Source organism: Pseudomonas asturiensis (assembly GCF_900143095.1).
GTDB lineage: Bacteria > Pseudomonadota > Gammaproteobacteria > Pseudomonadales > Pseudomonadaceae > Aquipseudomonas > Aquipseudomonas asturiensis.
Map to the genome: position 1 here is coordinate 53,611 of NZ_FRDA01000001.1, position 55,227 is coordinate 108,837.

The following is a 55,227-nucleotide window of genomic DNA, read 5'->3' on the forward strand; positions in this document are numbered from 1 at the left end:
CGGCGAATTGTTTACGCCCGCGATTCTGCTGCCGCTGTCTTCGGCCTTGTGCTTTGCGCTCTATCAGTTGCTGACCCGACTGGTCAGCCCTTTCGACAGCCCCACCACCAGCAACTTTTTCGCCGGCTTGTTCAATACCTTGCTGATGAGTGCGCTGGTGCCGTTCTTCTGGGAAATGCCTGCGCTCAGGCACCTGCCATTTCTGCTGGCGCTGGGCGCTTGTGGCATGGCCGCGCACCTGCTGCTGACCCAGGCGTTCCGCTTTGCTGCGCCCGCGATGCTGGCGCCTTTCAGCTACTGCCAGATCGTGTTTGCCGGGTTGCTGGGGTTCATCGTGTTCGATCACATGCCCTCGCCGACGGCCCAGGCGGGCATCGCGATCATCTGCCTGAGTGGCCTGGCGGCGGCGTGGCAGCAGCGGCGTAAAGGCGCTTAACTCTGTAAACACGGTTGGGCAGCCAGTATGGACGCGGGCCGGCTTGCGAAGACGACTGTTTATCCGTTGCAGATGGCAAAAAAGGCCCGCTCACTCACGTGAACGGGCCTTTCTCATGTGCATCTACTGATCATTGGCTCAGGTTAGGTACCTTGCGCGGGGCCATGAAGTACATCCAGATCAGTGCGATGAAGTACATCGCCGGGATCATGGTGAACAACACGTTGTAGTTGTTGTTGGTGGCGGTCAGTACCGCGCCGACGATCTGGGTCATGAACATGCCACCGATGGCTGCACACATGCCGCCGAAGCCGAACACCGTGCTCATCATGTGTTTGGGCGTGTAGTCCATCACCAGGCTCCAGATGTTGGCAGTCCAGGCCTGGTGCGCACCGACGGCCAGCGAGATGGCCAGTACGGCGACCCACAGGCCGCTGGCGTTGGCGGCAAAGACCACGCTGCAGATGGTGATGGCGAAGATCAGCATCGAGACCAGTCGCGCCGTGGTGGCCCGTACGCCTCGTCCGATCAGCCACGAGGACAGAATGCCGCCGCCAATGCTGCCAAAGTCAGCGGTCAGCCAGATCAGAATCAGCGGAATGCCCATCTGGGTGACGCTGATGCCCAGGTTGTATTGCTGATTGAGGAACGGCGGCAGCCAATAAAGGTAGAACCAGAACACCGGCGCGGTGATCGCATACGCCAGGGCGAAGGCCCAGGTGCCGCGCATTTTCAGGATGGCCGAGAACGGCATTTTGACAGGCTCAGGCTCGACTTCCTGATTGATGTAGTCCAGCTCGCTCTTGCTGACGGTCGGGTGTTCTTCAGGGTTGTAGTACTTCAGGCGCCACAGGATGACCCAGATCAGACCGAGCGAGCCCATCGCCACGAACGCAGCCTGCCAGCCCCAGACGGTCAGGATCAGCGGCAACAGCGCCGGAGTCAGCATGGCGCCGACGTTGGTCCCGGCGTTAAAGATACCGGTGGCAACCGCACGTTCGCCAGCCGGGAACCACAAGCGTGTGGTCTTGACGCAGGCCGGGTAGTTGGCTGCTTCTGTCAGGCCCAGAATGAATCGGCAGACCATGAAGCCGACCGCTGAAGTGGCCAGGCCATGTGCACCGGTTGCCAGGCTCCACAGCAGGACCGCCAGAAAGAACGCACGCTTGACGCCGACCCGGTCGATGAAGCGGCCCTGAAGCACGAAGCCTACCGCGTAACCGACCTGGAACCAGAAGTTGATGTTGGCGTAATCCATCGCCGTCCAGCTCATCTCCTTGGCAAGAATCGGTTGCATGACCCCGAGGGCTGCGCGGTCGATGTAGTTCAGCGTAGTGGCGAAGAACACCAGAGCGAGCATGCCCCAGCGAGTCTTGCCCACGGCGAGTGCGCCGCGAATCTTTTCGCCCATGCCCGCACGGGCGGCCTGGGCGACAGGGTTGGTCTGGGTATTGAGCATGATGTTCTAACCATCCGTTCCAAGACTGCGCTGCTGGCGACAGTCGGACTGAGAAGTCCACTCGATTCAAGCGTCAGGCGTGTAAAGTAAAACCGCCGGGTTCGAAAGTTCAGAGGCTCAAGGCCTTTTCGAGACGATCCTGCGGGCGGGTAATTTACAGGCTGTTGCCGTCGAGTGCGCTGGATTGTTTCAGGCGATGAGGCGCGCGACCTGGCTTCTGGCCAGATGGCTTGTTCGAGCCTGCAATCGAGAATGACGGATGGACGAGCTGGCGGACGGAGCGGGAAGGGTGCACATGAGCAATGTTCCTGTTGTTTGAATTGTTATGGTTGCTGCTGATGAAGCGTGATCAAAACCATCGATTGCGCTGCAAGGTGGAGCTGATGTTGAGCATTGCGCGGTACAGCGTCAATTGAGTAAAACGGCTTCTGTTCGATAATCGAACGTAAAACTAACCAGTTCGTACACTTTGTGTTGCTGTAGTATTTTGACAGGGAAATACTTTACTCGCACCTCTGAATAAGGCCGAGAAAGGCCAGGAATGCGGTGCTGTCCAGTCACGATCCAAAGGGTCGTGTTCATCCAGGAGCTGAAAAGCATGCAGCGTTCAATTGCCACCGTATCCTTGAGCGGTACTCTGCCCGAAAAGCTCGAGGCCATCGCCGCAGCCGGCTTTGATGGCGTCGAGATTTTCGAAAACGACCTTTTGTACTACGACGGCAGCCCGCGCAACGTCCGGCAGATGTGTGCCGACCTGGGCATTGCGATCACCCTGTTTCAGCCGTTCCGCGACTTTGAAGGCTGCCGCCGTGATCGCTTGCAGCGCAACGTGGACCGTGCCGAGCGCAAATTCGACCTGATGCAGGAGCTGGGCACCGATCTGGTGCTGGTCTGCAGCAACGCATCCGCCGACTCTGTGGGCGACGAAAACATCCTGCTCGACGACCTGAGCCTGTTGGCTGAGCGCGCTGGCGCGCGTGGCTTGCGGGTCGGCTACGAGGCCCTCGCGTGGGGGCGTCACGTGAACACCTGGCAGCAGGTCTGGAACCTGGTGCGTCAGGTAGATCACCCGGCGCTGGGCGTTCTGCTCGACAGCTTCCACACCCTGTCGCTGAAGGGCGACCCGAGTGCGATTGCACAGATCCCGGGCGACAAGATCTTCTTCGTGCAGATGGCCGACGCACCTGTTCTGGCCATGGACGTGCTGGAGTGGAGCCGTCATTTCCGCTGCTTCCCCGGCCAGGGCGAGTTCGATCTGGCGGGTTTTCTGGCGCCGATCCTGCGCACGGGCTACACCGGCCCGTTGTCGCTGGAAGTCTTCAACGATGGCTTCCGCGCGGCCCCAACGCGCGCCAATGCCGCTGACGGTTTGCGTTCGCTGCTGTACCTGGAAGAAAAGACCCGCCAGTTGATGGCCCGTGAGGCCGAAACGAACATTCCGGATATCCTCTTCAGCCCGCCACCGGCCAGTACCTACAACGGGGTCGAGTTTCTCGAGTTCGCCGTTGATGAAAGCCACGGCGCGCGTCTGTCGGGCTGGCTGGAGCGGCTGGGTTTCGCCAAGCTGGGTCAGCACCGCTCCAAGGCAGTCAGTCTGCTGGGGCAGGGCGACATCAAGATCGTGCTTAACGCCGAGCCTTATTCCTTCGCGCACAGCTTTTTCGAAGCCCATGGCCCGTCGCTGTGCGCAACCGCCTTGCGGGTTGATGACGGCCATCAGGCACTGGAGCGTGCGCGGGCCTTCAAAGGCCAGCCTTATCGGGGGCTGGTCGGTCCCAACGAGCGCGAGATTCCATCGGTGCGTGCGCCTGATGGCAGCCTGATCTACCTGGTCGACAACGCCGCGCCGGGTGATTCGATCTATGACAGCGATTTCGTCGTCAACCCGCAGGCCGCCAGTAAAGGCGGTCTGCAGCGCATCGACCACATGGCGATGGCACTGCCGGCAGACAGCCTGGACAGCTGGGTGCTGTTCTACAAGAGCATTCTGGACTTCGAGGCCGACGACGAAGTGGTGCTGCCGGACCCTTACGGCCTGGTCAAGAGCCGCGCCTTGCGCAGCCGTTGCAGCACCGTCCGACTGCCGTTGAATATCTCCGAAAACCGCAACACGGCGATTTCCCATGCGCTGTCGAGCTATCGCGGCTCGGGCGTTCACCACATCGCATTCTCCTGCGAAGACATCTTTGCCGAGGTCAGCCGCGCCAAGGAAGCCGGTGTGCCGCTGCTGGACATCCCGCTCAATTACTACGATGACCTGGCGGCACGCTTCGATTTCGACGACGAGTTCCTGAGCGAACTGGCGTACTACAACGTGTTGTACGACCGTGACGCACAGGGTGGCGAGCTGTTTCACGTCTACACCGACGCGTTCGACGGACGTTTCTTCTTCGAGATTCTGCAGCGCAAGAACGGCTACATCGGTTATGGCGCGGCCAACGTTGCGGTGCGTCTGGCCGCGATGGCCAAGGCGCGTAGTGTGGCGGTGCGTCAGGCGCGGCTCTGAAGTCGATCATGGCCGGTGTGTGGCTGCAGGCGCTCAGGTGTCTTGCAGCTTCCCTGGCTATGCCGTCGGCGGCATACTCCGCGTATCACCCGTGGTCATGAGCCAATAATGAAAACAACCGACGACGCCGTTGCCCTCGAACCTGTCACGCTGCCTGCGAGGGGCCGCAAGAACAATCCGGAAAAAACCCGCGAAGACATTCTCCAGGCCGCTGTGGCCGAATTCGTTGCCCATGGGCTTTCAGGCGCGCGCGTCGATGCGATCGCCGAGCGCACCCAGACGTCCAAGCGAATGATCTACTACTACTTCGGCAGCAAGGAACAGCTGTATGTCGAAGTGCTGGAAAAGCTTTACGGCGCGATCCGCAACACTGAAAGCGAGCTGAACCTGGGCGAACTGGCGCCCATCGAGGCGATTCATCGGGTTGTGGAATTCACCTTCGACCATCACGACAGCAACGTCGATTTCGTACGCATCGTGTGCATCGAAAACATTCATTACGGCGAAAACGTCAAACAGTCGGACACCATTCAGGCCAAGAGCCAGAACATCATCCGGGCGCTGGAAGACATTTTGCGGCGCGGCGAAGACAGCGGGGCGTTTCGCGCAGGGGTTCATCCGATAGACCTGCACCTGATGATCAGCTCGTTCTGTTTCTATCGGATCTCGAACCGCCACACCTTCAGCGAGATTTTCCAGATCGAGCTGTGGAGCGATGAGGTCAAGCAGCGCCACAAAGCGATGATTTGCGACGCTGTGCTGCGCTACCTCAAGGCGTGATCCTCACCGCCTGATTTTTACAGGCTGTGGAAGTGCTGCATCATGCGCTCGGCATCCGCCGACCGGCCGCTGAACAGCTCGAAGGCTTTCACCGCCTGAAAGACCGCCATGGTCGTGCCATCCAGCGTACGGCAGCCCAGCGCACGGGCGTGCTTGAGCAGCTCGGTTTCCAGCGGGAAGTAGATGATTTCCGCAACCCACTGCGCGGCCCGCAGCAGCTCGACCGGCAGCGGCGTGCCAGGCAGTTTGGCCATGCCGACCGGCGTGGTATTGACCACGCCATCGGCCTCGGCCATCGCGGCCGCCAGGTCCAGACCGACCTGCGCACGTCCGGCACCGAAGTGGCTGTTCAGGTTGTCCACCAGGCCTTGGGCGCGCTGTGGCTCGACCTCGAATACGCTCAGGCGCTCGACGCCTGCGCCCAGCAACGCGTAGGCCACCGCAGCACCGGCTCCGCCTGCGCCCATTTGCACCACATGTTGACGGGGCGCTTTGTCCAGACCGCGCTTGAAACCCTCGGCAAAACCCAGGCAGTCAGTGTTATGGCCGGTGCTTTTGCCGTCCTTGAACACCACGGTATTGACCGCGCCGATGCCACGCGCTTCCTCGGACAACTCATCCAGCAACGGAATGACTGCCTGTTTGCAGGGAAAGGTGATGTTCAGACCGGTGAAGCCGCAGTCACGCGCGCCTTCAATAAGGCGGGGCAGGGCGCTGATGTCCAGCTTGAGTGCATCGATGTCGATCAGCCGATACAGGTAACGCATGCCTTGGGCGTCACCTTCGTGTTCATGCAGGGCCGGTGTGCGAGAGGCCTGAATGCCCGAGCCGATCAGGCCGGCGAGGACGGAAGTGTGTTCAGCTTGGCTCATGACAATATGTCTCTTGTTTTTGTCTTGCCGCCCGGTTGCGAGCGGGTTTTTAAAAAATGTACCAGATGGTTAATAGTGACGCAGTGGCAGATCGGTTGTCATGTGTTGATTCTGTGCGGTGATCGCCCCGATCGGCGATAATGCCCGGCCAGCCGCTTCAGGCTCATTCAACCGTCACGAGTCCACGCATGTCCGAGTCCGTTTTTCACGCTGCCCGACAGCAAGCCAGCACGTTGTATCTGCCAGCAGGCCCGTGGACGACGGTGCTGGATTGCCTGTGTGCGAAATTCACCGCCATCAGCCGTGAGCAATGGCTGGATCGCATCGCCCGAGGCCGGGTTCTGGACGCCGAAGGTCAAGCCATCACGGCTGACCTGGCGTACCGCGAGGGTCTGAAGATTCATTATTTTCGCGAAGTGCCGAACGAGAAGCCGATCCGTGTCGTCGAGACGATTCTGTACGCCGACGAGCACTTGGTGGTGGCCGACAAGCCGCACTTCCTGCCAGTGACGCCAGCAGGGGAATACGTCGAGCAAACCCTGTTGCGACGCCTGATCCATCGTCTGGATAATCCGGACCTGGTGCCCTTGCATCGCATCGACCGCCACACCGCCGGGCTGGTGCTGTTTTCGGCGAACCGGCAGACGCGTTCTGCCTATCAGGCGCTGTTTCCGACGCGACGTATCGAAAAGTTCTACGAGGCCATTGCCCCAGCGCTGCCGTCGCTGGCGTTCCCACGGATGCATGAGAGCCGTCTGGTGGATGGCGAGCCGTTTTTCCGCATGCAGGAAGCTTCAGGCCCGGCCAACACCCGGACCCGCATTGAAGTGCTTGAGCGTAATGGGCCGTTGTGGCGTTACGGGCTGTATCCGGTTACCGGGAAGAAGCATCAACTGCGTGTACACATGGCCGCACTGGGCGCTGCGATCTGCAACGATCCGTTCTATCCGCAGGTGATCAAGGATGCGGTCGATGACGATCAGCAGCCGCTGAAACTGCTGGCCAAGGCGCTGCGTTTCGATGATCCGCTGAGCAACGAGCCGCGTGAATTTCAAAGCCGGTTGCAGCTCGACTGGTAGCCATAAAGCGAGCAGGCGAAAAAAACCCGCACTCGGCGGGTTTTTTCACATCAGGGACGCTACGCGAGGATCACAGATCCTTGACGGTACGTACCTGATCCTTATTGATGCGGGTTTGCTTGCCATCAAGTTGCTTGAACTCGTAGAAGCCGGAATCTTCATCGTACTTCGGCGTGTCGACAGACTGGATTTCACGACCATCATTCAGGGTGATCACAGTGGGCGATGCGCAGCCAGCCAGGGAGGCGATGCCCAGTGCAAGCAGAAAGGCAGCGGGAAGGGTCCGTTGTTTCATTACTGTGTCTCCAGATGGATTCTTGATTAACTGACCGTAAGACGTATACACCCGCAGCAAGTTCAATGACCAGTCACTTGCGTCGGTTGTCATCTATCCCGGCCAGTAGACAGGGTGTGTTCAGGTTCGCCAGTCTCGGGTCGTCGGCGTCGACCTGCAACGCGATCGGCTGCAGCGGTGCCAGGGCTCGCCGTGGACTGCGTTCGCCGCTCTGCCATGCGGCTTCCAGCATGGCAGCGTGCGCGGTCGGGATGATACATAAAAGTGGCTGCCAGTGTTCGCCTTCACGCACCATGACCGGGTTATCCGGGTGCCTGCCGGCCGTTTCGCGTAGCGCCTGCAGCAGCGACTCATCGATCAGTGGCACGTCGCAGGGCAGCACCAGAAGCGCTGCATGTCGTGCCAGCGGGAGCGCGGCGCGGATCCCGGCCAGCGGACCGTTGAAATCGGTGTCACTGTCCTGAATCACCTGGTCGGCGTAGGTGGCGTATCGATCCAGATTACGGTTGCAGGAAATGATCAGGTCGTCGGTCAGCGGCCGCGTCAAACGATGCAGATGCTGGATCATGGGCTCGCCCCGCCATTCGATCAGCCCTTTGTCGCGACCGCCCATACGCTGTCCGCGACCTCCTGCGAGCAGCAGAATCGAGCAGGGAGGCAGTGGGGCAGGGGCGTTCATCGGACACTCGACGGGCAGCGAAAAGGAGTGCTGTGATATAACACCGGCCTGTTCCCTTAACAACCGGATCGAGGCCATGAAAGCGAAGGCTGACACACCTTTTGTACCCCTGAATATCGCTGTGCTGACCGTCAGCGACACCCGTACCCGCGAAACCGATACCTCGGGCCAGATGTTCGTCGACCGCCTGACCGAAGCCGGTCACGGCCTGATCGAGCGTGTCCTGCTCAAGGACGATCTTTACAAAATTCGTGCCCAGGTGGCGACCTGGATTGCCGACGAGCAGGTTCAAGTCGTCTTGATCACGGGCGGTACAGGCTTTACTGGCCGCGACAGCACGCCGGAAGCGGTGGCTTGTCTGCTGGACAAGCAGGTCGATGGGTTTGGCGAGCTGTTCCGGCAGATTTCGGTTCCGGACATCGGCACCTCGACCATTCAGTCCCGCGCGCTGGCCGGGCTGTCCAATGGCACGTTGGTATGCTGCCTGCCGGGTTCCACCAATGCGGTGCGTACCGCTTGGGACGGCATCCTGGCCCAGCAGCTGGACTCGCGTTTCCGTCCGTGCAATTTTGTCCCGCACCTCAAGCAGGCCGAGCCCTGCGCGACCCGTGGTTGACGGGTCATGAGTGCTGAGCCAAAGGCCTTGATGCCTGTCGAAGACGCCATCCAGCGACTGCTGGAAATGGCTGAAGCTGCGCCCATCAAACAGCGTGAACGGGTGGCGCTGGCCGATGCCCAAGGGCGCGTACTGGCTACGGATCTGGTATCGACGCTGGACCTGCCGCCCTGGCCCAACAGCGCGATGGACGGCTACGCCATGCGTCTGGCGGACTGGCGGGGAGAGCCTTTGCCGGTCAGTCAGCGCATTTTTGCCGGTCAGGCGCCCGAACCGCTCGCGGTGGGAACCTGCGCACGCATCTTCACCGGCGCGCCCGTGCCTGAAGGCGCGGACTGTGTGGAGATGCAGGAAAACGCCGAGGTGCAGGACGACCAGCGCGTAAGGTTTACCGAGCCGTTGAGCGTGGGTCAGAACATTCGCCCTCAGGGCCAGGAAACCCGCACCGGCGATACGGTGCTGGCCGCCGGTACACGGCTGGGCCCGATCGAACTGGGGCTTGCCGCATCGCTTGGTCTGGCCGCGCTGGACGTGGTCCGGCGCGTGCGTGTAGCGGTGCTGTCTACCGGCGATGAACTCATTGAACCGGGCAAGCCGCTGGGGCCGGGACAGATCTACAACAGCAATCGCGTGCTGTTGTGCAGCTGGCTGAAACGCCTGCAGTGCGAGGTGGTGGATGCGGGCATCCTGCCGGATGATCTGCTCCAGACCCGCGCTGCGTTGGCGAGTCTTGACGGGGTCGATCTGATTTTGTCCACGGGTGGCGTATCGGTGGGTGAGGCGGACTTTCTCGGTCATGCATTGCGTGAGGAGGGCGAGTTGTCGTTATGGAAGCTGGCGATCAAACCGGGCAAACCGCTGACGTTCGGGCACTTTCGAGGGGTGCCGGTGATCGGTTTGCCGGGTAATCCGGCGTCCACGCTGGTGACCTTTGCGTTGTTGGCCCGCGCCTATCTGTTGCGTCGTCAGGGCGTGCTCGATGTCGCGCCTCTGAAGTTTGCGGTGCCTGCCGGATTTGCCTGGACGCGTCCAGGCAATCGTCGCGAGTACCTGCGCGGTCGTCTGGAGCAGGGCAAGGCCGTTCCCTATCGTAATCAGAGCTCCGGCGTGCTGCGCAGCGCGGCCTGGGCTGACGGGCTGATCGAGGTACGTGAAGGCGCAACGGTTGCAGACGGTGACTGGGTCAACTTCATTCCCCTGAGCGAGGTCATGGGCTGACGTCATGGCTGGCTGACCGGGCATGAGCTACCCTCAATAACGCTGACAAATCGGGCACCCTGTTTTTGCCCCGGAGTATTGTTATGGCGTCATTGAGAGTGGCTTGTGTCATCCCGACCTACAACGGACGTAAGGACCTGGAGCGCCTGCTGGACTCTCTGGCCATGCAGACTGCGACGTTCGACACGCTGATCGTCGACTCCAGTTCATCGGACGGCACGCTTGAGCTGGCGCGTGCCCGCTGTGCAAATGTGTTGCGCATCGACAGCAAGGACTTCAACCACGGCGGCACCCGGCAGATGATGGTCGATCTGCATCCCGAGTATGACGTTTACGTCTACATGACCCAGGACGCCTACCTCGAAGACGTCGATGCAATTGCCAACATCCTGCTGCCATTCGCCGATCCAAAGGTCGGAGCTGTGTGCGGACGGCAATTGCCGCACAAGAACGCCAACCTGCTGGCCCAGCATGCAAGGCTGTTCAACTACCCGCCCACTTCGCAGATCAAGACCCTGGCCGACGCGCCGGTGCTGGGTATCAAGACGCCGTTCATGTCCAACTCCTTTGCTGCCTATCGCGGCGAAGCGTTGCTGGCCATTGGTGGCTTCCCCCGGCACGTGATCCTGTCCGAAGACATGTACGTCACCGCAAAGATGCTGATCGATGGCTGGAAAGTGGCCTACGAAGGCTCGGCGGTCTGCCGCCATTCGCATAACTACAGCCTGCGTGAAGAGTTTCGTCGTTACTTCGACATCGGCGTGTTCCAGTCGCGTGAGTCATGGATTTACGAGACCTTCGGCGGCATCGCGGGCGAGGGCATGCGCTATGTGAAATCCGAGCTTGCGTTCCTTGGCCCCAGACGCTTCCTCTGGTGGCCAATGTCGTTCGTGCGCAACGCCGTCAAGCTGCTGGCCTACAAACTGAGCAAACAGGAAAAGCATCTTCCGACCGGCGTGAAGAAAAGGCTTGGGATGTACACGCGATACTGGGACAGTCCGTATGCGTGAGCAGGTGCAGCCCGTGACGCCCTGCGTCATATCCTGAAGCCCGCGTACGGTTTTCTGGCCGGCGCTGTCAGGATCGGCACGAAGAGCGATAAAACCCGAATGTCACTGATGCCCGTGCATTCGTGCGTCCCGTGCACTTATACGCTGTACACATGTAAATTTTCCTGAGCGGCTTCGTTTTTTAAAATGCCAGGGCTTTCCTCGCTCTGGACCCCGCCGCTCATGTCTTCCTCTGTCGCCATCGACCCTGTCGCCCCGGCTGCCCAGCCCGCTAAACCTGCGCCCTTCGGCCTGCAGACCATCATCGGGCTTCTGGGCGTGTTACTGGCTGTGCTGGTCGCCGGAATCAACGAAGGCGTCACGCGCATCGCCATGGCCGACATCCGTGGCGCGATGTTCATCGGCGCTGATGAAGCCAGCTGGCTGGTGGCGGCCTATTCAGCGACTTCGGTTGCGGCGATGGCGTTCGCACCCTGGTTTGCGGTCAGCCTGTCGCTGCGGCGCTTCACGCTGGGTGCGATCACGGCCTTCGTCGTGCTGGGCCTGTTGTGTCCGTTTGCGCCGAACTATCCCAGCCTGTTGGTCCTGCGCATCCTGCAAGGCTTGGCAGCAGGCTGCCTGCCGCCGATGCTGATGACCGTTGCGCTGCGTTTTCTGCCGCCCGACATCAAACTCTACGGGCTGGCCGGTTACGCGTTGACGGCGACCTTCGGCCCGAGTCTGGGCACGCCGCTCGCCGCGTTGTGGACCGAGCACTTCAACTGGCAATGGACGTTCTGGCAGGTCATTCCTCCGTGCCTGGTCGCGATGATCGCCATCGGCCAAGGCATTCCTCAAGACCCACTGCGGCTGGAGCGCTTCAGAACCTTCAACTGGCGCGGCATCGTGTTGGGGATGCCGGCAATCGTTGCAGTGGTGATCGGCATCCTGCAGGCCAATCGTCTGGACGGGCTGGAGTCCTCATTGATCCGCTGGTTGCTGGGCGGCGGCCTGTTGTTGCTGGTGGCGTTCATGGTCAATGAATGGTTTACGCCCGTGCCGTTTTTCAAGTTGCAGTTGCTGGCCGACCGTAACCTGTCGCACGCCTTGCTTACCTTGGGTGGCGTGCTGATCGTGCTCACGGCCGTGGCGTCGATTCCGTCGTCCTACCTGGCGCAGGTGCAGGGTTATCGGCCCTTGCAGACCGCGCCGTTGATGCTGATCGTGGCCTTGCCGCAATTGATCGCGCTGCCACTTGTCGCTGCGTTGTGCAACCTGCGCTGGATCGACTGCCGCTGGGTACTGGCGCTTGGGCTTGGCCTGCTGGCGCTGTATTGCGGTCTGGCTACGCAGATGACCTCCGAGTGGATCCGCGACAATTTCTACTGCCTGCAATTGCTGCAGATCGTTGCCCAGCCGATGGCGGTGCTGCCGTTGCTGATGCAGGCGACCGGAGGCATTGCGCCGCCCGACGGCCCGTTTGCCTCGTCGTGGTTTAACACCGTGCGCGGGCTGTCGGCAGTCATTGCCACTGGCCTGCTGGAAGCCCTGACCACCTCACGCCAGCATTTCCACTCCAACGTGCTGGTGGACCGGCTGGGCAATTCGCCCTGGCTGGCCGCCGACGACTCTGTGGCGTCGCTGACTCATCGTCTGCATGAGCAAGCCGTGGTACTGACCAGCGCCGATTTGTATTTCTGCATGGGTTGGCTCGCCGCCGGGCTGATCCTGCTGATTCCCCTGATGCCGACGCGGGTCTATCCGCCGCGTGCACTGAACTGATTTCCCGTCGAGACTTTTTTCATGAGCATGACCTCAAAGCAGACCCTGGCCCTGTGTGGCGCAGCCATCGTGCTTGCCGCTCTGGGCATCTACACACTGGTCGGTGACAGCACCCATCAGGCGACCAACGATGCATTCATCACGGCGGACTACTCAGTGGTTGCGCCTAAAGTGTCAGGTTTCATCAGTCAGGTGCTGGTTGAGGACAACCAGCCTGTCAAGGCGGGACAACTGCTGGCAGTGATCGACGACCGTGATGTGCAAACTGCGCTGGCCTCGGCAGAGGCGGGCGTCATGACTGCCGAAGCGGAGCTTGAGCAGGTCATCGCGCTGCTGCAACGCCAGACAGCCATGATTGATCAGGCCAGGGCCGCGTTGACAGCCAGCACGGCGGCAGTTCGCTTTGCCGAGCAGGAACGTACCCGTTACGAGCATCTGGCAGGCGCAGGCGCTGGCACGGTGCAGAACGCGCAACAGGCGCGTAACCGGATAGACACGGCCAACGCCCATCACGCCAGTGCCAGCGCTTCGTTGGTGGCCGAGCGTAAACAGATCGACATCCTGAGTGCGCGCCAGCACAGCGCCGAGGCGAACCTCAAGCACGCGCAGGCCACTCGCGATCAGGCGCGGCTGCAACTGTCTTACACGCGCATCGTTGCGCCGATTGACGGTGTGGTCGGCGAGCGTGCGGTACGCGTGGGTAACTACGTCAATCCAGGTAGCAGGCTGCTGTCGGTGGTGCCGCTGGCCGACGCCTATGTGGTGGGCAACTTTCAGGAAACCCAGCTGACCCATGTGAGCGTCGGCCAAGCGGTTCAAGTGCGGGTCGATACTTACCCTGATGAAGTCCTTAAAGCGCATGTACACAGCATCGCCCCTGCCACCGGCGTGACCTTTGCCGCCGTGCGGCCTGACAACGCGACGGGCAACTTCACCAAGGTGGTGCAGCGCATTCCGGTGAAAATCATCCTGGATCCCGGCCAGCCGCTGGCTGCGCGATTGCGCGTCGGCATGTCGGTGGACGCCAGCATCGACACGCAAGCGCCGCGCACTGAACAAAAAGCGGGTGCCTTGTGAGTCGCCTCATTGCAATGAGCGGTCTGGCGTTGTTGACGAGCCTGTCGGGTTGTCAGGTCGGTCGGGATTTCCAGCGCCCGCAGAGCAGCGATGTGCAGTGGCTGCCGATTCAGGGCGAACAGGCCGCCAGTCAGATTAATACCACCCCTTATAGTGCGCGTTGGTGGGAGATATTCCGTGACGCGCAGTTGTCATCACTGGTTGATCGGGCAGCGGCTTCCAACCTTGATCTGAGAATGGCGCAGGCGCGGCTGACGCAAAGCCGGGCGGCGCGTCAGGTGGTTACCGGCGAGCAAGCGCCGAGCGTGGCGGGCACGCTGGGCTATCAGCGCAAACGCAACAGCGCCGAAGGGCTGAACGATCCGTCAGGTAACGAGGGCAGGGCGGCCTTCAGCCAGTGGGACGGCGGCGTCAATGCCAGTTGGGAAGTGGATCTATGGGGGCGCGTCAAGCGTGAGGTCGAGGCTGCCGATGCCAATGTGGACGTTGCCGAAAACGATCAGCGTGCGGCGCTGTTGTCGCTGCAGGCTGAAGTGGCCAGGGACTATCTGCAACTGCGTGGCACCCAGGCCGTGCTCGCCGTGACCCGACAGAATCTTCAGCTGTCACGCAACAGCCTGGAGTTGTCGCAGATCAGGCAGGGCAGTGGGGTCGCGACCAATCTGGATGTGGCTGAAGCGGCGGCGCAGGTGTCGGCTGTCGAATCGCGTTTGCCAGTGCTTGAGCAGCGGCAGGCGCAATTGATCAACGCGCTGGGGTTGCTGCTGGCCCAGTCTCCGAGAGCCTTGCAGGCCGAACTGGAGAAACCTCAAGCCATGGTCGCCGTGCCTGCCACTGTGCCGGTGGGGCTGCCTTCGGAGCTGGCGCAGCGTCGCCCGGACATTCGCCGCGCCGAAGCGCGCCTGCATGCGGCGACAGCGAGCATCGGTGTGGCGCAGGGTGATTTCTACCCGCGGATTGTGCTGTCGGGCAACGTGGGTTTTCAGGCCTTGCAATTGTCTGACTTTGGCAGTTGGGGCTCACGCCAGTTGGGTATCGGCCCGCAATTGAGCCTGCCGATTTTCGAAGGCGGGCGTCTGCGTGGCATGTTGCGGTTGCGCGAAGCCCAAGAGCAGGAAGCTGCGCTGTCCTATCAACAGACTGTACTGCGCGCCTGGCAGGAAATAGACGACAGTATGAGCCTCTACAATGCCAGCCAGCTTCAGCAGCGCAAGCTGGAAGAGGCGGTGCGCCAAAATCGTATCGCGCTGGAGACCGCCAGACGTCAGTACGCGGAAGGCGTGGTGGATTTCCTCAATGTGCTGACCGTGCAACGCACGCTTCTAGAGGTCGAGCAGCAATGGGTGCAAAGCTCCACCACCCAGGCTCAGGCCCTGGTCAGCCTGTACGCTTCACTGGGTGGTGGCTGGTAACGTTACGCTTTGGCAGCTTCCTCTTCTTCAAGGCGGTCCGCTTCGAACAGTTGGGCGAGTTCTGCACGCGCCTCGCGGGCGGTTTGCAGTACTTTGGCCTCGTCGTCGTAAATCTCATGCTGCGCGGCGAGCACCTGTTCGTCGTGGCGTTTGAAGCGGCTTATGCGTGCGTCGGCTTGCGCCTCGCTCAGGCCCAGCCCCAGCAACGTCTGACGGGACATCTCAAGGCTTGAGTAGAACGTTTCGCGCACCGCATGGGCTCCGGCATCCATCAGCTTGTGAACGTGCTGGCGGTTGCGAGCACGAGCGATGATCTTCATGTGCGGGTAGAGCTTGTTGATCAGTTCGGCAGTCTTGATGTTGATGTCCGGATCATCGGTGGCAATGATGAAAAACTCGGCGTCCTGCACCTTGGCGGCCCTGAGGATTTCCGGGCGCAACGGGTCGCCGTAAAAGACCGGCACGTTGCCAAAACTGCGCGAGAATTCAATGGACTCCACGGCGGTGTCCAGCGCCACGAACGGAATCTTCTGCGCACGCAGAATCCGCGCGACGATCTGGCCCATACGGCCCATGCCAGCGATCACCACTCGCGGCTTGTCGGTCTGAATGTCGCGGTACTCCTCCGGCACTTCCACCACTTTGGCCTTGGGCTTGATCCAGCGCGCCAGGGCAATGAACAGCAATGGGGTGATCGCCATCGACAGGGTGATGGTCAGTACCAGCATGTCGTAGAGGCCTGCCTCGAACAGCCCTTGCGCACTGCCGATCTTGAACACCACAAAGGCGAATTCGCCGCCCGCTGCCAAGACCAGGCCCAGGCGCAGTGCGCTTCTTTTACTCAACCCACCTGCCGTGCGGCCGATGAAAAACAGCAGCGGCAGCTTGATTGCGACCAGCAACAGCGTAAGGCCCAACACCACCAAGGGCGCGCTGAACAGCAGGCTGATATTGGCGCCCATGCCAACGCTGATGAAGAACAGCCCGAGCAGCAAACCTTTGAAGGGCTCGATCTGGGCTTCCAGTTCGTGGCGGTATTCAGAATCGGCCAACAGCAGGCCTGCCAGGAACGCGCCCAGTGCCATTGAGACGCCGACCAGCTCCATCAGCCACGCCGTGCCGATCACTACCAACAGCGCCGTCGCCGTCGAGACTTCCTGAATACGAGTCTTGGCCACGACACGAAACACCGGGCGCAGCAGGTAGCGTCCGCCTACGACCACGATGGCGATGCTGCCCAGCACACGCAGTCCATGGTTGATGCTTTCCTGAGTGGTCGTTGCGTGGTCGGCGCCTGCAAGGAACGGCACCAGGGCGATCAGTGGGATGGCGGCAATGTCCTGAAACAGCAGAATGGCAAACGCCATGCGCCCATGCGGGCTGTTCAATTCCTTGCGCTCGGCCAGACTTTGCAGGCCGAAGGCCGTGGAGGACAGCGCCAGGCCCAGGCCGAGAATCACCGCAGTGTTCAGCGTTTGACCGAACGCGAGCAAAGCAACGGTGCCGATCACCAGGCCGGTCAATAGCACTTGGGCCATGCCGACGCCGAAAACGGCCTTGCGCATCACCCACAGGCGTTTCGGGGACAACTCCAGACCGATGATGAACAGCAGTAATACCACCCCAAGTTCAGAGATGTGGCTGACACTCTCGGTATCTCCTATCAACCCCAGTACCGATGGGCCGATCACGACGCCTGCGAACAGATAGCCGATGACAGCGCCGAGTTTGAGGCGCTTTGCCAGCGGCACCGCAATGACCGCGGCGAACAGAAACACAACTGCGGCCTGCAGCAGGCTGCCTTCATGGGGCATGTGAAACTCCTTGGCAATAACGGGAAACGATTTGAAACAGGTCCGCATTAAACCACGTGAGTTTTTCTCGGCAATGCTCAACGGGGCATGACGATCATCAGTGCAATTGATGAATGAGCCGGTTGTGATCGGATAAGGCGTGTGTCACGTAATGAGTGCAACGCATTGCAGCGATGCCATCGGTCCGGCATCGGCGTAAGATGTCGGCGCGTTTGCACAGCGCCAATGCCGTTGACGAAGTATTCAGGAAAAACCGAAATGACCAATAAACAACGTTTGATGTATTCGATTCTGATCGCACTGGGTGTACTGGCGATCATGCTGGGCCTGTCGCACCTGCAGAACAGCGGCGTGATCAGCGAGAAAACCTTTCAGTACATCGCCATCGGTGTTGCGGTTCTGGTCGTGGTCCTGAACGGGATCATGCGTCGCAAGGTCAAGCGCTGAGAGTGACCAGACGCGCGGCATTTGCGGGACGGTTTATCTGTCTGAATTCCCCAGCCATTCCATCGCGCGCGGATGAAGGCTGTAGGTCTTGTCCTCATTGAGGTGGATCACGCCTTCATCGCACAAGCGCTTGAGCACTTCTCGCACGCTGAGGAACGACAGCGGTACATCGAGCCTGAGTAGCTGGCTATGAACGCCTCGTACGCCGAGTGACTGACCGCTTTCGCTGGAAACCAGCAAGGCGTCGAGTACCTTGAGCCTGACCAGACTGGTACGCAGTCCGAAGCTTTTCAGCAGCAGCCGGATATGGTCGTTACCAGGGCGTTCTACCTCTGCCGCAGACGTTCGTGCCTGCGAGGCAATGGCCGTCTGCCTGAGCATCGTGCGGGTTGTGACTCCTTGACGGTTGAACATGCGCAAACTCCTTTTCAGGCTTTTTAGACAACTCTCACCTAATAAGACGAACGAGCGGCTAAAAACCTCAGCGTTGCGCGAAAAAAAATGGCAGGCGATTGCCGGACGGAGTTTGACGTTGCGCCGTAGCCCCTTACGCATCAAGGGGCCTGGCGCCCTGAGCGCAGGCAGATGCACTGTTTCTGAATGTAAGCGTATGGCGTAACGGGGCTTCGCTATCAGCCTTTGGGCGAGGCTGGCGGACGTCTGTTGAGCACTGGATTACCGTTCTGATTCTGGGTCACAAAGACCGGCAATACCTTGGGAAGGGATGTCAGCAGACTGGATATATCACGGGTGTTGTAGCTGCCTCCGAGACGAATCGCGCCGGTCGCGTTGTCGGCCAGCAGAATAGGAGTCTGCAGGTAGCGATTGATCAGCGGCAGGGCCTGACTCAACGGTACGTCGTTAAAGATCAGCTTGCCATTGCGCCATGCCAGGCTGGTGTCGTTGACATCCGTGCGGCTAATGCCGGGTCGGGTGTCTCCTGCCTTGTAACTGGCCTGCATGCCGGGATCGAGGTGATGACGTGCGCCCGTAAGGGTGCGGTCACTCTCGACCTGCACCGAGCCTTCTACCAGCATGACTCGTACCTGATCCTGATACGTCCACACATTGAACCGGGTTCCCGTGACCGTGATGCTGCCCTGGCCCGCATCCACCACGAAAGGATGGGTGCTGTCGTGGCTGACCTCAAAGAACGCTTCACCCTTCTTCAGGGTGACGTTGCGCCGGTTCTTGTAGTTGGCATAGCTCAGCTCTGTGCCCAGGTTCATTTCCACACGACTGCCGTCGTTCAACGTGACCAGGCGGGTGGCATTCGTCGTACTGTAGGTTTCATAGGCGTTGGGGATCAGGCCCTGGTTCCAGCCAATATAACCGGCCACCGGAACCGCCAGGGCGCAAATAGCCGCAGCGGCAGCAAACGTGCGCCAGGATCGCGAGCGGCCTTGCCGACGAACTGCAGGCACTGATTTCGCCGCTGTCGGTGACAGGATTGGCGCAGTAGAGGCGACGGGCGCGGGATTGACTGGCTCGACCTGACCGGACATATCCCAGATTTCCTGCATGGCCTTGTACTCGGCGGCGTGCGCCGGATGGGCCTGGAGCCACAGTTCGAAGTGCTTTCTCTCCACAGGCGAGCAGTCGTCAGCATGCAGACGCATGCACCAATGCGCGGCGGCATCGGTGATTGCATCGTATTCTGCTTCGCTGAGGAGGGGGTCGCTCATGGGCGCTCCGGTGTGTACCGTTGGCGCATTCTACCCCCGGATGACAGCGTGGGAGAACATCGCGTGGCTGTTGCCTATCGTCGCAGCCCTTAATTCCTCGTGAATGTGATCGGCTCTCATTGATGTAAAAACGACACGCATGTTTCTCCCGTGTCTGCACAGCGGTACTCTCGGTGGCATTGATCGTCTTCCTGTTCTGATGCACCGGAGCTCAGATGCACACACCTAATCCTGATGACTCGACACCCACGCTTTCATATCAGCAACTGACTGACTTGCTCGAGCGAATCTTTCTGGCCCACGGCACATCGGCTCAGGTTGCGGGCGAGCTGGCGAAAAACTGCGCAGGCGCCCAGCGTGACGGGGCGCACAGCCACGGTATCTTTCGCATTCCCGGGTACCTGTCTTCACTGGCCAGCGGCTGGGTCGATGGCAGGGCAGTGCCCGTGGTGGAAGATGTCGGTGCCGCCTTTGTCAGGGTCGATGCCGCCAACGGATTTGCCCAGCCGGCGCTGGCGGCGGCAAGGCCGTTGCTCATCGAGAAGGCACGTGATGCAGGCATCGCGATCCTCGCCATTCGCAGCTCACATCATTTTGCGGCGCTGTGGCCGGATGTCGAACCCTTCGCCCAACAAGGTCTGGTCGCGTTGAGCCTGGTCAACAGCATGACCTGTGTTGTGCCGCATGGCGCACAAAAGCCACTGTTCGGCACCAACCCGATTGCGTTTGCCGCGCCGCGGGCAGGTGCAGACCCTATTGTGTTTGATCTGGCCACCAGTGCCATGGCCCATGGCGACGTACAGATCGCCGCTCGCGAAGGTCGCCTGCTACCGGAAGGCATGGGGGTCGACCGTAACGGTCAGCCGACGGTCGAGCCGGCGGCCATTCTGGCAGGTGGCGCGTTGCTGCCGTTTGGTGGGCACAAGGGGGCGGCTTTGTCGATGATGGTCGAACTGCTGGCCGCAGGTTTGACGGGCGGACATTTTTCATTCGAGTTCGACTGGTCAAAACACCCGGGCGCGCAGACACCCTGGACCGGTCAGTTGGTGATTGTCATCGACCCGGACAAGGGCAGCGGCCAGTCTTTTGCGCAGCGCAGCGAAGAACTTGTGCGCCAGCTTCACGGCGTTGGCCAGACCCGCATGCCCGGTGACCGGCGGTACAGCGAGCGAGTGAAGTCGAGTGTCCATGGCATTCCGATTGCCGCGCAGGACCTTGCGCGACTCCAGTCGCTGGCTGGGGTCTTTTAGGTACCGTGTAGTCCCATGACCATTCGTCGTGATTGGGCTTGTGTTAGCGCCTTGATCTAAATACTGTATGCATAACCAGTAAATAGAGAAGAGGTGTTTCATGTCCCTGAAGTCAGCGCAAAGCCCGGTTGCTCATCAGCTTCGTAGCAGTGCAACGGTCAATGAGATGCAGCGGGAAGATTTTCTTGCCCTGGCCGCCGCCCTGCGCCAGTTCAACGCTTACGAAGCGCAGGTCTGCATGGTGGTTGCGGCGGCCCAGGCAGGAAGTGATTACCGCCAAACGCGTGTCGAATAAACGCTCGATAGGCCAGCATGTGTATTGGATGCAGCGTATGGTGGGGTGTCATTCCACTTCGGATATAGCTGATGAACGATTTCGGCGCACGACTCAAAGAAGAGCGCCAGACAATGGGGCTGTCGCAGCAAGGGTTCGCTGCAATTGGTGGTGTCGAGGCCAATGCCCAAGGCAAATATGAAAATGGTAATCGCATGCCGCGTTCCAGCTATCTGGTGGCGCTGAGTGAAAGAGGTGTCGATGTGCTCTATCTGCTATCGGGCAGCAGAATGCCGGTTGGCGTGGACTCGCTATCAGCGGCCGAGCGAGACATCATTCTTCAGTTCAGGTCGCTCAGCGAGGCGGCCCAGAATGCGATAAGAGAGTTGGCGCTGTCCCTGCGCAAGCACTTCGACTGATCATCATTTCACTCTCGTTCAAGCCGTCCGGTTGATTGTGAATATACGAAACATATATGATTCGTATATTCAACGTGAGGTGAGCGATGGGCCTGGTAAAAATTTCCGAAGAAATGCACGCGAATCTTCGCTGTGCGAGCGTTGCGCTCAGTCGTTCCATCAATGCGCAGGCTGAGCACTGGATGCGCATCGGTATGCTGGCCGAATTGCACCCGACGCTGGATTACAGCGAGATCTGTCAGATGCTGATTCGTCTTGAAGGTACTGACGGCAACGTACTCAAGTCCGACTCGTTCAAGATGTCCGAACTGTCGAAGGCGGCCTCATGAGCCATTCAATCAGCCTCAAGAGCGAGCAAGACCTGGTTCATCTGCGCATTGCCGGCAGGCTGGCCGCTGATGTGCTGGCCATGATCACGCCTCACGTCAAGGCAGGTATCAGCACAGAAGCGCTGGACGATATCTGTAACGACTATATCGTCAAGGATCTCAAGGTGATCCCGGCCAACGTCGGGTACCACGGCTTTACCAAGACGACATGCATATCGCCCAACGCGGTGGTTTGCCATGGCATTCCCTCTGCGTCGGACATTCTCAAGGATGGCGACATCGTCAATATCGACGTCGCCGTTATCAAGGACGGCTGGTACGGCGACACCAGCCGCATGTATCTGGTAGGTGAAGTCAGTCCTTTGGCCCGGCGTCTGGTCGAGACCACTTACGAAGCAACGCGAGCCGGAATACATGCGGTCCGTCCCGGCGCGACATTGGGCGATATTGGCCATGCGATCCAGACCGTCGCTCATCGCGAGGGATTCAGTGTAGTGCGTGAGTATTGCGGACACGGTATCGGTCGCAAGTACCATGAAGAGCCGCAGGTGCTGCATTACGGCACTCCAGGCAAAGGCCTGAAGTTGAAAGAAGGCATGGTTTTTACGATCGAGCCCATGATCAACGCTGGAAAGGCCGGCACCCGCACACTGCCGGATGGCTGGACGGTTCTGACCAGCGACATGTCGTTGTCGGCGCAGTGGGAACACATGGTTGCGGTCACGGCAACCGGTTTCGAGTTGCTCACGCCCTGGCCCGAAGGCACCGGTTCTTATCCGGCGATATGAATCGCGTCGGCAACGGTTAAAAAAACGACCTTGAACAGGTCGTTTTTTCTATGAGCATTCAGGGTGTGCGCTTTACAGGGTGCATCTTTTCCAGCGGACGTCTGTCACCCCGAAACCTTGCGCCTGCAGGGTTGCCAGACGAATCGGCCCTGCCGCGATGTGGTCGCTGACCGTACCCACGCCGGCATGCAAAGTTGCGCAGTGCAGTGCATCGCTTTGGCACAGGTGCAGTGCCTGGTGAACGAAGCTGTGGATTTCGCCTTTGAACCGGTAGTGAATTTCAAATTCCATTTGATTCATCGTTGGTCGCCTGCAAGGCGTATACGCTACGCCATCTTAAAATGAGTACGTTCGGGTACGGGCAATGTGAGGTGTGAGACGCCTCAGAACTGCTATTTCATTTCGAGATCGATACGGGCTTTAACTGCTGGAAGGGGCCTTGATCGGACTGCTGTCTCTAGGAACCGCAGGTCGAGAATTGCACCTTTATTCGGGAAGGTGAACAGTCGTCCGATAAGTGGCATCAGGTCACATTCATTTGCGCACACGTGATGTCGGATAGCTGCTCAAATGGAGGTCTGGCATTCATTCAGCTTGTCATCACGTGCAGGATTTCAGGTCGACAGGGCCTACAAATTCATTGCCGTGGCCCATCACACAGGCAACTCGCTGGTTGCGTTGGCGTTCCCAGGGCTGCGCGGGGTAAGTCTTGTTCCAGGCTTGATAAAGTTGCTGATCCTGCCGGGACAGCCGCAGATTGTAATGCTTGCTCATGTAGAAGTAGGTGCGCGCAATCATGCCGCGTATCGAGGGTCGAGGCATGACCTTTCTGGCCTTGAAATCCACCTGCGTCAGGCATGAGCCGTATTGGCCTTTCTGTTCGGGAATCCATCCGAAGCTGAAGTTGTTACGGTCACCGTTGACCTCGCCGATACTGGGCACCAGATTATGCAGGTCGGCCTCGGCGCGCTTGTAGACCACGTCGTTCCTCGTACAATTCTTGCGTCCACCGTTCTGCCAGCACTGGCGCAGGTGGCCGATTTGCCAGGCCGGTACGATGTGCTCCCATTCAATACGTTTCGCACGAGCCGCGTTTTTGCGGGGTACATATCCGCAGCCCGCGAGATCGACGCGATTGCCCGTGTACTTGCACCCGCAATAGAACTCGGTCGACTGCGGCGCATACAGGCCCCAGGCAATTTTCTTCGCCTCGCTGAACGTGCGTGGCGCCTCGGCTAGAGCGGACGTGGCGAGGAGGCCGAGGCAAAACAGCGTGGACAACCGGAGCGCCATGCCGTCAGTCTTCCTTGGGCACTGTCCAGAATATCTGCACGCCGCCGTCGTCGCGCCAGGCGAGCGTGACGTTATCGTTCTCCGCAATTTCTTCGAGCAGTTGCGCCCAATCGTCTTCCGATTCGTCCGGCAGCCGAAAGAGCAGGGCGGCTCTGGATTTCTGTGCTGTCGGCGAATTGATGATCTTTTGTACCCGAATGCCCATGCGTTGATAGGCATCGGGAGTGGAGGTCGCTGCGGATGAATTTGCCACGAAAAAATCCCTCAATTAGCTGTATGTGCGTACAGTATTTGAGTGTCTAATCTTTCGCAACACTTACGTAGGATAATGTTTGCGGCGCATTCGCAAGCCTGTATGGTTTTGCCGACACCTTCGCTATCCGACTTGAGGAGTGACACATGAATTTCAACTGGTTGCTGTTACCGGCTGTGGTGGCAGCGTCGCTGGTGCTGACGGGGTGTTCAACACCTTCGGTTGTCACGTTACAGAATGGTACGCAGTACATCACCCAGGATGCGCCCAAGACCAAGAGCCGCGATGGCTTCTATGAGTTCGAGGACATCTCGGGAAAAACCATCAGGATCAAGGCCGACGAGGTGGCCACTATCCGCCCAAAAGACTGAGACAGCGCTGCCCGGGTCAATCCCTCGGGCAGACTTGATTCAGACGATTGACAAAGCGCGCGACATTTTTCATAGTTCGTTTCTCGCAAACGTTTGCGTATCAATCCGCCGGATTGATCCTGCGTCGTTCGCCCGAACAATAATCACAAGATCGGAGATGAACTCATGAAGCTGCCATTCGCTGGACGCCTTCTCGCTGTTGCCATGTTTTCTGCCCTTGCGGCAGTGGTCCCCCTCTCTGCCGTACACGCCCAGACGCCGGAAAAGCCCAAGGTCGCGCTGGTCATGAAATCCCTCGCCAATGAATTCTTCCTGACCATGGAAGATGGTGCCAAGGCCTATCAGAAAGAACACGCCAGTGAGTTCGACCTGATCACCAACGGTATCAAGGATGAGTCCGATACCGCTGCCCAGATCAGCATCGTGAATCAGATGATCGTTTCCAAGGTCGACGCGCTGGTCATTGCGCCTGCCGACTCGAAAGCGCTGGTATCGGTCTTGAAGAAAGCCACCGACGCGGGCATCAAGGTCGTCAATATCGACAACCAGCTTGATCCCGACGTGCTCAAGGGCAAGGACCTGCAGATTCCGTTCGTAGGCCCGGACAACCGTAAGGGTGCTGCCAAGGTGGGCGATTACCTGGCCACGAAACTCCAGGCCGGTGATCAAGTCGGCATCATCGAAGGTGTGCCGACCACCACCAACGCTCAGCAGCGCACTGCAGGTTTCAAGGACGCCATGGACAAAGCCCAGATGAAGGTTGTCTCGGTGCAATCCGGCAACTGGGAAATCGACAAGGGCAATGCCGTTGCTTCGGCCATGCTCAATGAGTACCCGAACCTCAAGGCACTGCTGGCGGGTAACGACAGCATGGCGCTGGGTGCGGTCTCGGCCGTGCGTGCTGCCGGCAAGGCAGGCAAGGTAATGGTGGTCGGTTACGACAACATCAACGCCATCAAACCGATGCTCAAGGATGGTCGCGTGCTCGCCACTGCCGATCAGTTCGCTGCCAGGCAAGCGGTGTTCGGGATCGAAGCGGCGCTCAAGGCCGTCAAGGGCGAGAAGGTCGACGTCAATGAAAAAGGCGTTATCGAAACGCCAGTCGAGCTCGTTACCAAACCTTGATCCACGCCGGGTAAAGGCGCCTGCCCGAACAGGGCAGGCGCTGGGAGAAATGTATGTCAGCGTCTGCTCAGACGGCTGTTCTTTCGGTCAGTGGCATTGGTAAAACCTACGCTCAACCCGTGCTTGGCGATGTCGACCTGACGTTGATGCGCGGCGAAGTGCTGGCCCTGACCGGGGAAAACGGTGCCGGTAAAAGCACCTTGTCAAAGATCATTGGCGGACTGGTCACTCCGACCACCGGCCAGATGCACTATCAGGGTCAGCCTTATCAACCGGCGAACCGTACCCAGGCCGAAAAGCTCGGAGTCCGCATGGTCATGCAGGAGTTGAACCTGCTGCCGACCCTGACTGTTGCCGAAAACCTGTTTCTGGATGATCTTCCGCGCCGTGCAGGCTGGATCGATCGCAAGCGCCTGCGTGAAAACGCAATCAAGGCCATGGCCCAGGTTGGCCTGGAAGCCATCGACCCCGATACGCTGGTAGGCGATCTGGGGATCGGGCACCAGCAGATGGTCGAAATTGCCCGTAATCTGGTGGGCGACTGCCATGTGCTGATTCTCGATGAACCGACGGCGATGCTCACCTCGCGTGAAGTCGAGATGCTGTTCGAACAGATTACCCGGCTACAGGCCCGCGGTGTCTCGATCATCTACATTTCCCACCGCCTCGAAGAGTTGGCCAGAGTGTCCCAGCGTATCGCTGTACTGCGTGACGGCAAGCTGGTCTGCGTCGAGCCGATTTCGCGTTACAACAGTGAGCAACTGGTCACTCTGATGGTCGGGCGCGAGCTGGGTGAACACATGGACATGGGGGCGCGACAGATTGGCGAAGTCGCGCTGTCTGTTAAATCGCTCAACCGAAAAGGCAAGGTTCAGGACGTCTCGTTTGACGTGCGCCGTGGCGAGATCTTTGGTATTTCCGGCCTGATCGGCGCCGGGCGTACTGAGCTGTTGCGCTTGATCTACGGTGCCGATACTGCCGACAGCGGCAGCATTGAAGTAGGCCAGCCCCTGCAGGCAGTCAGCATTCGCTCGCCCGCCGATGCCGTCGAGCACGGCATCGCGCTGATTACCGAAGACCGCAAAAGCGAAGGTTTGCTGATGTCGCAATCAATCAGCGCCAACATTGCACTTGGCAACATGAATGCGATCTCCAGAGGCGGCATTGTCAACGCAGGTGATGAACTCAAACTGGCACAACGGCAAGTGGACGCCATGCGCATTCGCAGCTCAAGTCCGACCCAACTGGTGTCGGAGCTGTCCGGTGGCAATCAGCAGAAGGTCGTGATTGGCCGCTGGCTGGAGCGTGACTGCCCGGTGATGCTGTTCGACGAGCCGACGCGTGGCATCGATGTCGGCGCCAAGTTCGACATCTACGCGTTGCTGGCCGAACTGACCCGTCAGGGCAGGGCGCTGGTGGTGGTGTCCAGTGACCTGCGCGAGCTGATGCTGATCTGTGATCGCATCGGCGTGCTGTCGGCCGGTCGAATGATCGAAACGTTCGACCGTGACAGCTGGAGCCAGGACCAATTGCTTGCCGCCGCCTTTGCCGGATATCAGAAACGTGACGCGCTGCTCAATGACGCCGCGCCCAGGAACGACTCATGAAAAACACTACACCCTCGACGCCGACGATGCCTGTGCGCCGCGGCGGCAATTACCTCGGGCTGGGCACCTATCTGGGCCTGGCGGGCGCATTGCTGGCGATGATCGTTCTGTTCTCGCTGCTCAGTGACCACTTCCTGTCGTATCAGACCTTCAGCACGCTGGCCAACCAGATCCCCGATCTCATGGTGCTGGCGGTGGGCATGACCCTGATCCTGATTATCGGCGGCATCGACCTCTCCGTAGGGTCGGTACTGGCGCTGGCTGCCTCGGCCGTCAGCGTGGCGATTCTCGGTTGGGGCTGGAGCGTTTTTCCGGCTGCGCTGCTGGGCATTGCCTGCGCGACCCTGGCAGGCACCATTACCGGCTCGATTACTGTGGCCTGGCGTATTCCATCGTTCATCGTGTCCTTGGGCGTGCTGGAGATGGCCCGCGGTGTGGCGTACCAGATGACCAACTCGCGCACAGCCTACATCGGTGATTCATTCGCCTGGTTGTCGGACCCGGTGGCGTTCGGCATTTCACCTTCGTTCATCATCGCGCTGATGGTGATCTTCATTGCTCAGGCGGTGCTGACGCGCACGGTATTCGGTCGCTACCTGATCGGTATCGGCACCAACGAAGAAGCTGTGCGCCTGGCAGGCATCAATCCCAAGCCGTACAAGATCCTGGTGTTCTCGCTGATGGGGCTGCTGGCCGGTGTGGCGGCGCTGTTCCAGATCTCTCGCCTTGAAGCCGCCGACCCCAATGCCGGTGCCGGGCTCGAACTGCAGGTCATCGCTGCCGTGGTCATTGGCGGTACCAGCCTGATGGGCGGGCGCGGCTCGATCATCAGCACGTTTTTCGGCGTGTTGATCATCTCGGTATTGGCGGCTGGCCTGGCTCAGATCGGTGCCACAGAACCCACCAAACGCATCATCACCGGCGCCGTCATCGTGATTGCCGTGGTGCTGGACACCTACCGCAGCAATCGGGCGCGGCGACAGGGCTGACATGGCAACCATCAAGGACGTAGCAGCACTGGCCGGGATATCCTACACAACGGTCTCCCATGTGCTGAACAAGACCCGGCCGGTGAGTGAGCCGGTGCGGCTCAAGGTCGAGGCGGCCATCGCGCAACTGGACTACGTGCCCAGCGCAGTGGCCCGCTCGCTAAAGGCCAAGAGTACCTCGACCATCGGGTTGTTGATTCCCAACGGCATGAACCCTTATTTCGCCGAGTTGGCCAGGGGCATTGAGGATTACTGCGAGCGTAACGGCTTCTGCGTGATTCTTTGCAACTCGGATGACAACCCGGACAAGCAGCGCAGTTACCTGCGCGTGCTGCTGGAGAAACGTGTCGACGGTTTGATCGTGTCGTCGGTGGGCGGCGATACCAGCATCCAGGGTGGCCTGACGGAAGTTCGCACGCCGCTGGTGATTGTCGACCGCGAACTGGCAGGCATAGAAGCCGACATGGTGCGTATCGATCATGAGCAGGGCGCTTATCTGGCCACGCGTCATTTGCTGGATCTGGGTCATCGGCGAGTCGCCTGCATCGGTGGGCCGCAACACAGTCTGGTGGCCGAGATGCGGCTGGCGGGATACCGACGTGCCATGCAGCAGGCTGCTGCCGAAATCGTTTCGGGTTGGGCGGTGCACAGCGAGTTCACCAGTTCCGCAGGCTATGACGCTGCGGGTCAATTGCTCGCCGAACACCGGCCGACCGCGATTTTTGCCGGCAACGACGTGATCGCCATCGGTGTGCTGCGTGCGGCCGCCGAGCGCGGTATCAATGTGCCTCGGGACTTGTCCGTCATCGGTTTCGATGACATCGAAATGAGTCGTTATGTGTACCCGGCGCTGACGACAGTCGGGCAATCGATCATGCAACTGGGTGAAACAGCCGCTGAAATGCTGCTGTGCAGAATCGCCGCGCCAAACGCTTCACCGGTTGAAAAGCGCCTTGTGACGCCCGTCGTCATGGTACGAGAATCTACAGCGGCACCCAACAGCGCTCCGAATGAATGACGAGCACGCACAGCAACGAGTGAATGAGCCATGCAAGCAAAAATCGTGATAGTGGGCAGCCTCAACATGGACCTGGTGATCCGCGCCCAGCGTCTGCCGCGCCCCGGCGAAACACTGACTGGCCAGACCTTCGACACCGTGCCCGGTGGCAAGGGTGCCAACCAGGCCGTTGCAGCAGCGCGCCTGGGGGCGCAGGTGGCAATGATCGGCTGCGTGGGTGCAGACGCCTATGGAGAGCAATTGCGTGCTGCGCTGCTCGCCGAGCACATCGATTGCCAGGCCGTGACCATAGTGCCGGGTGTGCCCACCGGCATCGCGTCGATCGTGGTCGATGCCAACAGCCAGAATGCGATCGTCATTGTCGCTGGCGGCAACGGTCAACTGACGTCTGAACTTATCGAGCGTTTCGATGCGCTGCTGGCGGGTGCCGAGATCGTCATCTGCCAGCTTGAAGTGCCGACCGAAACCGTTTTTCGTACCCTGAGTCGCGCCCGTCAACTGGGCAAGATTGTTATCCTCAACCCCGCCCCGGCAAGCGAGCCGTTGCCTGCGCACTGGTATGGGTTGATCGATTATCTGATTCCCAATGAAAGCGAGGCGCGCGCGCTCACCGGCATCAATGTGGACTCGCCAGCCTCGGCGGAGCAGGCGGCCAGCGCGTTGCTGGCCGCAGGTGCCCGTAACGTGATCATCACCCTCGGCGAACACGGTACGTTGTTCGCCAGCGCGCGCGGTGCCGAGCATATTGCCGCACGGCGTGTCCAGGCCGTGGACACCACCGCCGCAGGTGATACCTTTGTCGGTGGTTTTGCAGCAGCGCTTGCCCGAGGGCAGAGTGAAATGCAGGCCATCCGCTTTGGTCAGGCCGCCGCCGCGCTGTCGGTCACACGCGCCGGTGCGCAGCCGTCCATTCCGACGTTTGAGGAAGTACAGGGATTCAATCCAACATGAAAAAAACACCGCTACTCAATATCGCCTTGTCCCGCGTAATTGCATCAATGGGGCATGGCGACATGCTGATGATCGTCGACGCCGGTATGCCTGTGCCGCCTGGCGTCGAGCTGATCGACCTGGCGTTGACGCGCGGCGTACCGGATTTCGTCAGTGTGCTGGATGTCGTGTTAAGCGAGATGCATGTCGAAAGCCACGTGCTGGCCAGTGAAATGGCCGAAGCCCAGCCGCCCGCCCTGCAGGTGATCGAGAGCCTGAATCTGGACGATCAACTGGGCCAGCAACGCTGGATCAGCCATGCAGATCTCAAAATCCTGAGCCGCAAGGCCAAGGCCATCGTACGTACCGGAGAGTTTCAGCCGTACAGTAATGTCGCGTTGATTTCCGGGGTTGTGTTCTAGGCTCTGTACGAAAAGTGGCTGCGCTCGGTGATGCTGCGTTAAAAACAGGCTCGGAATGCTCATTTACAACACGTAGACTCCGCTTCCTCGCCTGTTTTTGCCTTGCCTGACCTTCGCTCGCCGACTTTACGTACAGAGCCTAGGCTCCAGGACGGGACAGATTTTTTCATTAAAGGGAGTTTCATATGACGTTGATTCAGTTTTCCAGACAACTCATTCGGGGAGCACTGCTCTTGTCCATTCTCGGCGCGACCGCTGTGCAGGCGGCTGAAAAGCGTGACCTGATCATCGACACCGATCCCGGTGCGGACGATGTCGTTGCCTTGTTGCTGGCACTGGCTTCACCTGAAGAGCTCAATGTGATGGCCATTACCACGGTCGCGGGCAATGTCCGTCTGGACAAGACGTCGCGTAACGCCAGACTGGCGCGTGAATGGGCCGGTCGCGAAGACGTCCCGGTGTACGCGGGTGCGCCCAGGCCGCTGGTGCGCACGCCGATCTACGCAGAAAACGTGCACGGACAGGAAGGCTTGCCGGGCGTGCCTGTTCACGAGCCGTCCAAGGGGCTTGCTCAGGGTAATGCGGTCGACTACCTGATCCAGACCTTGAGCAAGGCCAAGCCGCACAGCATTACCATTGCGATGCTCGGGCCGCAGACCAATCTTGCGCTCGCACTGGTGCAGGCACCGGAGATTACTCAGGGCATCAAGGAAGTGATCGTCATGGGCGGCGCGCACTTCAACGGCGGCAACATTACGCCGACGGCCGAATTCAACATCTTTGCCGATCCGCACGCTGCTCAGATCGTGCTGGCCAGCGGTGTGAAGCTCACCTACGTACCGCTGGACGTGACCCACAAGATCCTGACCAGCGAGCAGCGCCTCAAGCAGATCGCTGCACTGAACAATCAGGCCGGCAAGCTGGTGGACGGCATTCTCAATGAATACGTCAAGCTGGACATGGAGCACTACGGCCTGCCCGGTGGTCCGGTTCATGATGCCAGCGTAATTGCCTGGATGTTGAAGCCCGAGCTGTTCTCCGGCAGGCAGATCAATGTGGCGATCGACAGCCGTGAGGGCATTGGTTTCGGTCAGACCGTCGCTGACTGGTACGGAACGCTCAAACAGCCTCAGAACGTGTTCTGGGTCGAAAATGGCGACGCTCAGGGGTTTTTCGATCTGCTGACCGAACGCCTTGCGCGGCTGAAGTAATCAGCGTGTGTTGAGCCCTCTACGCAGGCACTTCTGCCGCAGCGTATCGGCTCAGCACCTGACCGATAAAGGCGCGGGCACCGTCGGTGCCCAGCTCCTTGATCAACAGATCAACAGCAATGATCATCAGCTCTTCCGGGGTTCCCGGGCTGTGGGAGCAATGCCCTTGAGGCCACTTGGCCTTGATGTCCGCATCGATTGAAATCGCTGTCATGTCTGTCTCTTCTCAAGAAGCACCGCGTTGCGACGGCGGCTGTGCATCGCCGTTGGTCCATAATCTCCTTTCCAGTAAACCATTGCGCGAGCCTTTTGACACTTCTACTTACGCATCATGAAGGTCTGGGGCGTGATCAGCCTGTTGCTCGAAAACGTTTTGTGACGATTTGCTGGCACGCAGGCGTTTGCGTCAAGGCAGACTGCACGCGTCTTGCAGGCTAATCCGTTTCAGCATGGTTATGACGGGCGCTGTGCAACCAATGCGCCGAGGCGCGGTCGCACAAGGTCTGGAAATGTTCATTGGCAAAGGAGGGTGTATGCCCTGGAAATTCGCAACATTGGGTTTTGTGGTCGTGACGTCGGTTCTTGCGGGGTGCAGCAGTACGTCTGGTTCTGCGCCCGAAGCCTCCAGCAAGGCTGAGGTGCCTGCCAGTAATGCCGTGCCGGGTCGCTGTGACGCAGCGCCCGCACAATTTGCTGTCGGCCAGCAAGCGTCTATCGAACTGCTGACCCAGGTGCGCAGCCGCTCAGGCTCCATGGATGCACGCATTCTGGGTCCCAACGACATGGTCACGCTTGAGTACCGCTCCGAGCGCGTCAACGTCAATACCGACGCATCCGGCAAGGTCGTGCGCGTCAATTGCGGCTGAGCCTTCTGATTCGGCAGGCATAAAAAAACCCCGTCAATGACGGGGTTTTTTCAAATCAAGTGGATCAGACCACTGTGACTTCTTCTGCTTGCATGCCTTTCTGGCCTTTAGCAGCAACGAAAGAAACGGTCTGGCCTTCTTTCAGGCTTTTGAAACCGTCGCTTTGAATTGCTTTGAAGTGTACGAACAGGTCGTCACCGCCACCTTGTGGAGTGATAAAGCCGAAGCCTTTTTCATCGTTGAACCATTTTACGGTGCCGGTTTGGCGATTAGACATGGTGTATCTCCAGGAACATAATTTTCAATAACGTGCTGCTCAGGCCAACTGGGCACACCGGCCTATCATAGTCGAAATGTACGAAAAGACAGCTATTTAGGTAGGAACTTTGAGCGAAGGGCCTGTGTATGGGGGGTGTCATACTCTGATGTGCCCGATTTGCGGGGTGGCCGGCCTGGTTTTTCGTTGAGCTTATGATGCGCTGAAAGCCCCGTTTTACGGGGCTTTTGGCGTTATGGGCGAGATGATTTCAGGGCGCTCAGATGACGGCCTTCGAGGCGATGATGCAAAATTATTTTTTTGCGCTGGTGCAGTTTTCGGTCACTACTTTCTGCAGTTTTTGCGTCAAAGCCGGGCTCGAATCGCTGGAAGGGCCGTTGAGCGTCGCGATTTCCTTGTCCGTGAAATGGCTGTCCACCTGTTTTGCGCCGCAATCGCAATGCGCCTTGGCGGTCTTATCGTCCAGGTTCTGCTGCTTGGCGGCGGCAATGCACTCTTGAGTGAAGGTGTCGCGCGTGGTTTTGTCCATGGCTGCCTGGGCGCCCCAAGGGGCCAGGATGGCAGCGCAAGCGAGGAGTGCGGACAGGCTTGAAGGCTTCATGGTGTTCTCCTTTGCAGTGGAAGAGTCTTGCGACGTAACGACTAGCTCAGACGACCCTGGAGCGCTCCAGTTCAGATGCCGTGCAATTTCATGTTCATTTGCCTGGAAGTGCGACGTGATGCACTGCGCTGTGATAGGATGCGCGTCCTGTGAATTTCCAGCAGCCCGAATGGCCTGGTTTTCAGTCAGGTGCGAACAGGTTTTTGTACACTCCAGTCATCTGGTCCGTTTCAAGGTTGGCCGCAAGGCTCCTGCCACTGTGAGGCAGGCGTACCACCGGATCACGTACTGGCTCATCCCAACCCACGTGACCTTTGGTAGGGGTCACCACTAGGAGAGGAGGCGCCATGCCAACTATTACTCTTCCCGACGGCAGTCAACGTTCATTCGATCATGCGGTTTCCGTAGCCAATGTCGCGCTCTCGATTGGCGCGGGTCTGGCCAAGGCCACCGTGGCCGGTAAAGTCGACGGCAAGCTTGTCGACGCCTGCGACCTGATCGAGCACGACGCCAGTCTGCAGATCATCACCCCGAAGGATCAGGAAGGACTGGAAATCATCCGTCACTCTTGCGCCCACCTGGTAGGCCATGCAGTCAAGCAGTTGTACCCGACTGCAAAAATGGTCATCGGCCCGGTGATCGACGACGGTTTCTATTACGATATCGCCTACGAGCGCCCGTTCACGCCTGACGATATGGCGGCGATCGAGCAGCGCATGCAGCAGCTGATCGAAAAAGATTACGACGTCATCAAGAAAGTGACCCCGCGTGCTGAAGTGATCGAGGTGTTCAGCGCCCGTCACGAAGACTACAAGCTGCGCCTGGTCGAAGACATGCCGAATGAACAGGCCATGGGCCTGTACTATCACGAAGAATACGTCGACATGTGCCGCGGTCCGCACGTGCCTAACACCCGTTTTCTGAAATCCTTCAAGCTGACCAAGCTGTCCGGCGCCTACTGGCGCGGTGATGCCAAGAACGAGCAATTGCAGCGCGTGTATGGCACCGCATGGGCAGACAAGAAGCAACTGGCCGCTTATATCCAGCGTATCGAAGAAGCCGAAAAGCGTGACCATCGCAAGATTGGCAAGCGCCTGGGCCTTTTCCATACCCAGGAAGAAGCGCCGGGCATGGTGTTCTGGCACCCTCAGGGCTGGACCCTGTATCAGGTGCTTGAACAGTACATGCGCAAGGTTCAGCACGAAAACGGCTACCTTGAGATCAAGACGCCGCAAGTGGTTGATCGCTCGTTGTGGGAAAAGTCCGGCCACTGGGCCAACTACGCCGACAACATGTTCACCACCGAGTCCGAGAGCCGGGACTACGCTATCAAGCCCATGAACTGCCCGTGTCACGTGCAGGTATTCAATCAGGGCCTGAAAAGCTACCGTGAGCTGCCGATGCGCCTGGCCGAGTTCGGTGCCTGCCATCGCAACGAGCCTTCGGGTGCCTTGCACGGCATCATGCGCGTGCGTGGTTTCACTCAGGATGACGCGCACATCTTCTGCACCGAAGAGCAGATGCAGTCCGAGTCCGCAGCTTTCATCAAGCTGACGCTGGATGTCTATGCCGACTTCGGCTTCAAGGACATCGAGCTCAAGCTGTCAACGCGCCCTGAAAAGCGTGTGGGTTCGGATGAGCTGTGGGATCGTGCGGAATCGGCACTGGCTTCTGCGCTCGACAGCGCAGGTCTGCCTTATGATCTGCAGCCGGGCGAGGGTGCTTTCTACGGTCCCAAGATCGAGTTCTCCCTGAAAGACTGCCTCGGCCGTGTATGGCAATGCGGTACCCTGCAGCTGGACTTCAACCTGCCGATCCGTTTGAGCGCCGAGTATGTCTCGGAAGACAACAGTCGCAAGAGTCCTGTGATGCTGCACCGTGCAATCCTCGGATCCTTCGAGCGTTTCATCGGTATTCTGATCGAGCATTATGAAGGTGCATTCCCGGCCTGGCTCGCGCCGACTCAGGCGGTGATCATGAATATCACTGATAAACAGGCCGATTTTGCCCTCGAAGTGGAAAAAACCTTGGCTCAAAGCGGGTTTCGTGCCAAGTCCGACTTGAGAAATGAAAAGATCGGCTTTAAAATCCGTGAGCATACTTTGCTCAAGGTTCCTTATCTCCTTGTGATAGGAGATCGGGAGGTTGAAATGCAAACTGTCGCTGTGCGGACACGTGAAGGCGCTGACCTCGGCTCAATGCCGGTCGCCCAATTCGCTGAATTCCTCGCACAAGCGGTTTCCCGGCGTGGTCGCCAAGATTCGGAGTAATTATTATTAAGCGTGAAATGAGACAAGATAAACGAGCTGCACCCAAGGCCCCGATCAATGAGAATATCTCGGCCCGCGAGGTTCGGTTAATTGGCGCTGACGGCGAGCAGATTGGCATCGTCTCGATTGATGAAGCGCTTCGTATAGCCGAAGAGGCGAAGCTGGATCTGGTAGAGATTTCTGCCGACGCACTACCTCCGGTCTGCCGTGTGATGGATTACGGCAAATCGATCTTCGAGAAGAAGAAGCAGGTGGCTGCAGCGAAGAAAAACCAGAAACAGATCCAGGTTAAAGAAATCAAGTTTCGTCCAGGGACGGAGGAAGGGGATTACCAGGTAAAACTGCGCAACCTGGTACGTTTCCTGAGTGACGGGGACAGGGCCAAGGTATCGTTGAGATTCCGTGGTCGTGAGATGGCCCACCAGGAGCTGGGTATGGAATTGTTGAAGCGGGTTGAAGCTGACCTTCTCGAATACGGTTCCGTCGAACAGCATCCTAAGATGGAAGGACGCCAGCTGATCATGGTCATCGCCCCGAAAAAGAAGAAATAACCACCAGGGCACGGCAGGCCTTGCGGTTATGTTTATCAACTGAATGCGGAGTATCCGAACATGCCAAAGATGAAGACTAAAAGTGGTGCAGCTAAGCGGTTTCTGAAAACTGCTAACGGCATCAAGCACAAACACGCTTTCAAGAGCCACATCCTGACCAAAATGTCGACAAAGCGTAAGCGTCAACTGCGCGGAAGCAGCTTGCTGCATCCGTCCGACGTGGCAAAAGTCGAGCGCATGCTGCGCCTTCGTTAATTTTGATCAAGATATAGAGGAAGTAACTCATGGCTCGTGTAAAGCGTGGCGTCATTGCCCGTAAGCGTCACAAAAAAATTCTGAAACTTGCTAAAGGCTACTACGGCGCGCGTTCACGCGTATTCCGTGTTGCCAAGCAAGCGGTAATCAAGGCAGGCCAATACGCCTACCGTGACCGTCGTCAGAAAAAACGTCAGTTCCGCGCTCTGTGGATCGCTCGTATCAACGCTGGTGCTCGTGTTAACGGTCTGTCCTACAGCCGTTTCATTGCCGGCCTGAAAAAAGCGTCCATCGAGATCGACCGTAAGGTTCTGGCTGATCTGGCAGTGAACGAAAAAGCGGCGTTTGCTGCGATTGTCGAGAAAGCTAAAGCCACCTTGGCCTAAGTCCCCGACAATCACTGGCCCCGGTTTCCGGGGTCGGTGTTGAACGTCATAAATAGGGGAAGAGCCTTAAGCTCTTCCCCTATTTCGTATCTGGAGTCTGTACATGGAAAACCTGGACGCGCTGGTCTCTCAAGCTCTTGAGGCTGTGCAAAGCGCCGAAGATATCAATGCCCTGGAGCAAATCCGGGTTCACTACCTCGGCAAGAAAGGCGAGTTGACTCAGGTGATGAAGACCCTGGGGAACCTGCCTGCTGAAGAGCGTCCGCAAGTCGGTGCGCTGATCAACGTTGCCAAGGAACGTGTCACAGAGGTCCTCAATGCACGCAAGGCATCGTTTGAGCAGGCAGAACTGACTGCCAGACTCGCGGCCGAATGCATCGACGTGACCCTGCCGGGCCGTGGTCAGACCTCTGGTGGTCTGCACCCGATTACCCGCACTCTGGAGCGTATCGAACAATTCTTCACTCATATTGGCTACGGCATCGCCGAAGGCCCTGAGGTCGAAGACGATTACCACAACTTCGAGGCGCTCAACATCCCTGGCCACCACCCGGCGCGGGCGATGCATGACACCTTCTATTTCAATGCGAACATGCTGTTGCGCACCCACACCTCGCCGGTGCAGGTTCGGACCATGGAGTCGCAACAGCCGCCGATCCGGATCGTTTGTCCGGGCCGGGTCTATCGCTGTGATTCGGATATCACCCACTCGCCAATGTTCCACCAGATCGAAGGCTTGCTGGTCGACCGTGATATCAACTTTGCGGACCTGAAGGGCACCATCGAAGAGTTCCTGCGCGTATTCTTCGAGAAAGAGCTGGCCGTCCGCTTCCGTCCTTCCTTCTTTCCGTTCACTGAGCCATCGGCGGAAGTCGACATGGAATGCGTGATGTGCAGCGGCAAGGGCTGCCGTGTCTGCAAGCAGACCGGCTGGCTGGAAGTCATGGGCTGCGGCATGGTTCACCCGAACGTGCTGCGCATGTCCGGTATCGATCCTGAAGAGTTTCAGGGCTTCGCATTTGGCATGGGCGTAGAGCGTCTGGCCATGCTGCGTTACGGCGTCAACGATTTGCGCCTGTTCTTCGACAACGATTTGCGGTTCCTCGCGCAATTTCGCTAGGTCGAACGTAACGAATCTTTCAGGAGAGCAGGATGAAATTCAGTGAACAATGGCTGCGCGGCTGGGTAAGCCCGCAGGTTTCCCGTGACGAGCTGGTTGCTCGTCTGTCGATGGCCGGTCTTGAGGTTGACAGCGTCACGCTGGCCGCCGGCGTCTTTACCGGGGTTGTGGTCGGCGAAGTGCTGAGCACCGAGCAGCATCCAGACGCCGACAAACTGCGCGTTTGCCAGGTCAGCAATGGCTCCGAGACTTTCCAGGTCGTTTGTGGCGCACCGAACGTGCGCCCTGGTCTGAAAATTCCGTTCGCCATGATCGGCGCCGAACTGCCCGGCGATTTCAAAATCAAGAAAGCCAAGCTGCGTGGTGTCGAGTCCAACGGCATGTTGTGTTCCGCTGCCGAATTGCAGGCGGGCGAGGGCAATGATGGCTTGATGGAGCTGGCCGCTGATGCACCCGTGGGCCAGGACATTCGTGTCTATCTGGGCCTGGACGATGCGAGCATCGAGGTTGACCTGACCCCGAACCGTGGCGACTGCCTTTCGGTGGCTGGTCTGGCCCGAGAAGTCGGCGCACTTTACGCCGCTGAAGTGACACGCCCGCAGGTCGCAACCGTTGCTGCCGTACACGATGAAGTCCGTCCTGTCGAAGTGCTGGCGCCCGCTGCGTGCCCGCGCTACCTGGGTCGCGTCATCCGCAATGTCGATCTTTCGCGCCCGACGCCGCTGTGGATGGTCGAGCGCCTGCGTCGTTCCGATGTACGCAGCATCGATGCCGCAGTCGACATCACCAATTATGTGATGCTGGAGTTGGGGCAGCCACTGCATGCATTCGACCTGGCTGAAATCAACGGCGGGATTCGCGTGCGCATGGCCGAGGAGGGCGAGAAGCTCGTTCTGCTCGACGGCCAGGAAGTCAGTCTGCGCGCCGACACGCTGGTCATTGCCGACCACCAGCGTGCCTTGGCCATCGCCGGTGTCATGGGTGGCGAGCACAGCGGTGTGACTGCGAGTACACGCGATATATTCCTGGAGAGCGCGTTCTTCGACACCATCTCGGTGGCTGGCAAGGCGCGTTCTTACGGTCTGCACACTGACGCATCCCACCGCTACGAGCGTGGCGTTGACTGGCAGCTGGCTCGAGAGGCGATGGAGCGGGCAACCGGTCTGTTGCTGGAAATCACCGGTGGCGAAGCAGGTCCTGTGATCGAAACCGTCAGCGAACAGCACTTGCCGTCCGTGGCTCCAGTGACGTTGCGGGCAAGCCGTGTCGAGCAGATGCTGGGCCTGGTGATCGAGAACGCTGAAATCGAGCGTCTGCTGAAGGCGCTGGGTCTGGGTGTATCGGCAGAGGCCGACGGCCAGTGGCATGTCACTGTGCCAAGTCATCGTTTCGACATCAGCCTTGAAGTCGACCTGATTGAAGAGCTGGCGCGTCTGTACGGCTATAACCGCCTGCCGGTTCGTTATCCGCAAGCCCGTCTTGCGCCACAGGCCAAGGCCGAAGCCCAGGGCGATCTGCCAGAGTTGCGCCGTCTGCTGGTTGCACGCGGTTATCAGGAAGCGATCACCTACAGCTTCATCGATCCCAAGTGGTTCGAGCTGTTCACGCCAGGCGTCAAGCCGTTGTTGCTGGCCAACCCGATCTCCAATGACATGGCGGCGATGCGCGCCTCGCTGTGGCCAGGTCTGGTCAAGGCGTTGCAGCACAACCTCAACCGTCAGCAGGATCGTGTGCGGATGTTCGAAAGTGGCCTGCGTTTCGTCGGTCAGCTGGAAGGCCTGAAGCAAGAGCCGATGCTGGCGGGTGTGGTCTGTGGCAGCCGCTTGCCGGAAGGTTGGGCGCAAGGTCGCGACGCAGTCGATTTCTTCGATGTAAAGGCCGATGTCGAAGCCGTGCTGGGCTTTGCCGGTGCGCTGGGCGATTTCAGCTTCACGCCAGGCGAGCATCCTGCGCTTCATCCTGGCCAGACCGCGCGTATCCTGCGCAATGGTCGTGAAGTGGGCTTCCTGGGCGCCATTCACCCTGAGCTGTCGAAAAACCTGGGGCTGGATCGTCCGGTGTTCGTCTTCGAGCTGGTTCTTGGCGAAGTTGCCAAAGGCCGGCTGCCGAAATTCCACGAGCTGTCGCGTTTCCCGGAAGTTCGTCGCGACCTGGCACTTCTGGCCGATCGGGATGTCTCTTCCAGTGCGGTTCTGGACGTTATTCGTGAAAATGCAGGCGAATGGCTCACAGACCTCAGGCTATTTGATGTTTATCAGGGTAAAGGCATTGATCCGCATAGAAAAAGCCTTGCGGTCGGCTTGACCTGGCAGCATCCATCGCGCACTCTTAATGACGATGAGGTAAACGCAACGACACTTGCCATCCTCACCTCGCTCGAGGAGAGGTTAAACGCCACATTAAGGAAGTAGCGTATGGGGGCTCTGACGAAAGCTGAAATGGCCGAACGTCTGTACGAAGAGCTGGGCCTGAATAAACGAGAAGCCAAGGAATTGGTGGAGCTGTTCTTTGAGGAAATCAGGCACGCTCTGGAAGATAACGAACAGGTGAAATTGTCCGGTTTCGGCAATTTCGACCTGCGAGATAAACGCCAGCGGCCTGGGAGAAATCCCAAGACCGGCGAAGAAATTCCGATCACGGCACGCCGTGTGGTCACCTTTCGTCCAGGGCAGAAGTTGAAGGCCCGAGTTGAGGCATATGCTGGAACCAAGTCATAACGACGAGCTGCCGCCGATCCCTGGCAAACGCTACTTCACCATTGGTGAGGTGAGTGAGCTCTGCGCGGTGAAACCGCACGTTTTGCGCTACTGGGAACAGGAATTTCCTCAGCTCAACCCCGTCAAACGCCGCGGAAATCGTCGGTATTATCAGCGCCAGGATGTGCTGATGATCCGCCAGATCCGCGGTTTGCTGTACGACCAGGGCTTTACCATCGGCGGGGCGCGTTTGCGCCTGACCAATGGCGAGGTCAAGGACGATGCTCAGCAGTACAAGCAGATGATCCGGCAGATGATTGCCGAGCTGGAAGATGTGCTGGTGATGCTCAAGGCTTAACTGGGCCAACCAGATACTTCCATAATTCAAAAGCTTAGGGTATATTCCTCGAAGTTTTCGCAGCATGCGAAACAGATTCACGCCTAGTCGGGGCGTAGCGCAGTCCGGTAGCGCACTAGCATGGGGTGCTAGGGGTCGAGTGTTCGAATCACTCCGTCCCGACCATATTTTTCAGTAAGTTAGGCCAATGTTCGCACCATTGGCCTTTTTTACGTGCGTGATTTTTGCGTGTTGCCGCTGACCGAAAACTGACCCAGGTGTTCAACTGCTTCTGCTCACTTTCCGAGCAGGAGGAGCGCCCAAAGCCACTCAGCCGGCGTACCAGCGGTGCGCGACCTTCAACAAACTCAGCCCATTCCACGACACGCTGGAACAGGCGCTGAAAGCCGACTCGTTCCGGGCAAAGCACAATCGCAGAAGCGCCAAAGCACTTTTCGAGCAGATCAAGGCCGAGGGTTATGACGGTGGCTACAGCCAGCTCACGGCGTTTGTACGCTCGTGGCGAGGTGAGCAAGGCAAGTCTTTACGCGCTTTTGTACCGCTGACGTTTGCGCTCGGTGAAGCTTTTCAATTTGACTGGAGCGAAGAAGGACTGCTGATCGGTGGCCTGTTTCGACGCATCCAGGTCTCCCACATGAAGCTGTGCGCCAGTCGCGCATTCTGGTTGGTTGCGTACCCTAGCCAAGGTCACGAGATGCTATTCGATGCCCATACACGCTCGTTCGGAGCGTTAGGTGGCGTGCCGCGTCGCGGCATCTACGACAACATGAAAACGGCTGTCGACAAGGTTAATAAAGGCAAGGGCCGCACGGTCAATGCCTGGTTTTCCGTGATGTGTGCGCACTACCTGTTCGATCCGGATTTCTGCAACGTAGCCTCTGGCTGGGAAAAGGGCATTGTCGAGAAGAACGTTCAAGACAGTCGACGGCGCATTTGGCTTGACGCTCAAAACTGCATGTTCCACACCTTCGAGGAATTGAATGCCTGGCTCGGCCAACGCTGTCGTGCGCTCTGGAACGAGCTGCTGCATCCGCAGTACAACGGACTTACGGTGGCGGAAGTTTTGGAGCTGGAACGGGTCGAAATGATGCCGATGCCGACGGCCTTTGATGGCTACGTCGAGCGTACCGTATGGGTCTCCAGCACCTGCCTGATCAGCGTGGCGCGAAATCGCTATTCGGTGACTTGTGAGCGAGTCGGCCAGTGGGTCAGCAGCCGTCTTTACCCATCCCGGATCGTGGTCATCGCCGATGAAACGATGATTGCCAGCCACGAGCGCCTCTTTGATCGAGATCAGGTCAGTTTTGACTGGCAGCATTACATCCCACTCATCGAACGCAAGCCGGGTGCACTGCGCAATGGCGCACCGTTTGCCGATCTGCCCAATCCGTTGCGGCTTCTTAAACGGGGCCTGAGACGTCACAGCAACGGTGATCGAATCATGACGCAGGTGCTCGCTGCCGTGCCCATCGCCGGTCTCGACCCGGTGCTGGTAGCGGTAGAACTGGTGCTTGAGTCGGGGAGTCTGAGCGCCGATCACATCTTAAATGTTCTCGCCCGACTCACCGCTACTGCACCACCGCCTTCCGTAGAAACCAGCCTGCAACTCAAGGTGGCTCCAGTTGCCAACACGGCCCGATATGACCAACTCCGTACAACAGATGAGGAGAGCCGCAATGCGTGACTTGATGGCAGAACTTAAAGAACTGCGTCTGCATGGCATGGCGCAGGCTTGGAAAGAACTAGCGGCCCAGGGAGAAGCTTCGACGGCATCCTCGAAATGGCTGCTTGAGCATCTGCTCCAACAGGAGCAGGCAGATCGCGCCGTGCGCTCTGTGAATCATCAGATGAACATGGCAAAGCTCCCCATGCACCGTGATTTAGCTGGCTTTGACTTCAGCGCTTCCAGCGCAGATGCCCGTCTGGTCAAGGAATTATCCAGCCTTGAGTTTACGGAGACTGCGCAAAATGTCGTGTTCATTGGTGGGCCTGGAACCGGAAAAACACACCTGGCCAGTGCCTTGGCCGTGTCCGGAATCACCACTCATAACAAACGACTACGATTCTTCTCCACAGTCGATCTCGTCAACCTGCTGGAGCGTGAAGAGTACGATGGTAAGGCAGGCCGAATCGCCCAGGGACTGCTTCGGACAGACCTGGTGATACTCGATGAGCTGGGGTATTTACCCTTCAGTCAGAGTGGTGGCGCGCTGTTATTTCACCTGCTTTCAAAACTGTACGAGCATACCAGCGTGGTCATCACCACCAACCTCAGCTTCTCGGAATGGTCGAGTGTGTTTGGCGACGCCAAGATGACCACAGCGTTGCTGGATCGGCTGACACACCACTGCCATATCGTCGAAACGGGCAACGAGTCCTACCGCCTGCAACACAGCACCTTGGCCGCCCAGACAAAGATCAAATCGCGTGAACGAAAGCTCAAGGACGAAGATGGTATCGAGGACGATGAAGCGTTTTGATCTGCACCGTAAACACCCTTCCGCATGCCTGCATGCGGTGGGGCCAGATGCGTCTTCAACCAGGACACTACGGCTAAGCTTATCCACAATTGCTGGGGCAAAAATCAGCAATCCGCCCTGGGTCAATTTTCAATCGGCAGAGTGGGTCAGTTTTCAATCAGCGCCAACAGGTTCGTCAGCAGGGCCGCTTGTGAGGGCTCCACACTCAGGGTTAGCGCATCGATTACCCGCTCTCTTCGCCAGAACCGTAATCACTGCTTGTTTAAAACGGTCCTCTGTACTCATTAAGCCTCCGGCACTGACGAAAGATTAGAACCCGAAAACTTCAATCTCGCGGACAATTAGCGAGATCTGATCCGAAGCAGATCTCCGGATCTAGGGGAGGCTCTGTGAAGGCGGTGAAATTCGTCTCAGTCACCGCCAATTTTCGTTAAAGACTTCAGTTGGCTAAACCAGGCATCTCAACGCAGTGAACCAGAATATTATTTCTTACTACCTTCCCGCTCATCTGGTGGAGGGTCACCGATACCTGCTGAATGTGAAGGTGAGTCTGAGGCGGCTGCTGATAACCATCAGCGATTAAGTCTATGTGCGCGCCTACGCAGATATGGGGCATAGCTCCTTCAGTTGTGATGCTTGCGATTTCATGCTCTGGACCGAGGACAAAGCGGTATGTGTGCTGCATGGTGTCTTCCTTGATCGGTAGGTGAGGGCAGGGCACTCGCTGAGCGAGTAGCCTGGGTTGAAATTGGGGCCTTCTGTCCTGCAGGGTGGCGAGGACAGGGCTTTGACTAGGTCATTTGAGCTTGGCCTTTAGCATGTCAAACATGCTCGCCTTTGCGCGGGCCACGAATTCGTCTTCTGTTTCGCCCTGGCCAGGCAGGCCAAGCTCTGACTCGAGTTCATTCAGGAAATCGTCACTCGTCACAAGGCTGGCCGCGCCGTCCGAGAACTTTTGAGCTTTTGTTGCGCCCAGCGCGGCCCCTAGAACAGCAAACGTTGTGAGGCTAATTTCTGCCTTGGTAGTTGCCGCAAGCGTGCCAGCCGCCTTTTTCGAATGCATGAGCTCGACCAAAGATTTCATTGTGCGCCTCCAGAGTTTTCTTTGTAGTAGGCCCGGAACAGGTCTTCGAAAAGATCAGTGAAGGCTTTGCTAATGCTGTCCTTTTGGTCGTTCGTGAGGGAAGACCATATCTGCAGCAGTGTCTTGAATATGTTGACGAGAATGTCGAGCATTAAACGTTCCTTGTTGGGTGTTGTGCAGAGCGCTCGCTAAGTGAGCAGCCCTATGGTGAGCATAGTTCGCGGCGATTTCCCCCTGAGTTGAACTTAGGGCCTCACATCGAACCCGCGTCACTTCGCTTGTTCGCTGTATAGGGGTGTGAATCGGATTCCCACCCCTAACCAAAAGTTAGGCCGTCTGCAGGACTCCGAATCAAGCTGCCCTGACTGGCTTGATAAGGCTTTCGGCCGGAATTCCGAACATGTCGTGCAGCCTCCAGATCATAGGCAGAGTCAGCGAGCGCTTACGATTCAGCACTTCATAGACGCGATTGGTCTTGCCTATGGCTGGCGCAAGGTCGGCGGCAGTCAGCCCTGATTGCTCCATGCGGAATTTGATCGCCTCTATCGGATCAGGCAGGTCGACCGGGAAGTTCTTCGATTCGTAGGCCTCAATCAACGTGATCATGACCTCGAAAGCGTCTCCTTCTGCAGTGCCTGGCTCAGGCTCCTGCTCGAACAGCGGAGAAATCTCTCTCAGGGCTGCTCGGTATTCTTCATCAGTGCGGATTGGGCGGATGTTCATGATGATTACTCCATCTCCACGGTGTTTGCGTCGATCTTGTCGTACTCCACATGGGTTCCGACAAACTTGATGTAGACCGCGCCGAAACGGTAAGCAATGGCGACCATTAGTCGGTAATCATTGCCTTTGATGTTGAAGACGACGCGGCGGCTTTTGAGGATGCTGGCATTACCGAACTGCGCCTTAATTACTTCGGGGCTGGCCCAGTTAGCCTTTTTCGCCTCGTCAGCCCATGCGCGTAAGTGCTGCTCGGAATCCGGGTGTTTCTCCCAGAAGGCTTTGAGGTGGCTGATGGCGATAATTCTCATGGGTGAGAATGTAGTCCCAAGGTGGGACTTTTGCAAGCAATTACAAGCGACTGGTTGCGTATCAGTTTGGTTCGGTGTGAAAAGCCCAGGCTTGCCGGACTACTCTTGAATTGCAGCAGACTCTGGATCAAGAACCTCAAGCAACATCCAGTCATGCGCTCTACGGGTGACCACGGTGCGGATCAGCGCCCGACCATCGTGTTCGGACACACTGCTGACCGGCTTCTTGCCAAGTGCCGGGTATAGGTCCTTGTTAAAACGGCACTGCAATTCAGCATTGCCATCTTTCCGCGGCATGCCATTCAACAGCCACGCCTTGGCCAGATCCTGGACGGTCAGCGTTTGCACCTTCGTCGTTTTTACTTGTTCGGCCTCTACATTAGCCGTGGCGTAAGCCTGTGCCTTGGCGGTTTTCTTTTGCTCGTTAGGATTGATCTGCTCATCAATGAGCGCCCTGGCCTGATTACGCGCCTTGCAGATGTCCGTCAGGGATTAGCGCGGCCAAGATCCGCAGGCGTACTCTTTATTCTGCTCGCCCCAGCGATACCGATAAAAAAAGCTGACCAACACACCGCCCTTGCGGACTGAGATTCGACCGGCGAGATTGCCAGCCTCCCTGAGGATTCGGCCTGCCTCGTTGGCGGTCAGGGACTCGAGTTCTTCGATGGTGATTTTGGCCATGAAACGGACTCCCCTACTTTTACCTCCAAGAAAACGCCGGCTCTTGATGGACTTTACTGGGCGCTCGTAGAGCAGAACACCGCTGGAGCTCAAGTAAATATTCGCTTTTAAAAATCCAGAGTGAAATTTCGGAGTCTTTCAAGAAGTATGAAAAAGGAGATAGGGTGCCAGGGGTCGAGTGGTCGAATCACTCCGTCCCGACCCTGTTTTTCAATGACTTGGCCCAATCTGAAAAGGTTGGGCTTTTTCATGTCCAGCAAACGCCCGCCTTACTTCCGCGAATGTTCAGGATCTGATGAGCTCTGGTCTCAAGGACCGTGAGCGAGCCCATTCTTCGTTTCTACCCAAGAGACGTATGAAGCTGTTGGTGCAATTCATTTGAGCTCGATTTCATCTCATCAATAAAGGCCGTGGCGACTGGCGTCTGTGGCCTATACAGCGGTTTGATGAGGTTGACGGAAAAGGGTATCGAAATCGAAAACCGTCGCAAGCACACACCCTGATCGGCAAAACTCAAGGCCGTCAGAGGATTGATGATGCCGACCCCGACATTTTGCTGAACGAAGAAGCAGACGGCCGCTGCGCTATGGGTTTCTATGACGGTGCGACATTTTACCTGGGCGTCGGCAAGTATCTTGTCGAAGATGATCCGGTACGGATCCTGACTCGACAGGCTGACCATGTTGATACCGGCCATATCCAGAGGTGTAATCACTTTTTTGTCGCACAGCGGATGACCGGATGGCAGCACGCATACTTCGTCGCCTGTAAAAATGTTTTCACATCGAGTACCGGGCGGCGTTTCGCTGTTTTCAGTGAGCCCCAAGTCATACCGTTGGGCCGTCATCCATTCCTCGAGCAGCGGTGACTCCTGTGGGGTGATGTTGATGTTCACTTCTGGAAACGCGTTGATGAACCGACCACACACATAGGGCAGCAGGCTCTGCGAGAAGGCAGGCAAGCATGCGATCGTCAGGCTGCTCTGGAAATTCTTGATCGATTGCGCAGCATTGTGGATGCGTTCGAGCCCGTAATAGGACGTTTTCACCTCCTCAAACAAGCTAAGTCCCTGGGTGGTTGGCTGCAAGCGCGCTTGCGTTCGTTCAAACAACTTGAGCCCCAGGACATGCTCGAATCGTGCGATTTCACGGCTGACGGTCGGCTGTGAGGTTTTGAGCAATGCCGCGGCCTTCGTCACACTGCCCGTGGTCATGACTGCCCAGAATATTTCGACTTGCCTAAAACTGAATCTCACACCATCCCCCCACGCAGATGCGACCTGAACCTATTGAAAACGCCAGCGAGCATAGCATGCGAAGCTGTTTCAGCCTCGTTTAGGTATATCAAGAATGAAAGACACCTGCCAAGAAATGATATTTTGAATATGACGGCTATGTGGCTAGACTGGCCCGACAAATAAATCTCTACCACTCGGCTCCCGGGATGTGCGATGCGGTGCCTGTTATTCAGTGGCGCCGCCAAGGCATCGGCATGCCTGCAAGAGTGAGTGAGAGACGGATCAAGTTTACCAATGGAATAACTGGAATCGACCCATGTGAGGGGTCAACTTATGGACATGCATGATTTGGTCGGCATTGGTTTTGGTCCTTCGCATATTGGCTTGGCGGTCTCGCTTTATGAGGATTATAAAGAGGAGACTGAAGGCAAAAAGATCATGTTCTTTGAAGCCAAGAACAAGCATGGCTGGCACCACCCCATGATGTTGCCCAGTGCCAAGATGCAAATTTCCTTCATGAAAGATCTTTGTTTTTTGCGTAACCCGAAAAGTCATTTCACCTTCGTGAACTATTTACATGAACATCGCCGGCTGGGTTCTTTCGCCAACCTGCGGGACTTCAACCCCAGTCGCAAGGAGTTTGATGATTACTTGCGCTGGGTGGCCGGCCATTTCAATCATGTCACGCGTTACTCGTCATGGGTTCAATCCGTTCTGCCTGTCAAAGAAGGTCATCAGGTCGTCGCCCTTGATGTCACCGTCAATGACATGCTGACGGGCAATATGCAGGTCGTCAGGACGCAAAACCTTGCCATTGCCATTGGTGGCGAACCGGCAATGCCGGTGGCGTGCGCCAGTCCACACGTCTTCCATTCCTCGCAGTTGCTGGAAAAGCTGCCGGAGTACGATGAAAGCAAACCCTATCGGTTTCTGGTCGTAGGCTCCGGGCAAAGCGCGGCGGAGATCTATCAGCACCTGATAAGCCATTATCGTCATTCAGATGTACGGGTAGCGAGCAGTGGCATAGGGTTCAAGCAAGCCGATGACAGTGAGTACGTGAATGAGGTGTTTGATAATGAAATGATCGATCGGATTTATTACCTGGATCCGGATAATCGGCAGGCATTGATTCGAAAACACTTCGACACCAATTACTCGGTTGCCGATCTGGCCCTTATCAAAAGCCTTTATCGTGAAGAGTACGAAGCCACGATTGGCGGGGATGTCGACCGCTTCGGCATGCTCAAGTTTAAAAGGCTCACCCATGTGGTCGAGCACAATAATGCGTTGTCCGTCACCCTGGTGTCGACGCTCAACGGTGAGCGTCAGGAATTGGAAGTGGATGTGGTTATTTGCGCGACCGGTTACAGCCGCAAGAACAATTTGGCTCTGTTGGACGCCCTCAAACCTTATTGGGCAGAGCCTGAGAGCCTACCGCGATTGAATCGTCATTACGCCTTGCAGATGAGTGACACCTTCAAACCCAATATTTATATCCAGGGCATGTCGGAGCACACCCATGGGCTGAGCGATACATTGCTTTCGGTTATTTCACGACGGTCTCATGAAGTGGGTGGGGAGATCGTCAATACGCTGAGTAACAGGGTCATGCAGGGAGCGATTGCGTCGTGAAAGTACCCAGAGAGCTGATCGTGTTTTTAGTCTGTTCCACGGTCTACCGCTTGTTTTCCGGTGCACTGCTGGTTTCCCTGACATGGACCATTCTCAATCAGAATGAAGGCGGCTATTTGCCGTTGGCACTCGCGATTTTCTGCTCATTTATTCCGGCATTTGTTACGCCGATGATGATCAAGCGCCTGTCGGCCCGAATGAACGGACGCCAGATGAGCAGTGGGTTCCTGGTCTGTCTCGCAGGCCTTAGCCTGGTTGCCGGGGTGTGCCGTGATATCACGGTCGGACTGCTGATCACCAATCTGTTTGTGTGGCTGATATTCATGCTGCTGGAAGCCAGCCTGGACATGTGGTTTACCCAGGTTCAGCGCGGCATGGATGAAGCGACGGTCAGACGCATCAGCGGTGCGACCACGGCCACCAGCCAGGCGGCGCTGATGATTGGCCCGTTATTGGCCGCCGGCCTGATGCCGATTCTGACCGGCATGGGGTTTTCTATTCTTCTGGGTGTCAGCTTTTTACTCGTCGCTGCGGTTTGCCATACCCGAAACGGCACTGCCGTGCTTGAGGCCGGGGAGGGTGGTGCCTTGGTGGCGCCCGCGAAGCTTCCACTGACCTTGTTCATTCCGATGGTGTTGATCTGGCCAATTCTTGGAGCGTTCAACTTCATGCTCCCGGTGTACGTGTCGAGCCATGGCTGGGCGCTATTTGAGCTGGGTGTACTGGACGCGGTATTCGGCATGGGCATGGCATTGATCGGTGTACTGATCATTTTGGGTAATACCGGCCGTAACCTGTCGATCTTCCTGTCCGGGTTGATTGCACTTGCCGTCGCTGCCGCCCTGGTGTGGTTTCTGGTACCCGACACGCTTGTCCTCAAGGCCCTTAGCCTGCTGATCCTTGGCATGGCTTTTGGCGGCGCCCGGGTCCATATCCGCGCTGCGATTGCCTATCGCTACAGCGAGGCCGTCGTCGGCCTTTGTGTCAGCAAAGCGAATGCGCTGGCCACACCTGTGTTGTTGCTGATTCTGAGTCTGCAACTGGCAATGATTGAAACTGCCTGGCTCGTACCTTTCCTGATGGTCACGCTGTCCATTGCGCTCTTGCTGCAGACCTCTGCGACTCGTTTCGCTCAAGGGCAGACGAGCGCGGCATCCGTCGGTGCCTGATACAGGTCGCACCTTGTTTACGTAAAAGTTTGAGGACTCGATATGACGTTATCCAATCGTTACGCCTTGTTGATCGGTGCCGATTTGCCCATGAGGGAGCGGGCTGTACTGTGTACCGCGCGTGCGCTGGGCATGGCCGTTGTGGTGCTGGCCTACCCTGGCGAGGTTCTGGCGCAGCGGCGCAGGCCGGCAGCCAGCCTGGCCGACGACTACATCGTCAGCCCGTACCTGCTGGATCCGGTCCACGCGCTTGAGGCGGTCAAAGACTACGAACGCAAGACCGGTCTGACGCCTGCTGCTGTCATTCCGGTCAACGATTTCGTTCTGGAGGCTGGCGCGGCGATCGCAAAGCAATACTCAATACCGTTCCACAGTGACGCGGTGATTCTGCGCTGTCGTGACAAGTTACTGATGAAGGCTGAACTGGAAAAAGCCGGGCTTAATGTAGCGCCGACCCTTGCCGTCAATGAGGGCACCGCCAGCTACGTCTTCAAAGACCAGGAAAAGGCCATTTTCAAACCCAGCGTCTTTGGTGGCAGCGGCGGGGTGCGTCTGGTGAGCAACTCGCAGGAGTTGCAAGTGGCGATTGATGACGCTGCGAAGCTGTTGCACAAGTACAAGGATATTCTCTACATCGATCCTGAGCGGATTCACCTGGAAGCCTTTCTCGACAGTGAGCTGGAAGTCTCCGTCGAAGTCTATTGCAGACCCGACGAATGTAAGGCAGCGGCCGTCACCCACAAGCAACTGTCGCCACGACCTTACTTTGCTGAAATGGGCCATATCGTTCCTTATGCCGGGTTTGATTACGACGCTTTGTGCGAGACCGCCGAAAAGGCCTGTCGGGCGCTGGGCATAGAACGAGGGGTATCCCATGTCGAGATCAAGATCGTTGAGGGCGTGCCTTTCATTATTGAGGTAGGCGCCCGGCCCGCAGGTGACCGCATTATCGATTTGGTCTATCGCTCGCTGGGTGTCGATCTTTATGCCCTGCACGCAAAAAGCTATTGCGATATCTGGGACGACATGCCCCTGATCAAACGTCGTGGCACGGCTGCCGTCGCTTTCCTGAAAGCGGCACCGGGAAAGATCACCTGTATCAATCCCGTTGTACTTCCCGAGGGTGTGCACGAACTGAGTCTTTACAAAGGCGTCGGAGATTTTTCCGCCAGGGATGCACAGAACTTCGAAACACGTGAAGGCCATGTGGAATGGTTTTGGCCGATTGAGCATCAGGACACACCTGACTTCATGTTTCAAACGGCCAGGCTCTCAGCCGATCTGTTTGAAATCGAACGAAACTGAACCCTGCTCCGCCAGCGCCTTCACGAGATAACAGCATGTTCGACAATCGCCACATTCGTTCGCTGGCCAACCCGGCCATGGAATTGATTGAGTACGTAACACCCTTGGAAAAGTGCACGCGGGGTCGTCCGGTGCAAACGTTTCACAAGCAGTTCGAGAGCGCCGACCGGTTGTTTTCGGTAGGGATATGGGACTGCAGCGTGGGCAGTTTTACGGTGAATTTCACGGGGCATGAATTCGCCAGTCTGCTGGAGGGGCGGATCATGATCGAAGACGAGCATGGCACCCAGGTGTTGTTTTTGCCCGGTATGCAACTGGTCTTTCCCGCAGGCTACAAGGGCGAGTGGAATGTACTGGAGCCCTCTCGAAAAGCCTACGTCTGGTACGAACTAAGCCCTCCGGCTCTTTGAACGAGTGTCTACTGTGAACAACATCAACGATTCGCTGATCAACCAACTGGCTCATGAGTTCGGCACGCCCTTCTGGCTGTATGACGCCGATTCGATTCGGCGTCGAACCGCGCAACTGCGTGCATTCGATGTGATTCGCTATGCACAGAAAGCCAACCCGAACATTCAGATACTCAAACTGATGAAAAGCCTGGGCGCCATGGTCGATGCCGTGTCGCTGGGTGAAATTGAACGAGCCCATAGAGCCGGATTTCGTAACGACGGGGGGCATGCCCAAATTGTCTACACCTGTGATGTCCTGGACGAAGCGACGCTGCAGCGGGTCATCGAACTGAACATTCCGGTCAATGCCGGCTCACCGCAAATGCTGGAACAACTGGGCAAGGCGAGTCCGGGGCATAAAGTCTGGCTGCGGATAAACCCAGGGTTCGGTCACGGCCATAGTCGCAAAACCAATACCGGGGGCCAAAGCAGCAAGCACGGCAACTGGCATGAAAACCTGGATGTCTGCTACCAACTGATCGAAACCTACGGTCTTGAGTTGGTTGGGCTGCACATGCACATCGGCTCCGGCGTCGATTACGAGCACTTGCAACGTGTCTGCGCGAGTATGGTCGAGCATGTGCTGCGTTGCCCGTTCGATATTTCGGCGATCTCGGCGGGAGGCGGATTGCCGATCGCCTATCGCGACGATGATCCGCAGATCGACATCGACGAGTATTTCCGCATCTGGGATCTTGCCCGTCGCGAGATTGAAGAACATCTCGGGCACTCAGTGACACTGGAAATCGAACCGGGGCGTATTCTGGTCGCCGAATCCGGGTGTCTGGTGGCGCAAGTCAGGGCCAAAAAGGATGTCGGGACGAATCATTTCGTGTTGGTGAACTCCGGCTTCAACGACCTGATACGGCCGGCCATGTATGGCAGTTTCCACCGGATCACCGCTCTTCAGAAAGCCCCCGTGTCTGATCGGGATTTGTGGCGCAAAACGGTAGTGGCCGGTTCATTGTGTGAAGCGGGTGATGTATTCACCCAGCAGAGCAACGCCGAAATCGATCACCAGTTATTACCGGATCTGCAAGTGGACGATTTGTTGGTTTTCCATGATTGCGGCGCCTACGGTGCCAGCATGTCGTCCAACTACAACAGTCGACCGTTGATCCCGGAGTTAATGCTGGATGACGGCGTGGTCAAAGTCATTCGTCGTCGCCAGACATTCGACGAGTTGCTTTCGCTGGAAACGATTTAAACCACCAGGAAAGGATCAGGGGTGCAGACACACGTCTGCACCCGGGTATTACTGTGCCCGGTGATCAGCATTTTTGCACGTTGGGGAGACCATCATGGAAGTCGTCAGAAAGCATCAGCAGTTCAAGTTGAGTCATGAATACAACGCTCTGATCAAGCGTATCTATCCTGAGCCGTCGCTGCGTACACCCTTTGGCTCTGCCAGTGTCACCGTTCAAGCCGGGACGCTAAGCCAACCCCATCTGCACCACGAACATGAAACGTTCATTATCGTTTCCGGTCATGGCGAGTTTGTTCAGGACAGTGTTCGACGCAACATCTCGGCCGGAGATGTTATTTACATCAAGCCGTTCAGCGAGCACTACATCGAAGCTCATCCTCAGTCGCACGTCGAGTTCATGAGTATCTGGTGGGAAGACCTGGAGTCGGAAGCCGAGCCGCGGACCACTCGCCAGATCCTGTTTACGCCGCCCCCGACACCCAATGGCGATCTGCACCTGGGGCATATTTCCGGGCCTTATATTTGCGCCGATATCATCAAGCGCTATCTACAGGGCCAGGGCACATCGGCCAGCCTGATTGTCGGTCTGGACAAGCATCAGTCGTATGTCGACCTGAAGGCGCAGCAACAGGGTGTTCATGCCCGCGATATCTATGAAAAATTCAGTCGATCCATCATGTGTACTTTCGATAACGCCAATATCGGTTATGACGACGTGCATGATTGCGACAGCCAGTTTCATCTCGACTTCGTGCATGACTTCATCGAGCGCCTGATTGCAAAAGACATTCTGCAGATCAAAGAGCAAACCATTGCAGAGTGTACCGGTTGCCAGATTGAAGTGTTTGATGCCTTCGCCCGAGGCGGCTGTCCTACGTGTCATGCACCCTCCAATGGGTGTGTTTGCGAAGACTGCGGCAGCCCGAATAACAGCTACAACCTGCATGACGTGTCATGCAACCTGTGCGGTGCGACGCCAACGCAAAGACGGGGCAAAAAAGGTGTACTGGATCTGGGCCGCTGTGGCGCCGATTTTGTAAACGCCGGGTTTCAGGTCACCGCACCGCCGAAGCTTGAAAACTACTTGCTCAAACAACGCGCGCTCGCACAGGAAGATTATGTGGTGACGTTCCAGAGTGAGTGGGGTGTACCGTCAAGACATCCTGAGCTGAGGGGCCAATCCTATCTGGCCTGGATTGAAATGGCTGCGGGTTACCTGGCCGCCGTTTACAAGGGTGTGTTTGGTGAAGAAGTCAGTGATGTCGAGCGGGCAATCGAGCGCCTGAATGCCGCAGATTTTGAAATCATTCACCTGATGGGTTTTGACAACTCGTTTTATTACGCCCATCTGTACCCACAATTGTTCGCCGCGCTGGGCGTGCGGGGATTAAAGATAACGTTCGTGGTCAATGAGTTTTTGCTGTTGGATCAGTTGAAGTTTTCGACCAGCCGCAATCACGCTATCTGGGCCAACGATGTGTTTACCTCACCTGCCATTGCGGATTGGTACCGCTTTTACCTGTCGCTGAAAAGGCCCGACGTCCACCGAGAAAACTATGATCGCAGTGAGTTTGAAAACTTTCGGCAAAGCGCTCTGGCTGATCTGACGCAGGTGTCCGCTACACATCGACAGCGACTCGACGGGCAGTTCGCAGGCGTTGTCCCGCAGCCCGGTTCCTGGACTCGGCTGCATCAGGAATACGGCACGTTTTTCAATCAGCACAAGGTTCATCTGAGCAACGCCCTCAGTGTGCCTAACGGCTATGCCGTCAAACAATACGCCAGTTCGGTCAAGCAATTGCTTGATGTAGTGGCCCGCTTTCAACGGATGACCTGCGGCGACTTCGAGGCGTCGGCCGATCACGGCGAACGGCGTACCAGCATGCACCTGGAGGCCGAAGCCATGACACTGTTGCGCCTGCACTTGGGTTGCATAATGCCGCAAGTGATCTGCGAACTGGATCGCCCATGAGTTCAAGCGAGGTATCCAGCCACTACGACTGGATTGTCGTCGGTGCCGGGCTCATCGGTCTGTGCTCCGCCCTGCACCTGGCACGACGCAAGCTGCGTGTGTGTGTCATCGAACAGATGTCCCGGGTGGCAAACGCCTCCACTGTATCCGGAGCCGGGATACGCTTTTTCGA

General features: G+C 57.8%; 59 protein-coding genes, 1 tRNA gene and 2 pseudogenes (2 of these 62 cut by a window edge). 43 read left to right on the plus strand and 19 right to left on the minus strand.

What is annotated here, in order from left to right; translation table 11 throughout:
- On the plus strand, positions 1–436 hold the end of the coding sequence (locus BUB69_RS00335) for a DMT family transporter (protein WP_073161755.1). 452 nt of this gene lie to the left of the window's left edge; the window shows 436 of its 888 coding nt (coding positions 453–888); the start codon falls outside the window, past its left edge; it ends in the stop codon at positions 434–436.
- Positions 437–566: 130 nt separating this feature from the next.
- Here BUB69_RS00335 and BUB69_RS00340 read toward each other — a convergent pair whose 3' ends face one another.
- On the minus strand, positions 567–1,895 hold the full coding sequence (locus tag BUB69_RS00340) for an MFS transporter (RefSeq protein ID WP_073161756.1): 1,329 nt from the start codon (positions 1,893–1,895) through the stop codon (positions 567–569).
- Positions 1,896–2,493: 598 nt separating this feature from the next.
- Here BUB69_RS00340 and quiC point away from each other — a divergent pair.
- Positions 2,494–4,401: a 3-dehydroshikimate dehydratase QuiC gene (gene quiC / locus BUB69_RS00345; RefSeq protein ID WP_073162227.1), complete on the plus strand. Its 1,908-nt coding sequence runs from the start codon at positions 2,494–2,496 to the stop codon at positions 4,399–4,401.
- Positions 4,402–4,509: 108 nt separating this feature from the next.
- The gene (locus BUB69_RS00350) at positions 4,510–5,181 is read left to right on the plus strand and encodes a TetR/AcrR family transcriptional regulator (protein ID WP_073161757.1); all 672 of its coding nucleotides are present in this window, start codon (positions 4,510–4,512) and stop codon (positions 5,179–5,181) included.
- A gap of 17 nt (positions 5,182–5,198) precedes the next feature.
- On the opposite strand, the gene BUB69_RS00355 is transcribed toward BUB69_RS00350, so the two are convergent.
- Positions 5,199–6,053: a shikimate dehydrogenase gene (locus BUB69_RS00355; RefSeq protein ID WP_073161758.1), complete on the minus strand. Its 855-nt coding sequence runs from the start codon at positions 6,051–6,053 to the stop codon at positions 5,199–5,201.
- Positions 6,054–6,241: 188 nt separating this feature from the next.
- Between BUB69_RS00355 and BUB69_RS00360 the strand changes: the two genes are divergently transcribed.
- Entirely contained in the window at positions 6,242–7,132 is an 891-nt protein-coding gene (locus BUB69_RS00360; protein ID WP_073161759.1) for a pseudouridine synthase, read from the plus strand.
- 70 nt (positions 7,133–7,202) lie between these two features.
- Here the strand turns inward: BUB69_RS00360 and BUB69_RS00365 are convergent, their stop codons facing one another.
- Complete coding sequence (locus BUB69_RS00365; RefSeq protein ID WP_024687986.1) at positions 7,203–7,427, minus strand: YgdI/YgdR family lipoprotein; 225 nt, start codon at positions 7,425–7,427, stop codon at positions 7,203–7,205.
- Positions 7,428–7,500: 73 nt separating this feature from the next.
- A complete protein-coding gene (mobA, locus tag BUB69_RS00370; RefSeq protein WP_073161760.1) occupies positions 7,501–8,106 on the minus strand; it encodes a molybdenum cofactor guanylyltransferase MobA in 606 nt (201 codons plus the stop codon).
- 76 nt (positions 8,107–8,182) lie between these two features.
- Between mobA and moaB the strand changes: the two genes are divergently transcribed.
- The 6 genes from moaB (at position 8,183) to BUB69_RS00400 (ending at position 15,200) form a co-directional block, all read left to right on the plus strand.
- Positions 8,183–8,722, plus strand: coding sequence for a molybdenum cofactor biosynthesis protein B (moaB, locus tag BUB69_RS00375; protein ID WP_024687984.1), 540 nt, complete (start codon positions 8,183–8,185; stop codon positions 8,720–8,722).
- A 6-nt stretch (positions 8,723–8,728) separates the two neighbouring features.
- Positions 8,729–9,940, plus strand: a complete 1,212-nt coding sequence (locus BUB69_RS00380; RefSeq protein ID WP_073161761.1) for a molybdopterin molybdotransferase MoeA — start codon at positions 8,729–8,731, stop codon at positions 9,938–9,940.
- Positions 9,941–10,023: 83 nt separating this feature from the next.
- On the plus strand, positions 10,024–10,950 hold the full coding sequence (locus BUB69_RS00385) for a glycosyltransferase family 2 protein (protein ID WP_073161762.1): 927 nt from the start codon (positions 10,024–10,026) through the stop codon (positions 10,948–10,950).
- Between the two features lie 222 nt (positions 10,951–11,172).
- Complete coding sequence (locus tag BUB69_RS00390; protein WP_073161763.1) at positions 11,173–12,711, plus strand: MFS transporter; 1,539 nt, start codon at positions 11,173–11,175, stop codon at positions 12,709–12,711.
- A 21-nt stretch (positions 12,712–12,732) separates the two neighbouring features.
- Positions 12,733–13,788, plus strand: a complete 1,056-nt coding sequence (locus BUB69_RS00395) for an HlyD family secretion protein (RefSeq protein ID WP_084537013.1) — start codon at positions 12,733–12,735, stop codon at positions 13,786–13,788.
- A gap of 14 nt (positions 13,789–13,802) precedes the next feature.
- Positions 13,803–15,200 carry an efflux transporter outer membrane subunit gene (locus tag BUB69_RS00400; RefSeq protein WP_073161765.1) on the plus strand — a complete coding sequence of 466 codons (1,398 nt, stop codon included), beginning with the start codon at positions 13,803–13,805 and terminating at the stop codon, positions 15,198–15,200.
- A 2-nt stretch (positions 15,201–15,202) separates the two neighbouring features.
- Here BUB69_RS00400 and BUB69_RS00405 read toward each other — a convergent pair whose 3' ends face one another.
- Positions 15,203–17,014, minus strand: coding sequence for a monovalent cation:proton antiporter-2 (CPA2) family protein (locus BUB69_RS00405; RefSeq protein WP_073161766.1), 1,812 nt, complete (start codon positions 17,012–17,014; stop codon positions 15,203–15,205).
- A 258-nt stretch (positions 17,015–17,272) separates the two neighbouring features.
- Between BUB69_RS00405 and BUB69_RS00410 the strand changes: the two genes are divergently transcribed.
- The gene (locus BUB69_RS00410; protein WP_024687977.1) at positions 17,273–17,461 is read left to right on the plus strand and encodes a hypothetical protein; all 189 of its coding nucleotides are present in this window, start codon (positions 17,273–17,275) and stop codon (positions 17,459–17,461) included.
- A gap of 33 nt (positions 17,462–17,494) precedes the next feature.
- Here BUB69_RS00410 and BUB69_RS00415 read toward each other — a convergent pair whose 3' ends face one another.
- Positions 17,495–17,875 carry a Fe2+/Zn2+ uptake regulation protein gene (locus BUB69_RS00415; protein ID WP_073161767.1) on the minus strand — a complete coding sequence of 127 codons (381 nt, stop codon included), beginning with the start codon at positions 17,873–17,875 and terminating at the stop codon, positions 17,495–17,497.
- A gap of 218 nt (positions 17,876–18,093) precedes the next feature.
- Complete coding sequence (locus BUB69_RS00420) at positions 18,094–19,146, minus strand: FecR family protein (RefSeq protein ID WP_073161768.1); 1,053 nt, start codon at positions 19,144–19,146, stop codon at positions 18,094–18,096.
- A 215-nt stretch (positions 19,147–19,361) separates the two neighbouring features.
- Here BUB69_RS00420 and BUB69_RS00425 point away from each other — a divergent pair, with 215 nt between their 5' ends.
- From BUB69_RS00425 to map, 5 genes are all read left to right on the plus strand, one after another.
- Positions 19,362–20,396: an Ldh family oxidoreductase gene (locus BUB69_RS00425; RefSeq protein ID WP_073161769.1), complete on the plus strand. Its 1,035-nt coding sequence runs from the start codon at positions 19,362–19,364 to the stop codon at positions 20,394–20,396.
- Between the two features lie 100 nt (positions 20,397–20,496).
- A complete protein-coding gene (locus tag BUB69_RS00430) occupies positions 20,497–20,691 on the plus strand; it encodes a hypothetical protein (RefSeq protein WP_073161770.1) in 195 nt (64 codons plus the stop codon).
- A 71-nt stretch (positions 20,692–20,762) separates the two neighbouring features.
- Positions 20,763–21,089 (plus strand): helix-turn-helix domain-containing protein, encoded by a 327-nt coding sequence (locus tag BUB69_RS00435; protein ID WP_073161771.1) that lies wholly within the window; start codon positions 20,763–20,765, stop codon positions 21,087–21,089.
- 86 nt (positions 21,090–21,175) lie between these two features.
- Positions 21,176–21,418, plus strand: a complete 243-nt coding sequence (locus BUB69_RS00440) for a ParD-like family protein (protein WP_024687971.1) — start codon at positions 21,176–21,178, stop codon at positions 21,416–21,418.
- Entirely contained in the window at positions 21,415–22,206 is a 792-nt protein-coding gene (gene map / locus BUB69_RS00445) for a type I methionyl aminopeptidase (protein ID WP_073161772.1), read from the plus strand. The genes BUB69_RS00440 and map overlap by 4 nt, the downstream gene beginning before the upstream one ends.
- Positions 22,207–22,278: 72 nt before the next feature.
- On the opposite strand, the gene BUB69_RS00450 is transcribed toward map, so the two are convergent.
- The 3 genes from BUB69_RS00450 to BUB69_RS00460 form a co-directional block, all read right to left on the minus strand.
- Positions 22,279–22,506 (minus strand): DUF6555 family protein, encoded by a 228-nt coding sequence (locus tag BUB69_RS00450; RefSeq protein ID WP_073161773.1) that lies wholly within the window; start codon positions 22,504–22,506, stop codon positions 22,279–22,281.
- Positions 22,507–22,806: 300 nt separating this feature from the next.
- Entirely contained in the window at positions 22,807–23,499 is a 693-nt protein-coding gene (locus BUB69_RS00455) for an endonuclease (RefSeq protein WP_073161774.1), read from the minus strand.
- Between the two features lie 4 nt (positions 23,500–23,503).
- Positions 23,504–23,704 (minus strand): DUF1654 domain-containing protein, encoded by a 201-nt coding sequence (locus BUB69_RS00460; RefSeq protein WP_175561637.1) that lies wholly within the window; start codon positions 23,702–23,704, stop codon positions 23,504–23,506.
- 194 nt (positions 23,705–23,898) lie between these two features.
- On the opposite strand from BUB69_RS00460, the gene BUB69_RS00465 reads away from it, so the two are divergent.
- From BUB69_RS00465 to BUB69_RS00500, 8 genes are all read left to right on the plus strand, one after another.
- Positions 23,899–24,123: a YgdI/YgdR family lipoprotein gene (locus tag BUB69_RS00465; protein WP_073161776.1), complete on the plus strand. Its 225-nt coding sequence runs from the start codon at positions 23,899–23,901 to the stop codon at positions 24,121–24,123.
- A 165-nt stretch (positions 24,124–24,288) separates the two neighbouring features.
- Entirely contained in the window at positions 24,289–25,248 is a 960-nt protein-coding gene (locus tag BUB69_RS00470; RefSeq protein ID WP_073161777.1) for a sugar ABC transporter substrate-binding protein, read from the plus strand.
- A 53-nt stretch (positions 25,249–25,301) separates the two neighbouring features.
- Positions 25,302–26,855, plus strand: a complete 1,554-nt coding sequence (locus BUB69_RS00475) for a sugar ABC transporter ATP-binding protein (RefSeq protein WP_073161778.1) — start codon at positions 25,302–25,304, stop codon at positions 26,853–26,855.
- A complete protein-coding gene (locus BUB69_RS00480) occupies positions 26,852–27,844 on the plus strand; it encodes an ABC transporter permease (RefSeq protein WP_024685852.1) in 993 nt (330 codons plus the stop codon). Before BUB69_RS00475 ends, BUB69_RS00480 begins: the two co-directional genes overlap by 4 nt.
- Before the next feature lies 1 nt (position 27,845).
- Positions 27,846–28,862, plus strand: a complete 1,017-nt coding sequence (locus BUB69_RS00485; protein ID WP_073161779.1) for a LacI family DNA-binding transcriptional regulator — start codon at positions 27,846–27,848, stop codon at positions 28,860–28,862.
- A 30-nt stretch (positions 28,863–28,892) separates the two neighbouring features.
- Positions 28,893–29,813 (plus strand): ribokinase, encoded by a 921-nt coding sequence (gene rbsK, locus BUB69_RS00490; protein WP_073161780.1) that lies wholly within the window; start codon positions 28,893–28,895, stop codon positions 29,811–29,813.
- Positions 29,810–30,214 carry a D-ribose pyranase gene (gene rbsD, locus BUB69_RS00495; RefSeq protein ID WP_073161781.1) on the plus strand — a complete coding sequence of 135 codons (405 nt, stop codon included), beginning with the start codon at positions 29,810–29,812 and terminating at the stop codon, positions 30,212–30,214. Before rbsK ends, rbsD begins: the two co-directional genes overlap by 4 nt.
- Before the next feature lie 185 nt (positions 30,215–30,399).
- Complete coding sequence (locus BUB69_RS00500; RefSeq protein WP_073161782.1) at positions 30,400–31,425, plus strand: nucleoside hydrolase; 1,026 nt, start codon at positions 30,400–30,402, stop codon at positions 31,423–31,425.
- A gap of 19 nt (positions 31,426–31,444) precedes the next feature.
- On the opposite strand, the gene BUB69_RS00505 is transcribed toward BUB69_RS00500, so the two are convergent.
- Entirely contained in the window at positions 31,445–31,639 is a 195-nt protein-coding gene (locus tag BUB69_RS00505; protein ID WP_073161783.1) for a hypothetical protein, read from the minus strand.
- A gap of 319 nt (positions 31,640–31,958) precedes the next feature.
- Between BUB69_RS00505 and BUB69_RS00510 the strand changes: the two genes are divergently transcribed.
- A complete protein-coding gene (locus BUB69_RS00510; RefSeq protein ID WP_073161784.1) occupies positions 31,959–32,291 on the plus strand; it encodes an I78 family peptidase inhibitor in 333 nt (110 codons plus the stop codon).
- A 64-nt stretch (positions 32,292–32,355) separates the two neighbouring features.
- Here BUB69_RS00510 and BUB69_RS00515 read toward each other — a convergent pair whose 3' ends face one another.
- Positions 32,356–32,568: a cold-shock protein gene (locus BUB69_RS00515; RefSeq protein WP_024685433.1), complete on the minus strand. Its 213-nt coding sequence runs from the start codon at positions 32,566–32,568 to the stop codon at positions 32,356–32,358.
- Positions 32,569–32,860: 292 nt separating this feature from the next.
- Positions 32,861–33,169, minus strand: a complete 309-nt coding sequence (locus tag BUB69_RS00520) for a hypothetical protein (protein WP_073161785.1) — start codon at positions 33,167–33,169, stop codon at positions 32,861–32,863.
- A 347-nt stretch (positions 33,170–33,516) separates the two neighbouring features.
- Here BUB69_RS00520 and thrS point away from each other — a divergent pair, with 347 nt between their 5' ends.
- From thrS to istB, 11 genes and pseudogenes are all read left to right on the plus strand, one after another.
- Positions 33,517–35,439 (plus strand): threonine--tRNA ligase, encoded by a 1,923-nt coding sequence (gene thrS, locus BUB69_RS00525; protein WP_073161786.1) that lies wholly within the window; start codon positions 33,517–33,519, stop codon positions 35,437–35,439.
- Positions 35,439–35,990: a translation initiation factor IF-3 gene (gene infC, locus BUB69_RS00530; RefSeq protein ID WP_175561638.1), complete on the plus strand. Its 552-nt coding sequence runs from the start codon at positions 35,439–35,441 to the stop codon at positions 35,988–35,990. Before thrS ends, infC begins: the two co-directional genes overlap by 1 nt.
- A 60-nt stretch (positions 35,991–36,050) precedes the next feature.
- The gene (gene rpmI / locus BUB69_RS00535) at positions 36,051–36,245 is read left to right on the plus strand and encodes a 50S ribosomal protein L35 (protein WP_002553160.1); all 195 of its coding nucleotides are present in this window, start codon (positions 36,051–36,053) and stop codon (positions 36,243–36,245) included.
- Positions 36,246–36,274: 29 nt separating this feature from the next.
- On the plus strand, positions 36,275–36,631 hold the full coding sequence (gene rplT / locus BUB69_RS00540; RefSeq protein WP_002553161.1) for a 50S ribosomal protein L20: 357 nt from the start codon (positions 36,275–36,277) through the stop codon (positions 36,629–36,631).
- A gap of 103 nt (positions 36,632–36,734) precedes the next feature.
- On the plus strand, positions 36,735–37,751 hold the full coding sequence (gene pheS, locus BUB69_RS00545; RefSeq protein WP_024685429.1) for a phenylalanine--tRNA ligase subunit alpha: 1,017 nt from the start codon (positions 36,735–36,737) through the stop codon (positions 37,749–37,751).
- 32 nt (positions 37,752–37,783) lie between these two features.
- Entirely contained in the window at positions 37,784–40,162 is a 2,379-nt protein-coding gene (gene pheT, locus BUB69_RS00550) for a phenylalanine--tRNA ligase subunit beta (protein ID WP_073161787.1), read from the plus strand.
- A gap of 3 nt (positions 40,163–40,165) precedes the next feature.
- Positions 40,166–40,468 carry an integration host factor subunit alpha gene (gene ihfA / locus BUB69_RS00555; protein WP_002553164.1) on the plus strand — a complete coding sequence of 101 codons (303 nt, stop codon included), beginning with the start codon at positions 40,166–40,168 and terminating at the stop codon, positions 40,466–40,468.
- Complete coding sequence (locus BUB69_RS00560) at positions 40,449–40,805, plus strand: MerR family transcriptional regulator (RefSeq protein ID WP_073161788.1); 357 nt, start codon at positions 40,449–40,451, stop codon at positions 40,803–40,805. Before ihfA ends, BUB69_RS00560 begins: the two co-directional genes overlap by 20 nt.
- 88 nt (positions 40,806–40,893) lie before the next feature.
- Positions 40,894–40,970 (plus strand) — tRNA-Pro (locus BUB69_RS00565).
- A 130-nt stretch (positions 40,971–41,100) separates the two neighbouring features.
- Positions 41,101–42,489 (plus strand): annotated as a pseudogene (gene istA / locus BUB69_RS00570) (IS21 family transposase); the annotation flags it as partial.
- Positions 42,482–43,285, plus strand: a complete 804-nt coding sequence (istB, locus tag BUB69_RS00575; RefSeq protein ID WP_073161790.1) for an IS21-like element helper ATPase IstB — start codon at positions 42,482–42,484, stop codon at positions 43,283–43,285. The pseudogene istA and the gene istB, both read left to right, overlap by 8 nt.
- A gap of 796 nt (positions 43,286–44,081) precedes the next feature.
- On the opposite strand, the gene BUB69_RS00585 is transcribed toward istB, so the two are convergent.
- The 6 genes and pseudogenes from BUB69_RS00585 to BUB69_RS00610 form a co-directional block, all read right to left on the minus strand.
- Complete coding sequence (locus BUB69_RS00585; protein ID WP_073161792.1) at positions 44,082–44,369, minus strand: hypothetical protein; 288 nt, start codon at positions 44,367–44,369, stop codon at positions 44,082–44,084.
- Positions 44,366–44,521 carry a hypothetical protein gene (locus BUB69_RS28750; protein ID WP_175561625.1) on the minus strand — a complete coding sequence of 52 codons (156 nt, stop codon included), beginning with the start codon at positions 44,519–44,521 and terminating at the stop codon, positions 44,366–44,368. Before BUB69_RS28750 ends, BUB69_RS00585 begins: the two co-directional genes overlap by 4 nt.
- A gap of 199 nt (positions 44,522–44,720) precedes the next feature.
- A complete protein-coding gene (locus BUB69_RS00590; protein ID WP_073161793.1) occupies positions 44,721–45,092 on the minus strand; it encodes a helix-turn-helix domain-containing protein in 372 nt (123 codons plus the stop codon).
- Between the two features lie 5 nt (positions 45,093–45,097).
- The gene (locus tag BUB69_RS00595) at positions 45,098–45,400 is read right to left on the minus strand and encodes a type II toxin-antitoxin system HigB family toxin (RefSeq protein ID WP_073161794.1); all 303 of its coding nucleotides are present in this window, start codon (positions 45,398–45,400) and stop codon (positions 45,098–45,100) included.
- 153 nt (positions 45,401–45,553) lie between these two features.
- Positions 45,554–46,081, minus strand: a pseudogene (locus BUB69_RS28755) (integrase arm-type DNA-binding domain-containing protein); the annotation flags it as partial.
- Positions 46,082–46,421: 340 nt separating this feature from the next.
- A complete protein-coding gene (locus BUB69_RS00610; protein WP_073161797.1) occupies positions 46,422–47,294 on the minus strand; it encodes a LysR family transcriptional regulator in 873 nt (290 codons plus the stop codon).
- Between the two features lie 357 nt (positions 47,295–47,651).
- Here BUB69_RS00610 and BUB69_RS00615 point away from each other — a divergent pair, with 357 nt between their 5' ends.
- The 7 genes from BUB69_RS00615 to BUB69_RS00645 all read left to right on the plus strand — a co-directional run.
- Positions 47,652–48,950, plus strand: coding sequence for a SidA/IucD/PvdA family monooxygenase (locus BUB69_RS00615; protein WP_073161798.1), 1,299 nt, complete (start codon positions 47,652–47,654; stop codon positions 48,948–48,950).
- Positions 48,947–50,119 carry an MFS transporter gene (locus BUB69_RS00620; protein WP_073161799.1) on the plus strand — a complete coding sequence of 391 codons (1,173 nt, stop codon included), beginning with the start codon at positions 48,947–48,949 and terminating at the stop codon, positions 50,117–50,119. Before BUB69_RS00615 ends, BUB69_RS00620 begins: the two co-directional genes overlap by 4 nt.
- Positions 50,120–50,161: 42 nt before the next feature.
- Positions 50,162–51,424 (plus strand): ATP-grasp domain-containing protein, encoded by a 1,263-nt coding sequence (locus BUB69_RS00625; protein WP_073161800.1) that lies wholly within the window; start codon positions 50,162–50,164, stop codon positions 51,422–51,424.
- A gap of 35 nt (positions 51,425–51,459) precedes the next feature.
- Positions 51,460–51,834 carry a cupin domain-containing protein gene (locus tag BUB69_RS00630; RefSeq protein ID WP_073161801.1) on the plus strand — a complete coding sequence of 125 codons (375 nt, stop codon included), beginning with the start codon at positions 51,460–51,462 and terminating at the stop codon, positions 51,832–51,834.
- A gap of 13 nt (positions 51,835–51,847) precedes the next feature.
- Positions 51,848–53,083 carry a diaminopimelate decarboxylase gene (gene lysA, locus BUB69_RS00635; RefSeq protein WP_073161802.1) on the plus strand — a complete coding sequence of 412 codons (1,236 nt, stop codon included), beginning with the start codon at positions 51,848–51,850 and terminating at the stop codon, positions 53,081–53,083.
- 94 nt (positions 53,084–53,177) lie between these two features.
- Positions 53,178–55,055, plus strand: coding sequence for a class I tRNA ligase family protein (locus BUB69_RS00640; RefSeq protein WP_073161803.1), 1,878 nt, complete (start codon positions 53,178–53,180; stop codon positions 55,053–55,055).
- Positions 55,052–55,227: the beginning of an NAD(P)/FAD-dependent oxidoreductase gene (locus BUB69_RS00645; protein WP_073161804.1), read on the plus strand. The gene runs 868 nt beyond the window's last position; 176 of the gene's 1,044 nt are visible here — the first part of the coding sequence; it begins with the start codon at positions 55,052–55,054; its stop codon lies off the right edge, out of view. The genes BUB69_RS00640 and BUB69_RS00645 overlap by 4 nt, the downstream gene beginning before the upstream one ends.

Excerpts from the sequence above, each read along its gene's own strand:
- BUB69_RS00520 (WP_073161785.1), bottom strand. The coding sequence starts at position 33,169 with ATGAAGCCTTCAAGCCTGTCCGCACTCCTCGCTTGCGCTGCCATCCTG.
- BUB69_RS00350 (WP_073161757.1), top strand. The coding sequence starts at position 4,510 with ATGAAAACAACCGACGACGCCGTTGCCCTCGAACCTGTCACGCTGCCT.
- moaB (WP_024687984.1), top strand. The coding sequence starts at position 8,183 with ATGAAAGCGAAGGCTGACACACCTTTTGTACCCCTGAATATCGCTGTG.
- rpmI (WP_002553160.1), top strand. The coding sequence starts at position 36,051 with ATGCCAAAGATGAAGACTAAAAGTGGTGCAGCTAAGCGGTTTCTGAAA.
- BUB69_RS00430 (WP_073161770.1), top strand. The coding sequence starts at position 20,497 with ATGTCCCTGAAGTCAGCGCAAAGCCCGGTTGCTCATCAGCTTCGTAGC.
- BUB69_RS00405 (WP_073161766.1), bottom strand. The coding sequence starts at position 17,014 with ATGCCCCATGAAGGCAGCCTGCTGCAGGCCGCAGTTGTGTTTCTGTTC.
- BUB69_RS00465 (WP_073161776.1), top strand. The coding sequence starts at position 23,899 with ATGAATTTCAACTGGTTGCTGTTACCGGCTGTGGTGGCAGCGTCGCTG.
- quiC (WP_073162227.1), top strand. The coding sequence starts at position 2,494 with ATGCAGCGTTCAATTGCCACCGTATCCTTGAGCGGTACTCTGCCCGAA.
- rplT (WP_002553161.1), top strand. The coding sequence starts at position 36,275 with ATGGCTCGTGTAAAGCGTGGCGTCATTGCCCGTAAGCGTCACAAAAAA.
- mobA (WP_073161760.1), bottom strand. The coding sequence starts at position 8,106 with ATGAACGCCCCTGCCCCACTGCCTCCCTGCTCGATTCTGCTGCTCGCA.
- BUB69_RS00560 (WP_073161788.1), top strand. The coding sequence starts at position 40,449 with ATGCTGGAACCAAGTCATAACGACGAGCTGCCGCCGATCCCTGGCAAA.
- BUB69_RS00510 (WP_073161784.1), top strand. The coding sequence starts at position 31,959 with ATGCCCTGGAAATTCGCAACATTGGGTTTTGTGGTCGTGACGTCGGTT.
- ihfA (WP_002553164.1), top strand. The coding sequence starts at position 40,166 with ATGGGGGCTCTGACGAAAGCTGAAATGGCCGAACGTCTGTACGAAGAG.
- BUB69_RS00585 (WP_073161792.1), bottom strand. The coding sequence starts at position 44,369 with ATGAAATCTTTGGTCGAGCTCATGCATTCGAAAAAGGCGGCTGGCACG.
- BUB69_RS00500 (WP_073161782.1), top strand. The coding sequence starts at position 30,400 with ATGACGTTGATTCAGTTTTCCAGACAACTCATTCGGGGAGCACTGCTC.
- BUB69_RS00385 (WP_073161762.1), top strand. The coding sequence starts at position 10,024 with ATGGCGTCATTGAGAGTGGCTTGTGTCATCCCGACCTACAACGGACGT.
- BUB69_RS00455 (WP_073161774.1), bottom strand. The coding sequence starts at position 23,499 with ATGGCGCTCCGGTTGTCCACGCTGTTTTGCCTCGGCCTCCTCGCCACG.
- map (WP_073161772.1), top strand. The coding sequence starts at position 21,415 with ATGAGCCATTCAATCAGCCTCAAGAGCGAGCAAGACCTGGTTCATCTG.
- BUB69_RS00435 (WP_073161771.1), top strand. The coding sequence starts at position 20,763 with ATGAACGATTTCGGCGCACGACTCAAAGAAGAGCGCCAGACAATGGGG.
- BUB69_RS00380 (WP_073161761.1), top strand. The coding sequence starts at position 8,729 with ATGAGTGCTGAGCCAAAGGCCTTGATGCCTGTCGAAGACGCCATCCAG.
- pheT (WP_073161787.1), top strand. The coding sequence starts at position 37,784 with ATGAAATTCAGTGAACAATGGCTGCGCGGCTGGGTAAGCCCGCAGGTT.
- rbsD (WP_073161781.1), top strand. The coding sequence starts at position 29,810 with ATGAAAAAAACACCGCTACTCAATATCGCCTTGTCCCGCGTAATTGCA.
- BUB69_RS00395 (WP_084537013.1), top strand. The coding sequence starts at position 12,733 with ATGAGCATGACCTCAAAGCAGACCCTGGCCCTGTGTGGCGCAGCCATC.
- rbsK (WP_073161780.1), top strand. The coding sequence starts at position 28,893 with ATGCAAGCAAAAATCGTGATAGTGGGCAGCCTCAACATGGACCTGGTG.
- BUB69_RS28750 (WP_175561625.1), bottom strand. The coding sequence starts at position 44,521 with ATGCTCGACATTCTCGTCAACATATTCAAGACACTGCTGCAGATATGG.
- BUB69_RS00420 (WP_073161768.1), bottom strand. The coding sequence starts at position 19,146 with ATGAGCGACCCCCTCCTCAGCGAAGCAGAATACGATGCAATCACCGAT.
- BUB69_RS00355 (WP_073161758.1), bottom strand. The coding sequence starts at position 6,053 with ATGAGCCAAGCTGAACACACTTCCGTCCTCGCCGGCCTGATCGGCTCG.
- istB (WP_073161790.1), top strand. The coding sequence starts at position 42,482 with ATGCGTGACTTGATGGCAGAACTTAAAGAACTGCGTCTGCATGGCATG.
- BUB69_RS00630 (WP_073161801.1), top strand. The coding sequence starts at position 51,460 with ATGTTCGACAATCGCCACATTCGTTCGCTGGCCAACCCGGCCATGGAA.
- BUB69_RS00450 (WP_073161773.1), bottom strand. The coding sequence starts at position 22,506 with ATGAATCAAATGGAATTTGAAATTCACTACCGGTTCAAAGGCGAAATC.
- thrS (WP_073161786.1), top strand. The coding sequence starts at position 33,517 with ATGCCAACTATTACTCTTCCCGACGGCAGTCAACGTTCATTCGATCAT.
- BUB69_RS00610 (WP_073161797.1), bottom strand. The coding sequence starts at position 47,294 with ATGACCACGGGCAGTGTGACGAAGGCCGCGGCATTGCTCAAAACCTCA.
- BUB69_RS00625 (WP_073161800.1), top strand. The coding sequence starts at position 50,162 with ATGACGTTATCCAATCGTTACGCCTTGTTGATCGGTGCCGATTTGCCC.
- BUB69_RS00415 (WP_073161767.1), bottom strand. The coding sequence starts at position 17,875 with ATGTTCAACCGTCAAGGAGTCACAACCCGCACGATGCTCAGGCAGACG.
- BUB69_RS00470 (WP_073161777.1), top strand. The coding sequence starts at position 24,289 with ATGAAGCTGCCATTCGCTGGACGCCTTCTCGCTGTTGCCATGTTTTCT.
- BUB69_RS00410 (WP_024687977.1), top strand. The coding sequence starts at position 17,273 with ATGACCAATAAACAACGTTTGATGTATTCGATTCTGATCGCACTGGGT.
- BUB69_RS00590 (WP_073161793.1), bottom strand. The coding sequence starts at position 45,092 with ATGAACATCCGCCCAATCCGCACTGATGAAGAATACCGAGCAGCCCTG.
- BUB69_RS00475 (WP_073161778.1), top strand. The coding sequence starts at position 25,302 with ATGTCAGCGTCTGCTCAGACGGCTGTTCTTTCGGTCAGTGGCATTGGT.
- BUB69_RS00515 (WP_024685433.1), bottom strand. The coding sequence starts at position 32,568 with ATGTCTAATCGCCAAACCGGCACCGTAAAATGGTTCAACGATGAAAAA.
- BUB69_RS00340 (WP_073161756.1), bottom strand. The coding sequence starts at position 1,895 with ATGCTCAATACCCAGACCAACCCTGTCGCCCAGGCCGCCCGTGCGGGC.
- BUB69_RS00460 (WP_175561637.1), bottom strand. The coding sequence starts at position 23,704 with ATGGGCATTCGGGTACAAAAGATCATCAATTCGCCGACAGCACAGAAA.
- BUB69_RS00440 (WP_024687971.1), top strand. The coding sequence starts at position 21,176 with ATGGGCCTGGTAAAAATTTCCGAAGAAATGCACGCGAATCTTCGCTGT.
- BUB69_RS00505 (WP_073161783.1), bottom strand. The coding sequence starts at position 31,639 with ATGACAGCGATTTCAATCGATGCGGACATCAAGGCCAAGTGGCCTCAA.
- BUB69_RS00425 (WP_073161769.1), top strand. The coding sequence starts at position 19,362 with ATGCACACACCTAATCCTGATGACTCGACACCCACGCTTTCATATCAG.
- BUB69_RS00400 (WP_073161765.1), top strand. The coding sequence starts at position 13,803 with ATGAGCGGTCTGGCGTTGTTGACGAGCCTGTCGGGTTGTCAGGTCGGT.
- BUB69_RS00390 (WP_073161763.1), top strand. The coding sequence starts at position 11,173 with ATGTCTTCCTCTGTCGCCATCGACCCTGTCGCCCCGGCTGCCCAGCCC.
- BUB69_RS00485 (WP_073161779.1), top strand. The coding sequence starts at position 27,846 with ATGGCAACCATCAAGGACGTAGCAGCACTGGCCGGGATATCCTACACA.
- BUB69_RS00360 (WP_073161759.1), top strand. The coding sequence starts at position 6,242 with ATGTCCGAGTCCGTTTTTCACGCTGCCCGACAGCAAGCCAGCACGTTG.
- BUB69_RS00615 (WP_073161798.1), top strand. The coding sequence starts at position 47,652 with ATGGACATGCATGATTTGGTCGGCATTGGTTTTGGTCCTTCGCATATT.
- BUB69_RS00640 (WP_073161803.1), top strand. The coding sequence starts at position 53,178 with ATGGAAGTCGTCAGAAAGCATCAGCAGTTCAAGTTGAGTCATGAATAC.
- pheS (WP_024685429.1), top strand. The coding sequence starts at position 36,735 with ATGGAAAACCTGGACGCGCTGGTCTCTCAAGCTCTTGAGGCTGTGCAA.
- BUB69_RS00365 (WP_024687986.1), bottom strand. The coding sequence starts at position 7,427 with ATGAAACAACGGACCCTTCCCGCTGCCTTTCTGCTTGCACTGGGCATC.
- BUB69_RS00480 (WP_024685852.1), top strand. The coding sequence starts at position 26,852 with ATGAAAAACACTACACCCTCGACGCCGACGATGCCTGTGCGCCGCGGC.
- BUB69_RS00595 (WP_073161794.1), bottom strand. The coding sequence starts at position 45,400 with ATGAGAATTATCGCCATCAGCCACCTCAAAGCCTTCTGGGAGAAACAC.